Origin of the sequence: Halomonas sp. GFAJ-1 (assembly GCF_000236625.2) — a bacterium.
Lineage (GTDB): Bacteria > Pseudomonadota > Gammaproteobacteria > Pseudomonadales > Halomonadaceae > Vreelandella.
The window spans coordinates 1-56,168 of sequence record NZ_AHBC01000017.1 but is presented as its reverse complement, the minus strand read 5'-3'; the positions used below and the strand labels follow the sequence as shown (position 1 = coordinate 56,168).

The window sequence follows — 56,168 nt, the reverse complement described above, 5'->3', positions numbered from 1 at the left end:
CGCCCAATGGCTAGAGCAGCATGCTGAGCTGCATCGTCGCTGGTGCCGCTTGATTGATGAGGTTCGTGGCGGCAGTGAAGGTGGCTTTGCACTATTTGCCGTTGCTATTCGTGAACTGGTGGATCTCGCAGAGAGCGATAGCGAAGCGTAAATCTTACGCCGAGCTGTCAGTATAAGCCGTGCCCTGGTTCGCCAGGGCACGGCTTTTTTGTGGGCTGCTTACCCTGCGAACTGCTGTTGATGTGCGTTATACTGCGGCCGCCCCGCTTATGCTGCCTACCCATCGCCCAGGAGAGCCTTGCTGATGTATAACATTGCCCGTTCGCTACTGTTTCGCTTAGACCCGGAAATGTCGCATGGTATGGCGCTGCGTGGGTTAGATGCCCTGCATCGGGTAGGCAGTGTTAAGCGCGTCTACGGCGAGCCGGTAAGCGACCCTGTTGAACTGATGGGACTGCGTTTTAGCAACCGAGTAGGCCTTGCCGCCGGGTTAGACAAAAATGCTGACCACCTGGATGCATTAGGCGCGCTGGGCTTTGGCTTTGTGGAAGTGGGAACTGTGACGCCCAAAGCGCAGCCAGGCAACCCTAAGCCGCGCTTGTTTCGCTTGGCGGGTCATGAGGCCATCATCAACCGCTTTGGTTTTAATAACAAAGGGGTTGAACACCTGGTGCAGCAAGTCAAGCAGCGCCATTACGGTGGCATCGTGGGCATCAATATCGGTAAAAACCTTACTACCTCGGTCGAGCATGCCCTGGATGACTATCTGCTCTGTCTAGAGGCCGTCCACGGTGTGGCTGATTACATCGCGGTGAATATCTCATCGCCCAACACCCCAGGCTTACGCACCCTGCAGTTTGGTGAGCAGCTAGACGCGCTGCTTGGGCCTATCCGCGCCCGCAGCTATGCGCTGGATGTCGAGACAGGCCGCAGGGTGCCACTGTTGGTAAAAATTGCCCCGGATATGAGTGAAGAGGAAGTCGCGCTGGTAGCAGGCAGTATTGCGGGTAACGCGTTAGATGGCGTCATTGCCACTAACACCACGGTTTCCCGGGATGCGGTGAAAAGTGATCCACAGGCAAACGAGGCGGGTGGGTTATCCGGCAAGCCGGTTTTTGAAGCCTCCAACACTGTTATTCGCCTGCTGCGAGCACAGCTTCCTACGCTACCCATTATTGGCGTGGGGGGAGTCGATAGCGGCGACGCAGCCAACGCTAAAATTGCCGCAGGCGCTGATTTAGTACAGCTCTACTCAGGCTTGATTTATCAGGGGCCAGGGCTTGTGAAACAGTGTGCCGAGGCGCTGAAAAAAGGGCGGTAAAGACGTCAATAGGGGAAAATGGGGGCGAGATAAGAACTCATTAAAAAGCCCGCGTGCTCGCGGGCTACTTATACCTAACGTAACTTGTAAAAAGTGAAAACTAGGACATGACTAGGGGGTTTTTATGGATGCCGGAAACGCCAGTCATACCGTCCCACTGGTCGCCGCGCCCTTCACGCCAGCCGCTCATCCAGTATTCGCGTAAATTAACATCTTGGCTGGGGCAATCATCACGGGAGCGACCCGTAATACCCGCTTTATATCCGTGAACATAAGCCCGTTGGAAGCGATCACGTTTTTGTCGTTTCATTGGCTAACCTCGTTTCATGAAAGCCTTTGATAAGAAACAGAGCCTGATGCTGTGTTGCGTAGGTTCACAAAGTTGCTAACAAGCAATGTGTCACCTTTATCGCATCAGCGTCTGTTCCGAGAGCTGACCTCAACAGCGAGGTACCGCACAAGCGCTAATGCCTAGCACTCACGTGCTGAACGGGCCAAGCGGTACTCTCGACAAGCCATAAGCCATTAACGCATTCACATAAAGTGGATGAACCCATTAACGACGATGACCAACAACGCATGCGTTTTTTTCAGTAGCTACACTCCTATTGTTAGACCATCATGGGGTCACTTGTCGACTATGAAATTGTCATAAGACGTAAACACATTTGCCATATATAGGAATATCGCGCGGTTACGCGCGGCGAACACCATGACCGAGCTGAACCAAACTGCCCCCCAAAACCTCCTGGCGACGTGCCCTAAAGGCATTGAAGGCCTGCTTGCAGATGAATTAACGGCTTTAGGCGCCGTGCCGGGTAAAACTACCGTAGCAGGGGTTTATTTTTCGGCCAGCCAAGAAACGGCTTACCGCGTATGCCTGTGGTCACGTCTGGCGAACCGCGTTATTTTGCTGTTGGCCCGGGAGTCGATGATAGAAACTGCTGAGCAAGTACATGACGCATCGACCCGAATTGCCTGGACACAGCACTTACTCCCCGGCAAAACCCTCGCGGTAGATTTCCATGGCCGCAGCGATCATATTCGCCATACGCGCTTCGGTGCCCAAACTGTAAAAGATGGCATTGTCGATTCACTTCAGTTAGCGGGCCAAGAGCGGCCTAGCATCGACACCAAGACGCCTGATCTACGCATTTATGCGCACTTGCACCGGGCAAACCTAACGCTGGGAATCGACCTTTCTGGTGAAAGCCTTCACCGCCGTGGCTACCGCCGCGATGTCGGGCATGCGCCACTAAAAGAGAATTTAGCTGCAGCCCTGTTGGTTCGTGCAGGCTGGCCTGAGCGTGCCAAAGCCGGTGAGCCGCTGTTAGACCCGCTATGCGGGGCCGGTACGCTATTAATTGAAGCGGCAATGATGGCTGCCGACCAGGCGCCCAATGTCAATCGGGAACGCTTTGGTTTTCACGGCTGGGCAGGCCACGACGAGGCGTTGTGGCGGGAGCTTAAGCGTGAAGCTGAAGCCCGTGCGTCTATCGGCCGTAAACGCTGTAAAACAGCGCTGATTGGCTTTGACCAAAGCCCGGCGGCATTAACGGCTGCGAAGGCTAACGCCATGCGTGCAGGCATTCCGGCGCTTATCACCCTACATGGCCAAAGCCTTAGCCAGTTAACAAGGCCAGAGACGCTTACCGCCGAACAGGGGTTGTTAATCACTAATCCGCCCTATGGCGAGCGCCTGGGCGAGCTACCAGAACTGGTTCGCCTATACGCCCAGCTGGGTGAAAAAGCTAAAGCACTGTTTCCTGGCTGGACGCTGGCGCTGTTTACCGGCAACCCGGATTTAGGCCATCGGTTGGGTCTACGCGCTCATAAGCAGTACGCGCTGAAGAATGGCGCCTTGGATGCCAAACTGCTGCTGATGGCGATTGGTAGCCATGCAGGGGGAGAGGATGCACCTTCTGAGAAAGTCCCGCAAAATGGTGACACTAGCCAGCCGTCGAACGCTAGCGCAACACCATCGGTGTCTGAAAATGCCCAGATGTTTGCCAACCGGCTGGCGAAAAACCAAAAACGTCTGAAAAAGTGGTTAAAACAGAGTGGTGAAACCTGCTATCGCATCTACGATGCAGACATGCCGGAATACGCTTTGGCGATCGACCGATATGGGGATCGCGTGCATGTGCAGGAGTATGCGGCGCCTAGCTCCATTAACCCAGCCCAGGCTCAAAAGCGCCTATTTGATGCGCTGGAAGTGTTGCCAGATGCGCTGGGTGTTGACGCCAGCAAGGTGTATATCAAACGCCGTGAGAAGCAGGCAGGCAGCGCTCAGTACCAGAAGCGCTCTGCTAGCGGTGAGCGTTTTGAAGTTCAGGAAGGAGCGGCTCGGCTATGGGTGAACCTGCGTGACTACTTGGATACCGGCCTGTTTTTGGATCACCGTCCGGTACGTCGCATGCTCAATGAGATGGCCAGCGGAAAACGCTTTTTAAACCTGTTCTGCTATACCGCCACCGCAACGGTACAGGCTGCCTTGGGTGGCGCAAGCGACAGTGTCAGCGTGGATATGTCCAATACCTACCTTGAGTGGGCGCGGGATAACTTTGCGTTGAATAAGCTGGACTCCAGGCTGCACCGGGTCGTGCGGGATGACTGTTTCCGCTGGCTAGAAACTGCCAACGCCGAGTTTGATCTGATCTTTATGGATCCGCCCACGTTTTCAAACTCTAAGAAGATGCGCGACACCTTAGACGTGCAGCGTGACCACCCGCGGTTAGTTGAACTCGCCATGGCGCGCCTTGCTCCAGGTGGCACGCTGGTGTTCTCAAACAATCAGCGGCGTTTCAAATTAGACGAGGCGCTTAGCGAGCATTACGCGGTGGAGGAGATCACCTCGCGCACCTTCGACCCGGATTTCCAGCGGCGCACCAACTTGCACCATGTATTCTTGTTACGCCACAAATAGTCATCAGGAGAAGAGCGTAGGTAATGATTCAGCTATCAATTTACACTACCCTGGGCTGCCATTTATGCGCCCAGCTTGAGGCGCTAGTCACCACGCTGGCTAACCAGGAAGTAGCGCTGCACCGTATTGAGATTAGCGATAACGATGCCCTCGTTGAACGCTATGGGGTGCGTATTCCGGTCTTAGTGGATGGTGAGGGGGTTGAGCTAGATCGAGGCTTCGATTTGGAGCGGCTAAGTGCTTGGCTACAGGCGCGCGGCTGGCTGGATGAGGTGGCGCTTAACGCGATCACCTCACCGCCCGAAAAAGCCCCGCCCGTAGGGGCTCATCAGCGAGGCGGGCGGCGTTTTTTAGGCTGATGTTTTGCCTAAATGACATAGGTTTTGCTTAAATTACATAGATTTTACTTAAATTACGTAGTTGTAAAAGAGGGCGGGAGTGGCTACAGCGCGTCGAGTAGCGATAGCTGGCGCATCGCTTCCTGCCCTTCAGGCGTATGATCGGCTGCCTCCAGCACTTTACGGAAACCCCGCGATGTCTGGATGGTGGTCTCATCTTCAAGCCACATGTGTGCTTGCTCCAGTGTATCTGCCAACTGGTGCTTTAGCCCGCCAAACTGAGTGCCAATTTGCCCCCAGGCGCGGCTAAAAATCCAGTCGCCAAACATATCCTGGTGAATATGCACTAACACATAGTCATGGTCGGTTTCCCAGCGTACGATCACAACACTCTCCTTAAATGCCCCGCAAATACGGCTGCGTATCAAGCCGTTGCGGGTGTATTGTAAAGCCCGGATACCCAAACGCCTATGAAACTTGTCATCGACGCTAATATCCCCGCTGCCGACACCTGTTTTGGCGCCTTTGGAACGCTTAACCGTGTGCCGGGGCGTGAGATGCGCGCCGCCGATGTGACAGGTGCTGACGCCCTGGTGGTGCGCTCCATCACCCAGGTTAACCAGGCGCTACTGGCGCAAAGTCAGGTGCGCTTTGTAGGCACCTGCACCATCGGCACCGACCATATTGATCTTACCTACTTGGCAGAGCGCGGGATTGGCTTTGCCAGCGCCCCTGGTTGTAATGCTGAGGCCGTGGTGGACTATGTGCTCAGCAGCTTGCTCACGGTGAGTGAGCGTGAAGGTTGGCCGCTGCTAGCGCGCACAGTAGGCATTGTGGGTGCGGGCAACGTGGGTAGCCGCTTACAGCGCCGCTTACAGGCGCTAGGCATTGAGGTGCTGGTGTGTGATCCCCCAAGAGCCGAGCAGGAGGGGGAGGGCGGCTTCGTTGCGCTGGATATGCTGATTGAGCGCTGCGATGTGCTCTGTTTACATACACCGCTGGTGAAAGAAGGCCCCCACGCGACCTATCAACTGTTCGATGCTCAGCGGATTAACGAACTGGCGCCCGGCACGGTGCTGCTAAATGCCGGGCGGGGTGACTGTATTGATGGCTTGGCGCTGCGCAGCCGTTTAGCAGGTAAAGGCGATATCACGGCTATTTTGGATGTATGGGAAAACGAGCCGCAGATAGACGCTGGACTACGTGACTTAGTAGCGCTGGCTACGCCACATATTGCGGGGCATAGCCTGGATGGCAAGCTGCGCGGCACCTGGATGATTCAACAGGCGCTGGCCGACCACTTGGTGCAGTCAAGCCCAATGTCCTTTAGTGAACTCTGCCCGCCGCCGGCCCTTGCCGGGCTAACGCTGCAGCATGCACTTCCCGTGGAAGAGGCGCTACGGCTCTGTGTGCATGCCGTGTACGATGTACGCCGTGACCACGACGCGCTACAGCGCAAGGTGCTTGAGCAGGGGATTCAAAAAGGCTTTGATGACTGCCGTGCTAATTACCCGCTGCGACGGGAATTCAACACGTTAACGGTCGTTTTAAAAGGCGATGCTATGTCTTTGCAAACGCCGTTAAGCGCGGCGGGCTTTCAGGTGCAGTGTGCTTAATATTTGGTTTAGAAAGCTTTGTGGTTAAAACTGGGTATATCAAAAACCATGAGCACCCAAAACAGTAAGGCCCGCATCTGCGGGCCTTACGTTCTTTGACTAAATGAAGGCGGTTACTGACGGTAGGCGGCTTCTTTTAGCGCACGGATACGGTCATCCAGCGGTGGGTGGCTAGCAAACAGGCGCTCCACCAGTGAGCGGGTCTGGCCTTTGGTAATTGCCATGGCCCGCATGGTGTCCGGCATTTGATCAGGTAGTTCCGTTTCGGCTTTCAAGCGAGCCAAAGCATTCACCATAGCGCCGGTGCCTGCTAAGCGTGCCCCGGCCTCATCGGCACGGTACTCCCGGTAGCGCGAGAACCAAGCAACGATTGCAGAGGCAACAATCCCAAAGACAATCTCTGCGACAATAACCACGGCAAAGTAGCCCATAAAGCCTAATCCCCCCTCGCCACCGCTGCGGCTTTTCAGGAAGTTGTCGACTAAATGCGCCACCACACGGGCAAAGAACATCACAAAGGTGTTCACCACGCCTTGAATAAGCGCCAAGGTAACCATGTCGCCGTTCGCCACGTGGCCAATTTCGTGGGCCAGTACCGCGCGTACCTCTTCCGGGCGCATACGGTTCAATAGCCCAGCAGAAACGGCAACTAGGGCATCATCTTTGTTCCAGCCAGTGGCAAACGCATTGGACTGCTGGGCCGGGAAAATACCCACTTCTGGGGTTTTAATGCCTGCTTCCCGGGAGAGCTCGGCCACGGTATCTACTAACCACTGTTCGGTGGCGTTCGAGGGTGCTTCGATAATGATCGTACCGGTGCTGCGCTTTGCCATCCATTTGGAAATGAACAGCGAGATCATCGAACCGACCATACCGAAAATAAAGCAGAACAGTAGCAGGCTTGTGAAGTTGATGCCTTGGCTGCGCAGGTAGCCTTCTACGCCAAAGAGTCGCAGCGTAAAGCTGGCCACCAGCACGACCGCTAAGTTGGTGGCCAGAAAAAGCAGAATTCGCATCATCGTTAAGGTTCTCCCTAAAGGATTTAAAAGCGGTTGTAGGATAGTTGCTTAGATACGTGCAGCAGGCACCAGTTTCAAGCCCGTGAATTTATTGACGGTAACGAGACAAGAAATTAGCAAAGCGGTCGAGGGCATCGCCAAGCTGGTCGGCCCAAGGCAGCGTTACAATGCGCACGTGATCGGGCTCTGGCCAGTTGAAGGCGGTGCCTTGTACCAGCAGGATTTTTTCCTGCAGCAGCAGATCTAACACCAGCTGCTGGTCATCTTTGATCTTAAAGACCTTCGGGTCTAAGCGGGGAAAGGCGTAAAGCGCCCCTTTGGGCGTTACGCAGGAGACACCCGGAATCGCGTTGAGCTTTTCGACGGTGATATCCCGCTGCGCCAACAGCCGGCCACCGGGTAGAATCAAATCGTTAATCGACTGGTAACCCCCCAGTGCCGTTTGAATGGCGTGCTGGGCCGGCACGTTAGCGCACAGGCGCATAGAGGCGAGCATGGTTAGCCCCTGGATGAAGTCCTGGGCGCGCTGTTTGGCAAGCGTGCCGGAGATCGTCATCCAGCCTGATCGGAAACCAGCACAGCGGTAGCTTTTGGACAAGCCATTCATGGTAATCACAAGCTGGTCGTCATCGGCTAAGGCGCCGGTAGAGGTATGCTCTACACCGTCATACAGAATTTTGTCGTAGATCTCATCAGAAAACACCACAAGATTGTGCTCTTGGGCGATAGCCAGGACCTCCCGAACTACCTCGGGCGGATAGACCGCACCGGTGGGGTTGTTGGGGTTGATAATTACAATGGCCCGGGTGCGACTGGTTACTTTGGCACGTATATCGGCTATGTCTGGCGCCCAATCAGCCTGCTCATCACACAGGTAGTGAACACCATGGCCGCCGGATAAGTGGGCAGCGGCCGTCCAGAGTGGGTAGTCGGGGGCCGGGATCAGCACTTCGTCGCCGTCATTTAAGAGCGCTTGCATCGCCATCACAATCAGCTCGGAAACGCCGTTGCCGATATAGATGTCTTCGATGCCAACCCCAGGAATCTGCTTGCGCTGGCACTCCTGCATAATCGCCTTGCGCGCGGAGTAGAGGCCTTTTGAGTCACAGTAACCCTGGGCAGTGGGCAGGTTGCGCATCACGTCCTGCAGAATTTCTTCCGGCGCTTCAAAGCCAAAGGGGGCCGGGTTGCCAATGTTGAGCTTTAAAATTCGCTGGCCCTCTTCTTCCAGGCGCTTGGCGTGGTCGAGCACGGGGCCGCGAATGTCATAGCAAACCTTGTGCAGTTTGTGTGACTTTTTCAGCGGCTGTAATTCTGTAGGCTGCGGGGTGTCCATGGGGTGTGTTATCCAAAAGTGTCCAGTGGCCGTTAGAAGTAACTGATTATTCGCCCATTATGCGTCGGATGGTAGCGGGCTGTCTTCGTCGTTTTGTAGCGGTGGCGGTGGAATATCACTGGGGATTTCCAAGGTAACCCGGCCTAGCTTGCCATCGCGCAGTTCGTGTAGCAGCACTTCGGCACCGCGGTGCAGGTCTACCGCGCCGCCTGCGCGTAGGCCGCCGCGTTTTCCGGCGATTTCTTTCAATATGGCGTGGCCGTCGAAACCGGCAATGGCTAGAAAATCGGGTTTTTTGGGGCCGTCGGCATCAACCTCGAAAGCAACCGGTGCTTCGTAGGTGGGCAGTGCTTTTAGCTTGTAGCGGGCGGTTAGCTCTTGCGGGTACCGTTTGGCAAGCTCCGCGCTGGTCACAATCGCCACATCGGTGTATTCAATGGCTGTATCGCGAATAGCCCCGCTGGCGGCTAAGCGGTAGGCGCTGGCCTGGTCTTCAATTTTCGGCCAGAGCACTCCTGGCGTGTCGATCAGCGCCACGCGCCCGTCGATGCGAACTTTCTGCTGACGCTTAGTGACCGCGGGTTCGTTGCCGGTTTTGGCGATTTTTCGCCCTGCTAAACCGTTAATCAGGGTGGACTTTCCTACATTGGGAATGCCCATCACCATTACGCGTACATCGCGGTCAGCGCGCACGGCGCCTGCCAGCTCATGGCAAAGCGTGGGTATCTTCTTGAGTTCCCGGGTATTGGTGGTGGTGATCGCCAGTGCGCGCGTGTCCTCTTGGGCATCAAAAAAAGCCACCCACTCGGCGGTACGCTCGGGGTCGGCAAGGTCGGCCCGGGAGAGAATTTTGAGCACCGGTTTGTGGCGAGTCAGCTCGGCCAGCATCGGGTTAGCGCTGGAGTAGGGCAGGCGCGCATCAAGCACTTCAATTACAACATCAATTTCTGGCAGCGCATCCTTGATCTGGCGGCGGGCCTTGTTCATATGTCCGGGGAACCAGCCGAGCATGAGTCTCTCCTACAAGCACAAAATACAAGCACAAAAAAGCGGGCGACCATTCTAACAGATGGTGCCCGCCTTGCTGGGATTGATAACGGTTTTTGCTATTCGTCGGGGTGAAACTCTAGCGAAACAGAGTTGATGCAGTAACGCAGTCCAGTCGTCTCTGGGGGGCCGTCGGGGAATACGTGGCCAAGGTGGGCATCGCAGTGGGAGCAAACCACCTCGGTACGCTGCATCCCGTGGCTGGTGTCTGTATGCTCTTCCACGCATCGCTTGCCAAGTGGCCTGTCAAAGCTAGGCCAGCCGCAGCCCGCATCAAACTTGTGTTCATTTTCAAACAGCGGCGCGTGGCAGCACACGCAATGGTAGATGCCTTGGGCATCGGTGACCTGATAATCGCCGGTGAATGGCCGCTCGGTTCCCTTTTCTCGCGCTACCCGGTACTGCTCGGGGGTGAGTTGTTTGCGCCACTCGTCGGTGGATTTTTCTATTTTCGCCATGGGGATCTCCTCTCCCTCTGGTTACCGTTAATCAGAGGCTTGCTAAGCAGGCTAGCGTATCACCTACCAGAGTGACAGTAGATAGCCTGCCTAGGTTCAGCATGTGCTAAGGTCAGAAAAATCGCCAGGTTAGGTATTACACGCTAACAGCACCACCGTTGCTGGGTGGAGCGTGGGTACGCTCAATCAACCCATCGGCTTAGCCTTCCCCTGGGCGAGTAATCATGGGATGGCCGTTAGGGCTGCAAAACTGTTTCGATTTCAGAGTGCTTGACACAAAGTGAGGCTCTGAGTAATATACGCGCCACCTCGACGAGGCAATGAAACGTCCCATTCGTCTAGTGGTCTAGGACACCGCCCTTTCACGGCGGTAACAGGGGTTCGAACCCCCTATGGGACGCCACTTACATCGTCAGGTTATCGGAATTGCGGGAATAGCTCAGTGGTAGAGCATCGCCTTGCCAAGGCGAGGGTCGAGAGTTCGAATCTCTTTTCCCGCTCCAAGCAGTCAAATGCTTACAGTGTCCCATTCGTCTAGTGGTCTAGGACACCGCCCTTTCACGGCGGTAACAGGGGTTCGAACCCCCTATGGGACGCCAATCCGATCGCGAGTAGTGCAGATTAAGCGGGAATAGCTCAGTGGTAGAGCATCGCCTTGCCAAGGCGAGGGTCGAGAGTTCGAATCTCTTTTCCCGCTCCAAGCAGTCAAATGCTTACAGCGTCCCATTCGTCTAGTGGTCTAGGACACCGCCCTTTCACGGCGGTAACAGGGGTTCGAACCCCCTATGGGACGCCATCTCGCACATCTCAGTAGTGCTTGTTGTAGATCGTTTGCATCGCGGGAATAGCTCAGTGGTAGAGCATCGCCTTGCCAAGGCGAGGGTCGAGAGTTCGAATCTCTTTTCCCGCTCCAAGCAAACGTACTCTTTTCTCCCCGTGCCATCAGTACATTTCCTCCATTTCTATAACGACGAATCGTACCTAAGTGGCGATATTTTTGCGTGGCTGCTTTTCAAGCGGCTTGAAAAATATATGAATGCCCCGATATCCCTTCATCTAGCTCGTTTTTTGTGCTCCCCATTTGCTGACAGGACATGTTCATGGCCGAACCGGCATTGTCTATCCGTGGCCTCACTAAAGTGTATGGCAACGGCTTTCACGCGTTAAAAGGTATTGATCTCGATGTCCAGCAGGGCGACTTTTTTGCCTTGCTAGGCCCCAATGGGGCGGGTAAATCCACCACATTAGGCGTGGTGTGTTCGCTGGTGCAGAAATCGACAGGCAAGGTGTCAATTTTTGGTATCGATGTTGATAAAGATTTCGCCAAAGCTAAGTATCAGCTTGGCGTGGTGCCCCAGGAGTTCAACTTTAACCAGTTTGAAAAAGTCCTGGATATCGTGCTGGCCCAGGCGGGTTACTACGGTATGACCCGTAAGGAAGCGCTACCCCGCGCCAAGCAGCTGCTTAGTGATCTTGGGCTGTGGGATAAGCGCAACGGCAGTGCACGTATGCTCTCTGGTGGTATGAAGCGTCGTCTGATGATTGCCCGTGCGCTCATGCACCGCCCAAAGCTGCTGATTCTTGATGAGCCAACAGCGGGAGTGGATATCGAACTGCGTCGGAGTATGTGGGAGTACATGCGGCGTATTAACCGCGATGAAGGCACCACCATTATCCTGACCACGCACTACCTCGAAGAGGCCGAAAGCCTATGCCGCAATATTGCCATCATTAACCACGGTGAAATTGTGCGTAACACCAGCGTGCGCGAGTTATTGGCGGAACTGGATACTGAAACCTTCCTGCTCGATTTAGCGACACCGGTTGACCACGCGCCCAGAATTGAAGGGTTTGAGATTCTGCAGATTGAGCCTTCCCAGCTGGCGTTGGTCATTCATAAGGGCCAGGAGCTTAACGATGTATTTAGTGCGTTAAGCGAGCAGGGACTCAAGGTGGTTTCCATGCGTAATCGCGCTAACCGCTTAGAGGAGATGTTTGTTTCCATGGTGGAAGGAAGCCAGCAGGCGATTGACCAGCGCGAGCCGCAGGAGGCGCAGGTATGAATGCAACCCAAACCCTCATTGCGCTGTGGACATTAGTACTTAAGGAGATCAAGCGCTTTACGCGAATTTGGCCACAAACCCTGCTGCCGCCGTCCATCACCATGGCGATGTACTTCATTATTTTTGGTAATTTAATTGGCTCGCGCATCGGTGATATGGACGGGTTCAGCTACATGGACTTCATTGTCCCTGGGTTGATTATGATGTCAGTGATCACCAATAGTTACTCCAACGTGGCCTCAAGCTTCTTTTCCAATAAGTTTCAGCGTTCTATAGAAGAGATGATGGTCTCGCCGATGCCTAACTGGGTCATCTTATCTGGCTTTGTTTTGGGCGGAATGGCTCGAGGGCTGGGCGTGGGCCTTATTGTAACGGTGGTTTCGCTGTTCTTTACCCGCTTAACTATGGAGCATCCGTTGCTCACGGTATTAGTTGTCGTACTGACCTCGGCACTGTTTTCCATCGGTGGTTTTATTAACGCGCTGCTGGCGAATAAGTTTGATGATATTTCTATCGTGCCGACGTTTATTTTGACCCCGTTAACCTACCTGGGCGGCGTGTTTTACTCGATTTCGATGCTGCCCGAGTTTTGGCAGGGCGTTTCAATGCTCAACCCCATCTTGTATATGGTTAACGTCTTCCGCTACGGATTTTTAGGCGTTTCTGATATTCCGGTAGGCTGGGCGTTGGCCGCCATCTTTGCCTTTATCGTTGCGCTGTTTATGGTGGCGCTTACCATGTTAGAGCGTGGCAAAGGCATCCGCAGTTAATCGTTTTACCGTATACCTTAAAGAGTAAACGTAATGGCAGAACGCCCAGACACCCTAGAACACGCGCCGCTTGGGCGTGATTCCGCTTATCCAGAACAGTATGACGCTGGACTTTTATACCCTATTCCCCGGGCAGCGAACCGTGCCCCACTGGGGATTGAGGAAGGCAAGCTACCGTTCGTTGGGGAAGATGAGTGGCACGCCTTTGAAGTTTCCTGGCTGAACGGCCGTGGTAAACCCATCGTAGCCGTTGCTCGCTTTCGTCTACCCGCTGACTCACCCAACTTGATCGAGTCCAAGTCTTGGAAGCTTTATCTCAATAGTCTTAATCAAACTCGCTTTGCGAGCCAAGAAGAAGTGCAAAGCACACTGATTAGCGACTTAGCCGCAGCGGCGGGGGCTTCAGTTGGCGTAGAGTTGTTGGCGGTAGATGACAGCGAGCTTGCCCCCCAGCGATTGCCGGGGGAATGTCTGGATAACCTGGATATTGAAATAAGCGGTTACACCCCTAGCGCGGAGCACTTAGTAGCAAGCGAAGAGGTCGTCGAAGAGACGCTCTATTCCCATCTGCTGAAATCTAACTGCCCTGTGACGGGCCAGCCTGATTGGGGCAGCGTGATGATTCGCTATAAAGGCCCTAAAATTGACCGCGAAGGGTTGCTGCACTACCTGATTGGCTACCGGCAGCACCAGGACTTTCACGAGCACTGCGTCGAGCACATCTTCACCGATTTAATGGAAAAGATTAAACCAGATGAGCTGCTGGTGCTGGCCCGCTACGTGCGGCGTGGCGGGCTAGATATAAGCCCTTGGCGGGCAACGCCAGGGTTAACGCCACCCAGCCCCCTGCGCCTAGCTAGGCAGTAAGCGAGCGGCGCTAACGTAGCGCCCAACGATAAATGAAAAGGGGAGTGATAATGGATGCACTAACGCTACTTCATGAACGCAGTTCCATGGGTAAATTGACTGAGCCTGCCCCCAGTACCGAACAGCTTAGCGCTATTTACCAAGCGGCGCTGCGCGCTCCGGATCATAAAGAGCTGCGCCCCTGGCGCTTTATTGAGTTTATCGGTGAAGGGCGCGAACGCCTGGGCGAGCTGTTTGCAGAAGCGGAGTTTCAAGATGACCCGCATGCCAGCGACGATACGCTCAATGCCGCGCGCAAAAAGCCGCTGCGTGCGCCGATGATAATCGCCGTGATTGCCAAGGTAACGCCTGATGTTCCCAAAGTGCCCAAAATTGAACAGGTGATTTCTGCTGGTTGTGCCGCCCACAGTATTTTGCTAGCTGCCCATGCATTGGGTTTAGGCGCCATGTGGCGCAGCGGTAAATACGCCTTTGACCCTGTGGTGCGCAAAGGCTTAGAGCTTAACGAAGAGGATGAAGTAGTGGCCTTTATCTATTTGGGTAGCTTAGCAGGCCGCCACAAGCCACTAGCGCAGCACAACCAGGCCGACTTTGTTGAGCGTTGGGGTTAGCACTTGTGGAGTTAACACACAGGGATATTCTATGAGCCAGTTACGCCAACCGGGAGTGCCTTACCCACGCTTGCCGCTACCGAAAAGCCAAGAAGACCTTACCGCCTTTCAGCAGTGGCTAGGCGAGGCGATTCCCATGGTAGGCGCGCTTGGCATTCAAAGCATGGCCCAAGAGGAAGGAGGGCTGAGCTGGCAACTGGCGCTTAGCCCCAACCTAAACGATAAAGGCACGGGCTTTGGCGGCGCGCTCACCGCGCAAGCCACGCTACTGGGCTGGTGTTGGGTAACGCTGTGGCTGCGTGCCCAGGGGTGGGCACAAGATGTAGTGGTCGCCGAAGCCCATCAGCGTTTCCTTGCTCCAGTCACCAGCGACTACCGTATTATTTGCTCCCCCAGCGACCCCCAAGGCGCAGAACAACTAGCGGATAAGTTAAATACACGGGGCAAGGGCAGCATTGCACTGACCCAGAAGCTCTACTGCGGCAACACGCTCTGCCTAGAAGCCAACGGGCGCTACGCCGTACTGCCCGTTGGTTAAATCTTTAAAAGGCTTGCTATTTTAGGGTTTGGGCAATAGAATGTGCGCCGTTCTGTTGGGAAAGGCAACGCCCTAACAACCGAGCAAAAAGTGGAGAGGTGTCCGAGTGGTCGAAGGAGCACGCCTGGAAAGTGTGTAAGTCGAAAGGCTTCGAGGGTTCGAATCCCTCCCTCTCCGCCACAGAATATAGAAAAAGCCCGCTGAGCAATCAGCGGGCTTTTTTGTTTTTTGAGTTTGGGCATTCCCTCTCTCTGTCCCCTCAGTGAAATACCTTTTGGCGTTATCTGTGCGAGTAACTCTGCTTACCCCCCATTCTCCACGATGGCCACGAATCCCATGTTTGGTGCGTTGTCACCCATGTGAGTCACAGCTTGCACGGGTTACGCTGCAATGATCGCCTTGGCCGACTGTAATAACGTCTATGTCTCTTGTGAGCGGGTGTTTAACCCGGCACTAGAAGGGCGACCGGTGGGAGTGCTTTCAAATAACGATGGGCAAAGGCGCTTGTAATGGCTGGGCGCTGCGCAGTGAGAGATGCATGCCACGATACACGCTTCAGTTGAATGCGCTGTTGATGTTAGTGAGGGCTGTCTTAGGAATGTAATACATTAAAATAACCAACTTGGCCATTTCTGTGCTGTGGCTGCATTGTGCCAAATCAAAGCGCAGCAGTAAGCTCCAAATCCAGGCCTGCATAGTCCGCAGGTCAAATAACAATTACTAAAAAAGTCAGGAGAAACGCAATGTTCAAGAAAACCGCTATTGCCGCGTCTGTCATGATGATGTCGATTACGACGGCTCAAGCTGAAACTACCTATCGCATTGGCATTACCCAAAACAACGTCGGTGTCGATAGCTACCAAACGACGTATGAGCGTGCATTTGAAGCGGCGGCAGCGCGTGAGGAAAATGTGGATATCGTGGTGCTAGACGCGGGTGGTGATGTGGCCCGCCAAATCGGCCAAATGCAAGACCTCATTCAACAGCGTGTCGACGCCATCATTATTTGGCCAACCAACGGCCAAGCGGTCATTCCTGCTATCCGCCAAGCTCATAGTGCTGGCATTCCTGTCATCGTGACCAACTCTAAAATCGCTGAAGCAGGCATGGAGTTTATTGCTGCTTTCTCTGGGCCGGACAACGTTCAGCAGGGCATTTCCTCTGCTGAAATGATGTGCGATGCCTTGGGAGGCGAGGGTCAAATTGTTCAGATTTCCGGCCAGCCGGGGTACACCACGGCCATGGAACGTGCAGGTGGGTTTGAAGGTCGCCTAGCTGAAGCTTGCCCAGGTGTCGAACTGTTGGAAACACAGCCCGGTAACTGGAACCGTGAGCGCGCCCAGCGGGTAATGGAAGATTTCCTAACGAAATATGACCATATCGACGGTGTGTATTCGGGCGACGACAACATGGGTGTAGGCGCTTTAAATGCCGCTAAAGGCGCGGGGCGTGCAGACGACATTATCTTTATTGGAGCTACGAACTTCGCTGTTGGCTACGACGCGATTGCACGCGGTGAATATTATGGCTCTATCTACCAATCCCCGGTGGATGATGCAGAAGCAGCGCTACAAACCGCACTGGATGTGTTAGCGGGCGAAGATCTTCCGAAAATGAATTTCTTTGATACACCGAAAATCACCGCAGAAAACCTTGAAGAGTTTGATCGCCCGGTTTTCTGAGCATAGGGCGCATTACCCAGTATTGATGATGTGAAGACAACTCAATACCGATGGGGTGCGCACCTGAATGCAGGCTTCCTGCGCTGGGAGGTGCCGCTAGTGTGACGATAAACATCGTGCATCGTCATCTTCATAGGTGCCTCCCTAGGTGATTTTTTACAGGTGAATAGCATGGCTTCCACAGAACAAACAAAGGTTGGAGTGCCGTCAGGAAAGCTTAGCAAAGCAGGTGTGCTGAGTTTTTTATCGGCTCAGGGCATTCTCATTTTTTTCCTGATCGGCATGTTCGTTTTTTCGTTTTTTTCTGAGCAGTTCCTCTCTCAGTCAAACATTATGACCGTTGTCCGCCAGGCATCCATTATTGGCATTATCGCGGTGGGGGTCACCGTAGTCATTATTGGTGGCAACTTAGACCTTTCCGTCGGCTCAATGTTGTCGTTCTCCACCGTTCTGGTGGTTGATCTACATGACAAAATTGGCCCCACTAATGCCATTCTGCTGATGTTCGCGCTGACCTTGATGATTGGTGCTGTCAACGGGTTTTTGATTGGTTTTCTACGACTCAACTCGCTGATTGTGACGCTGGCCATGCTGTCAGCCATACAAGGGTTTGTGCTGATTTATAGCGGCGGCCAGAACGTCGATATTGCCAATCAAGAGAATACCTGGTTTGCCTTCTTCGGCCGTGGGTTTGTGGGGGGGATTGCGGTGCCGGTTCTGATGTTTGGTCTGCTGGCTATCGTGATTCAAGTAGTGATGTCCTACACCGGATATGGGCGACGTATCTTTGCCGTCGGCGGTAATCCAATGGCGGCCGTGTATTCGGGTATTCGTAAAAACTGGTGTGTGTTCAGCACTTATCTAATTTCTGCTTTCTGTGTGGCATGTGCCGCCCTGGTGCTTGGCTCGCGGGTCATGGGTTCGCAAAACAACGTAGGGCAAGGGTACGAGCTACTGGTGTTGGCCGGCATTATCCTTGGCGGCACAAGCTTGCTAGGCGGTGCAGGCAGTATCTGGAAAACGGTGATTGGCGTGTTGATCCTCGGCTTTATCCAAAATGGCCTTTTGTTGATGGGCTACCCCTATTACATCCAGTGGATCGTGACCTGGGTAATTATCATTCTGGCCGTATGGCTGGATCTCGCTAACAAACGTAAGCGCTTGTTTACGAGCCACTCATAACGCGGAGGAATGCAAGATGACATCGATTAAAGGGTTCTTCCGCGGTAGAGCGAAAATACAGCCGATCTGGGTATTCGTTATCGCTCTGTTTATCTTCTTTAGCGTCATGTCGGAGTACTTCCTGTCATTTGGGAATATCAGCAACATTCTGGTGCAGACCTCAACGATAGGCCTGATTGCCCTGGGCATGACCTTTGTGATGATTAACGGCAACATCGATTTGTCGGTGGGCGCGATACTGGGACTGTCAGCTTCTTTAGCAGTAGGCTTGCAGGAAATTAGCATGACGCTGGCCATTATCGCCGCGTTAGTCTCAGGTATTTTGCTGGGTGCCCTCAATGGCTTTGTTGTTTGGAAAACCGGTGTTAACGCGTTCATCGTAACGCTAGGGGCCATGCTGGGGGTGCGTGGCTTGATCTTTCTATACACCGGTGAGCAGTCTTTCTTCGCCATGAACTTTGCGTTCGCCGACTTCGGCACGAGTACGATCGGGCCGGTTCCTGTCTTGGCCATTATCTTTCTGATTTGTGCGCTGATCATGCATCTAGTGTTGACGCGTACCAGCCATGGCCGCAACACCTTTGCCGTAGGTGGCAACCCAGAAGCATCGATTGATGCCGGCATCCGCCTAGGCCGACACATGATGATCAACTTCATCATCGTAGGGTTTTTCGCGGCACTCGCGGGTGTGCTGCTTGCCAGCCAAATGGGGGCCGCCACGCCTAATCTAGGCCGAGACTACGAGCTTTGGGTGATCACAGCGGTAGTGCTGGGCGGCACGAAGTTAACCGGTGGCTACGGCAGCATCGTCGGCACGCTAGGCGGCGTACTGGCCATCGGTATTCTGCGCAACGGCATGAATTTGATGCAGGTACCCGCTTTTTACGTACTCGTTATTCTCGGCGCGATTCTCATCTCTGTGCTGATCATTGATAAGAAGCTTAATGCACCCTCGGCCAAGGAGGTGCGGATATGAACGCCTCTTCAACGCAATCACGTCAGTCAATCGACGCAGCACCCATCCTGGAACTTAAAGGCATCACCAAGCGATTCCCCGGTGTGGTAGCGCTCAACAACGTTGATTTTGACGTTCGCCCCGGTGAGGTGCACGCCTTGCTGGGTGAGAACGGGGCTGGCAAGTCGACCCTGATGAAAGTGCTAGCCGGTAAACACCAGGCCAATGACGGCAAGATTATTCTAGGCGGCCAGGAGATGGCGTTTGAAAATCCCAAGCACGCCAAACGCGCCGGGGTTGTACTGATTCATCAAGAGCAGTCGCTGGTGTCTGAAATGACGGTTGCTGAAAACATCTTTCTCGGCAGTTTGCCAAGAAAGCCGTTCAACCGCGTTGACTGGCGAAAGCTGCGCGAAGATACCAATAAGATTCTTGAGCGGCTCAAGTGCGGTTTTCAGCATGACGATGTCGTGGGCTCGTTGTCGATTGCCAAAAAACAGATGGTGGAAATTGGCAGGGCGCTTGCCTTTACGCCGCAGGTTGTTGTGTTTGACGAGCCGACGGCGTCGCTCACCGACCACGAAAAGCCGGTGCTCTACGACGTAATTAACTCGCTGTGTGAGCAGGGCGTGGGCATTGTGTACATCTCCCACCGTATGGATGAGATTTTCCACCTGTCGCACCGCATTTCAGTGCTGCGAGACGGTGAGTACACCGGCACGGTCAATACCGCCGATACCAACGAAGATGAAATCACGCGGATGATGATCGGCCGCAGCCTAACGCTTGATCATGCCAGCAAGCCCACTGATTTCGGCGACAACATGCTGGAAGTTCGCAACCTGTCAGTGAAGCGAGTCTTTGAAGATGTCAGCTTTAACGTTCGCAAGGGCGAGATTGTTGGCATGTATGGTTTGGTCGGCGCAGGGCGTTCAGAGGTGGCCGAAACCATCTTTGGCTTACGCACGCCATCGAAGGGTGACGTACTGCTGGATGGCGAGGTGGTGAGTTTTCGTAACTCCCACGATGCGGTGGTAAGCGGCGTCGCGTTAGTACCGGAAGACCGCAAAGACCAGGGCCTGATTCTGGGCATGAACTGTCGTGACAATATGACATTGGCAAGCCTCTCCAGCGTGTCGTCATTAGGCTTTATGACCAGTGCGAAAGAGCGTGAAGTCTACGACAAGTATCATCAAGCCATGAAAATCAAAACCCCCAGCTGGCGCCAAAAGGTTGGCAATTTAAGCGGTGGTAATCAGCAGAAGATCGTCATCGGCAAGTGGCTGCATACCCAGCCTAAATTGCTCATCCTCGATGAGCCAACGCGGGGGATTGATGTCGGTTCTAAATCTGAAATCCACACCCTCGTCAAAGACTTAGCCAAATCCGGCTACGCCGTGTTGGTGATCTCTTCAGAGATGCCCGAAGTGCTGGGTCTGAGTAACCGCATTATCGCGATGTACGACGGCCGCGTCACCGCAGAGTTTGATGGTGACAACGTCAGTGAGGACGCGCTGGTGCAAGCCATTACCGGTATGGGAAAGCAGGCGCAGGCGAGCTAGCTCCCCTGCTGCGATTAGTGTGCTGGCGAGCAGTTAGAGGCTAGCGAGCACACAGCTCCCTTCACGCGACTAAGGAATGTTTTATGCAACCTTTTGTTTATGATGGCCTGCCATCCCGGGTGGTATTTGGCCAAGGTACCCTGGCTCAGCTGAGAGAAGAGCTTGAACATCTCGGCTGTTCACGCGCCCTGGTGTTAGCCACGCCTCAGCAGCACGAGCAGGCAAGCCGCGTACTAGAACTGCTAGGTGATAAGGGCGTGGGCGTTTACGCGGATGCCGTGATGCATACGCCGGTCGAGGTGACCAAACATGCCTTACAGGTAGTCAAAGAGCTCAACGTAGACTGCACGGTGGCCATTGGTGGCGGCTCTACCATCGGCTTGGGTAAAGCCATTGCCTTGCGTACTGGCTTGCCTCAGATCGCGATACCCACCACCTACGCAGGCTCGGAAATGACGCCGATCCTGGGTGAAACGAGCGACGGCATCAAAACCACCCAGCGCACGCTGGACGTACTGCCGGAAACGGTCATTTACGACGTTGACCTGACCTTAACGCTGCCTGCGGTGATGTCAGGCACCAGCGGGATTAACGCGATTGCCCATGCCGTAGAGGCGCTTTATGCCCGCGACTGCAATCCGGTGATTGCGCTGATGGCAGAAGAGGGGATTGCGGCGCTGGCGCGAAGCCTACCGGTCATTGCCAACGACCCCGCCCATGTTGAAGCGCGCTCTGATGCGCTCTACGGCGCTTGGCTGTGCGGCACTTGCCTGGGCTCGGTGGGCATGTCGCTGCATCACAAGCTGTGCCATACCCTCGGCGGCTCTTTTAACCTTCCCCATGCGGAGACGCACACCATTGTGCTGCCTTATGCGCTGGCCTATAACGCGCTAGCGGTGCCGGAAGCGATGGCGCGCATTGGGCGCGCGCTGGGCTGTGACGATGCGGCGGCTGGCCTTTACGACTTAGGGCGTGCCGTGGGTGCCCCAAGCGCACTCTCCGAACTAGGCTTTAGCGTAGACGACGTGGCGCGGGCTACGGAGATTGCGACCCGCAACCCTTACTGGAACCCACGCGAAGTGGAGGCCAAAGGTATCCACCGTTTGCTCAGCGATGCCCAGTCGGGGAAACGGCCCCAGGCGGAGAGTGGAGGTGGCCAATGAGCACGCTGTTTGTTAACGCCACGATTGTCACCATGGACCCGCAGTTGGGCGAACTGAGCGATGGTCAGGTACTGATCGAGGGTGATCGTATCGTCGCCGTGGGGCATGACCTGACCGATCACCCCAAGGCAAACGCAGCCGAGGTGATCGACTGTGGCGGCGGTATCCTGATTCCCGGGTTGGTGAACGCCCATATGCATACCTGGCAGACCGGCCTGCGCGGCGTTGCCGCCAACTGGACGCTGCTGGAGTATTTTCGCCATGTTCACCGTGGCCTGGCGGCGCTGTTTACGTCCGAGGATATCTACATTGCCACCCGGATGGGCGCGATTAACCAGTTGAATTGCGGTACCACCACATTAGGTGATTGGTGCCATAACAACCCGACCCCCGAACACACCGATGCCGCGGTGAAAGGGCTAAAGGAATCAGGCATTCGCGCGCTGTTTCTGCATGGCTCGCCTAAGCCCGACCCCCAACCAGGCCAGCCGCACTTTAGTGAAATTCCCCATCCCCGCCATGAGATAGAGCGCTTGCTGAATGGTGAGCTGGCAAACCCAGAAGGGCTCGTCACCTTAGGCATGGCTATTCTCGGCCCTCACTACTCAACCTTAGAGGTGACGCTGCAGGATTTTGCTTTGGCCAAAGAGTTTGGCCTGGTCGCCTCAATGCACCAGGGCGGCGGTGAAGCCGTGGCCCCCGGTGCCTGGGACGAGGTGGAAGCGCGTGGCCTGTTAGGCCCCGATATCAACATTGTGCATGGCCAAAGTTTGGACGAGGGCCAAATGTCCCGGTTCTGCGCCAGCGGCGTGACGTTCTCCATTGCCCCTGAAAACGAGATGACCCAGGGCCACGGTTTCCCGGTGACTGGGCTTGTTCGCCAAAACGGCGGCGTGGTGTCGTTGGGCGTGGATCTTGAATCGGTGCTCTCTGGAGATATGTTCAGCGTCGCCCGGGCAGCCCTGGGTATGCAGCGCGCGCTTGATAACGACGCCTCGCGCCATGAAGAGGGCAAGATCCCCGATACCTCCACCATTACCACTAGGGAAGCGCTGGGCTGGATTACCCTCGATGGGGCAAAAGCGCTGGGTCTTGATGACCGTATTGGCAGCCTCACGCCGGGTAAGCAGGCCGACTTAGTGCTGCTGGATAGCAACCAGCTCAACATGCAGCCGGTGAACGACCCTATCTCCACAGTGGTCATGCAAACCAGCCTTGCCAACGTCGATAGCGTGATGGTGGCCGGGCAGTTCAAAAAACGTGGTGGCCGTCTGCTCATGGAGACTCAGCAAGGTATCGCTGAGCTAGCCAAATCCGGCCACCGCATTCACGCCGAACTGCTGGCGCGTGAAGCGCAATCAACACAGGAGGTCACCCAATGATAACCGCTTCTACAACGTCCTCAACGACCCCAAAGGTGGCGTGGGTAGGCTTGGGTAAACTGGGTTTGCCGATGGCTGCTCGGATCATTCAATCCGGCACTCCTGTTCAAGGGTTTGACCTGTCGGCGGAGCGCCTTGCTCTCGCTGCAGAGATCGGGGTGACGCCTCATCAAACGCTGGCAGATGCTGTGGCCGGTTGCGACTTGGTGTTTGTGTCCATCCCCGATGACCGAGCATTGATCAGTCTATGCCTTGAGGCTGGCGAGCTGATTCGCCACATGATGCCCGGCAGTACCTTGATTGAGACAAGCACGGTGAGTGTGGAAGCCTCTGCGCGAGTGGCCGAGGCGGCAACGGCTCACGGTGTGGTCTATCTGCGCAGCCCGGTATCCGGTAACCCCGTCGCGGCAGAGGCGGGCACGCTGTCTGCGATGGTCTCCGGCCCACGGGAAGCATTGGAAACGGCCAAACCCGTATTTGCAGCGTTTACCAAAGCGCAGTACTGGTTGGGCGACGAAGAGCAGGCCCGGGTGGCCAAACTGGCCATCAACCTAATGATTGCCGTCAGTGCCGGGATGATGAGTGAAGCGCTGACGCTGGCGCGTAAAGGCAATATTGAGTGGGACGCTATGTTAGAGCTGATCTCTGACAGCGCGGTGGGCTCCCCCATGGTGAAGTACAAGGTGCCGCCCCTGTTAGCGCGGGATTTTACCTCGACGTTTTCCGCCGCGCAGATGGCCAAAGATCTTGATCTTATTCTTGATTGCGCCCACGGCACTGGGGTCTCGACCCCGCTAGCGGCGCAAATGCGCGAAGCCTATACCGCCCTTATCGCCACCGGGCATGGTAACGATGACTATATCGCCACCGTGCATCATACCGAGCGCCTGTCAGGGTTGGGTGAACCTTCGCCAGCCACGCAGGGAGGGCACACACATGCGTAATCTCACCACCGACAATATTACCGCCGCCGTAATTGATGAGTTTTCAAGCTGTGAAGATGAACGGCTGAAAACGCTGCTCAATGGCTTGGTAAACCACCTGCATGCTTATCTGCGCGAGGTGAAGCCCACCGAAAAAGAGTGGACTCAAGCAATTGAGTTTCTCACCCGTGCAGGGCAAATGTGCGACGACGAGCGCCAGGAGTTTATTCTGCTGTCTGACACCTTGGGCGTCACTATGCTGGTGGATGCAATTAACCACGCCAGCAGCGACCCTAAGATTACCGAAAGCACCGTGTTGGGGCCTTTTTACGTTGCCGACCCTCCCCAAGCCAACCAGGGCGATGCCATTAACTGGGGCGTTGAAGGCGAGCCTCTGTTCATCGAAGGTTACGTACACGACGCCCATGGCAAGCCTTTGGCGAATGTCGTCATCGACGTTTGGCAATCGGACAGCGAAGGCTTTTATGACGTCCAGAAGCCTGAGCTTGAAAGCTCGACCCTGCGCGCACGCTTTCATACCGACAGCCAGGGCCGCTACGCCTTCTGGACGGTGACGCCGTCCCCTTATCCCATCCCGACCGATGGGCCGGTGGGCAAAATGCTCGAAATCACCGGACGTCATCCATATCGTCCCGCCCATGTGCATTTCATGCTGATGGCACCGGGCTACGAAACCCTGGTGACTCAAATCTTCGCGGAAGATGACCCCTATCTCGACTCTGACGCGGTATTTGGCGTGAAAGATTCCCTGGTGAAAGAGTTCATTTACATGCCAGCGGGAAAAGCGCCAGACGGTCGGCAGATGGACACCCCATACCGCTATTTTCAATACGACTTCGGCTTAAAGACGGCCTGAACGACTCACCCTGAACGCCTGGCTCCTACTGAGCGGGTTAAACCGAAAGAGGCAACACCATGACAACGATTAACCAAGCAGCGATGGCCACCCTATTCACAGAAGCGCGTACCCATAACGTTTGGCAGGACCGAGAGGTGAGCGAGGAAACGCTGCGCGAACTGTATAACCTGATGCATTTCGGCCCCACCTCAATGAACTGCCAGCCATCACGGATTATTTTCCTGACCACTGACGAAGCCAAGGAGCGCCTGAAGCCAGCGCTTTTGCCAGGCAACCAGGAAAAAACCATGAAAGCCCCGGTGGTGGCAGTGATTGGTTTTGATACGGAGTTTTACGAGCACCTGCCGCGCATGTTTGCCCATAACAAAGACGCTAAATCGCTGTTTGAAGGCAAGCCGGACTTCATTCACTCTACGGCGTTCCGCAATAGCTCAATTCAAGGCGGCTATTTGATTTTAGCGGCCCGTGCGCTTGGCTTGGATGCAGGCCCTATGTCGGGCTTCAATAACGCTGCGGTGGATGAAGAGTTCTTCCCAGAGGGTAAAGTGAAGAGCAACTTCCTGTGCAATTTAGGCTATGGCGATGCCAGCGCCCTGTTCCCGCGTGGCGACCGCTTTGCCTTCGATGAAGTGTGCACCGTACTGTAAGCACACTTACACACGCATACTGGTTGACCTACCGAAAAAGGGCCGTGCCTGTCATGGCCCTTTTTTCTGCGTGGGTGGCCCGGCGTTAAGGCGCAATCTAAAAGGGGTGTTCTGATGGCGTTTGATTGGGTGTTTGTGGCACTGATGATAGTGGCCGTGTTACTGACGGGGATTTCCAAATCAGGGTTTGCGGGTGGGGTGGGGGTGGTCGCGGTACCGCTGATCTCCCTAAAGGCGAGCCCGACCTTTGCAGTGGCGGTGATGCTACCGCTGCTGATTGTGATGGACGTGTTTAGCCTAAAAGCGTGGTGGCGACAGCGGGTGGACCGCTTGTTGTGGCTGATGTTTCCGCCTGCGATATTGGGCGTTGCGGTGGGCTACTTTACCTATGGCTGGTTTGATGAAGCGCTGCTGACATTGCTGCTGGGGATTTTTTCCGTACTGTTTGGTCTGTGGGGCCTGCTTAAACCGCTGCGCGGCCGACTGCTGCCCACGTGGGTGGGGCGTCTGTGTGGAGGAATCGCCGGGTTTACCAGTTTTATTGCTCATGCGGGCGGCCCACCGCTGAACTTTTACTTGCTGCAGTGCCAACTCACTAAGCAGCAGTTTTTAGGCACGGCGGTGGTGTTTCTTGCGATCACCAACGTGGTAAAGCTGGTGCCCTATACGCTGCTTGGCTTGGTGACGTTCGATAATCTCACCATCGCACTGTTGCTGTTGCTGATGCCGGTGGCATGGCTGGGTATTCGGTTAGGGCTGATCATTCAGCGGCGGATGGATGGCGAGCTGTTTTTCAGGGTGATTCTTTGCCTACTCATTTTGTTAGGTATCCGGTTGATCATCGATGGAGTAAGTTAAAGCCACCATAAAAAAAGAGGCGAGTGGGCTGACCATGTTTGACGATACGCATCCAGAAGGGCCTTACGATACGCTTTCACAAACGCCCTTATCTAAAATATCGAACACAGAGTTAGCTCGTTTCATTGAGTTCATAGAAAAATTCGAAAACGAGACCGAATCAACACTCTCGATGTCGTTGGGGTATCGTGAGATGCGGATGTTGCTGCACGTGATGCGCAATCATCTGGCTGGCCGATTAACCACGCCCACCTCGCTGGCGGATGCCTCAGGGCTGACCTACGGCACCGCCAAGCGCGGGATTGAAAGCATTATGCAGCGCGGCCTTCTGATTTCGCGCCCACGCACAAAGACCGGAAAAACCGTCTCATTGCACCCCTCCCCACAGATGATAGATGAGTGGGAAAGCTACGCGGAACGCATCAAGGGCCTGCTGGGCCCGCTGTTTGGGATCGACCCCGCCTCAGAGTCTGGCAGCAAGATATTTTTAGGCACGTCAGCGTCTCAGCAGGTGATCTCGACGCCCGCTGTGCTCTCCGCGCGGCTGGAGCTGAAAGGGGGCTTACGTGTGCTGGCGCATGCGGACCCTACGTTCATGGCCATGCATAATTTAAAACGCCAGCTAGAGTCTATTTTCGGCCTGGAAATTCGCAATAAAGCGCGCTCCATTGATAACTTACTGGATGATATTCTCGACAATGCTCGCTTGGCGAAATCCCGCTACGATATTGTGGCCTGCGACTTGCCCTGGTTTGGTGACTTGGTTTCGCAAGGCGTTTTGATGCCGCTAGATGCGCTCATCCAGCGCGATGGCTACGATCTTTCTGACTTCCACCCGATGGCGATCCAAAGCGCCGGCTATGGGGGCTGTCAGTACGGTATACCCGTACAAACCACCCCTGAACTGCTCTGTTATCGCAAGGATATTTTGGCGGCTGCGCAGTTAACGCCCCCCAGCACCACCGAGGCCTTGGTAAAAGTTGCACGACAGTTGCACGACCCCGCGAAGGGGCGATACGGCATCGCTTGGAACGCCGCCCGTGGCACGCCGCTGGGGCATACGTTTAGCTTCCTGATGGCTAAATTTGGGCAGCCCATTGTCGATCTACCGCTGCATGCAGGCGGCTTCGATTTTCAAAACGCCAGCGGTGAGCAGCTGCGGCCGATGTTTCAATCGGACGCCGCTTACCGAGCCTGCGAGTATATGCTGGATATTCTCAAATACTCTCCGCCGAATATTCTCAATATGTCTTGGTACGAGCGGGCGCAGTCCTATGCCTCGGGTGAGTCGTGCATGGCTTACTGCTACACGCTGTTGGCACCCTTGATTGAGTTCGATAAGCGATCACCGACATACGGCAATACGGGCTATTTATCCCACCCGGTGGGCAATCACGGTAGGGCGATTACGCCCATTGGTGGGTATGCGCTGGCGATACCTGCCAACCTATCTAAAGAGCGGGTGGAGGCCGTGTGGACGGCGCTAAAACACCTTACATCGCCCAATATGTCTAAGCTCTACATCATGAACGGTAGCTTGGTCACACCGCGTTTTAGCGTTAGCCAAGACCCGGAAGTGTCCGCGCTGTCGCCGTTGATTAAGATTGTCGATGATATGGCGAAGCAGGATGTTTTGCAGGCGTGGCCACGCCCGCCGGTTCCTGGCATTACCGAGCTTATCAGCATCGCAGGTAATGAGATTTTCGAGGTGCTAGACGGGCGGCGCTCGATAAAGAAAGCGCTCTCTATCGCCCAAGAGCGCGCTGATAACGTTATGCGGGAAAAGGGGCATTATTGAGCAGGGCCATTACGGAGCAGATAAAAAGGAGTAGCCCCCATCCCTGAGAGGCAGGCATGGGGGCGGTGGCTTCTTTGCTGGAGGCTTACTGCATGATCATACCGCCATCGATCATCAGCAGCTGGCCTGTCATATAATCAGACTCTTGGCTGGCAAGGAACGACGCGGTGCCGACCACATCTTCTGGATAAGAGTAACGCTTCATCAGAATCATTTTTTCAGCCAGTTCATCCATTGACTGGCCCTGCTTTTCGAATTTGCCGATGCTGACTAAGTCTTTATCCAGCTGTTCCCAAAGCTCGGTGCGCACCACGCCTGGGGCATAGCCGTTAACGGTAATGTTATGATCAACCAGTGCTTTTGCACCGCCGTTAATCATCGCCAGCACGGCATGCTTGCTGCAGGAGTAGGGCACCACATCGTCAAATGCCTGACGGGAAAGAATCGAGCCCACGTTAATGATTTTATAAGGCCCGCTTTCTTTGCCCTGGCTAATCATCTGTTTAGCGGCTTCCTGCATACCGAGCAAGCAACCCAGCGCATTGACATCCATAATTTGATGCCAATTTTCTTCAGTGATATCCAGAAACATTAATGGCTTATTGATACCGGCATTGTTCACCATCACGTTTAAACTACCAAACGCTTCTACTGTGGCGTTAACGGCTGCCTGCACTTCTGCCCGGTTAGTCACATTCAACTTAATGGCAATGGCATCGCCACCTTTTGATTTGATGCGCTGAGCGACCTCTTCGCACCCCTCGATGTTGAGATCCGCCACGCAGACCTTTGCCCCTTGCGCGGCATAATGCTCAGCGACAGCCGCCCCCATGCCACGCGCAGCGCCAGTAATGAGACAGTGTTTACCTTTCAGTCGAGTGTTATCCATGAGGTCACCTTGTAAGTTTTGTTGTGGGTCAGTATGCGCTGCCACCTTTGCCACATCGTGGTGGTGGGGTGCCGGTAGCCCGCGCTAACAAGGACGTGCGTTGTTAAATCGGCGTTGCGAATAACAGAGGTGCAACCTTGTGATAGGCATTCTCAGGCGGTCTTGTCGCTAAGGACAGAGCGCCTTGTTGTTAATATGGCCAGATTGGACTTTTTTTCATTCCTCGCATTATGAAAAGCGAAAGTGGCAGTGCTTTAATCGCCTCAGAGTGATAGGGAGTGCAGCCGTTAATAACGAATGTAAGTGTTGTAAAACGCTATTAGTGCGTTTTTTTAATGTTAGGTGTTAGCCGTATTGCATCTAACGCTTATTCCTATTGTTAGTGCTTATTATAAAAATAAAGCGAGGTACTTATGTCTCAGCCATGCATTATCTGTGTTGCCATAACGGGTAGCCTGCCGCGTAAGGAGAATAATCCTGCGGTACCGATTACCGTTAATGAGCAAATAGAGAGCACCCAGGCAGCCTTTGAAGCCGGGGCCAGTATTGCGCACTGCCATGTGCGTAACGACGACCAAACACCTTCCTCTGACCCAGAAAAATTTGGTCGCCTGATGGAAGGACTCAAGAAACACTGCCCGGGCATGATTATCCAGCTTTCTACCGGCGGCCGATCCGGAGCAGGCGAAGCTCGCGGTGGCATGCTGCCACTGAAACCGGATATGGCTAGCCTCTCGGTAGGTTCTAACAACTTTCCCAACCGGGTTTACGAGAACCCTCCCCAGCTGGTGGAGTGGCTGGCAGGCGAAATGCTCAAGTATAACGTGAAGCCTGAAATTGAGGCGTTTGATCTCTCGCACATCCATCAGGCAGTCGCTCTCTCAAAGCAGGGCAAGTTAAAAGCGCCGTTATACGTTCAGTTCGTTATGGGGGTGAAAAACTCAATGCCCGCCGACAAACACAGCTTTGACTTCTTTATTGAAACGCTCAAACGACTAGCCCCCGACGCCCAATGGTGTGGCGCAGGTATAGGAGCCAATCAATACCGGCTCAACGAATGGTCAATTGCTGCTGGTGGGCATACCCGTACTGGTCTTGAGGATAACGTTCGTACTGACCGTGATACGCTAGCGACCTCGAATGCAGCACTGGTAAAACGGGCCGTTGAATTGTGTGAAAAGTATCAGCGTCCAGTGGCTACCTGGAAGCAAGCGCGAGAAATATTGGGGCTTCGAATTGTCTGAAGTAAAGGAGTCAGCCCATTTTAAAGCGAAAGTTTTTCTGGTGAACTTAAGGTATGCATACATGTGAGCATGTGCGGTCACCAGAACTCGACGCCCTGATTTCTCAACAACAGCGCATCGGACTCCATTCTCAAATCTGCGTGTGCGCCAGGTCATGGATGTATGGATGGATGATGACGACCGATCTTTTTTAAAAGGTCGAATTGGCCAATGCAACCCAGGAGCCAGGTAACGGCTACTTAATCTGTTTTGATACTTATACGCTGTCATATAAGTCACTGTGCACCTTCGCGAAAGCTAGAACGGAAGCTTACTGACAGGAGTGCGTTGAGGCGCTGGTGCAAGCCACATTAATTTACCGCTGAACCATTATTCCAAGCGCCACGTTTGCATGAACTGGCCTTGGCTCCTATCTTAGTTATAAGGAACCTAGCATTGTCGAGCAACATGATGGCGATGTTTTAGTTGTTATCTCAATATGAGCTAACTAATGGAGAAATGAAATGTTGAAATTTTTGGCGAGTACAGTAGGTATAATTTTCATGATTGGCCTACTAGTGGTCATTGGTCTTTTAATGCTTATTTTTTGAAAAAGCTACAGCTTACCATTCTTGTAGGCTTTGCCTTTCTAAGGAGGGGTAAAGCCTTTTGGTGAGTATTACATTAAAAATGGTGCCGGTTAGTGCTTGATGATGGGCCTTTGATCCTGTAACCATTTTTCGAACATGTCGGGCAAAAGCGGCTTAGCTATAAGGTACCCCTGGCGGTTTTCGTCGGTGAGTGATATGGCTGCGATCGGCAAACCGAAAAGCTGGCTAGCCATTCGCGTAATCCGATCAAAACCTTCACTTGGCGAGGTATCCAGCAAGTTTAGCTGGCGGAGCGCGAACAGGCGGTTCTGTTCATGAGCATTCATTAATCTAGCGGTACTCAAAAGGGGGATTGGCTCTTGAATAACAAAGATACCACTCCTTAAAAAAATACATTATTGAATATAGTGAGCTTTCGGGGGCTATTTTTAGGTTAATCAGAGGAGTCGCTGAAGGATAAGTATGAATGTTAATGCGCTGTTTAGCTTACTGGGTGTTAACTAATTAAAGCTATCGAGCGCATAACGTTTTATATATCAAGACGCTTCAGGTTTATATGCCCCTAGCAACGGGTTAGCTGGGGGCGCTGTATCCTAATGGTGTTTGCTCTAAAACGGCAGTCCGCCGCTGAAGCCAATGCCTGCGACAGCGATTACAACAATGATAACGACGATTACGGTAGTGGAGGGCATGCTCTCTTCCTTTGAGAATGGGGGTCTATTTAGCCTAGCTGGCATCTCTCTTTTTCGCACGCTGGAAGACGGTGGAATAAGCCGCTGGGCGACCAGACGTCAGTTAGCTGACTCACCACATTGGCAATCGTGACCACAGTCGCCAGAACCATCGGCGTGGCCGGTCGCGCAAGATTGACAGCAGTAACGCTGCCCATCTTTTTCGATAGAGTGGTTATCGACGGAGCATTTGCACTTGGGGCATGCGCACTTCTGTTGAGACATATGCTGCTGTGACATAGTGGATCTCCTGTGTTTGCACCTTCAGTGTAGGTCGACTCCCCAATGTTATGTAATTGCGTAAATGAGGCTTTGTATTAGTGATGGGCTCGCGCTTCACGGGCTTGAATAAAATAGTCACGCAGGCGAGTGAGTTGCTGCTCATCCCAATCGGGTGGTTCGGAAAGTGCCGCCCAAGCATCAATGTAGTGTTCAGCCGCTATTTCATGACCATAGCCAGTTGGGGCGCTGCCGGTGGTTAAATCAGCCAGCAGCTGCAACATGGTAACCACCGGATACCAGCGCAGCTGGGGAGAAACATCCGGGCCGCGTGGGGCGCGCAGCCACTCCGGTTCACGCCAGAAAGCTTCCGGCTCAAAAAACGTAATGGGGTCGCTGGCATATTGCAGATAGGCGATGCGGAAATCCCCCCATTCAGCCGGCGCAGTTTGAAGCCCTTGGGTTTGATTCATAAAGCGGACGACCGAACCTCCGCGAAAGGTGGGCAGCCATGCAGGGCTACCTGGGTCGCGGTCAGCAGTCACTGAGCGCCAGGTGTCGCTTCGAAAGGGAGGGCCGCTCCATAGGGCGCCGTGGAAAGGGTCGTCAATAATGTCGTAGAGGTCGAAAGAGAGGTCAGAGTTAAGGGCGCCTAAGCTAAGGCCGGTTAAATACAGTTTTGGGCGTTCATCGCTAGGCAGTGACGTCCAGTAGTCGTATACCGTGGTGAACAGTGCGCGGGCGTTTTCAACACCGTATTCGGCTTCGGAAATGAGCGCTAGATGGCTGGGTAGGTAGGAGTACTGGGCTGCTATCGTGGCAATATCGCCTCGGTGCAGGTACTCCACGGTATCTTGGGCAGCAGGGTCTATCCAGCCTCGCCCAGTGGGGGTCGCGATAATCAAAACGGAACGCTCAAATCCGCCTATACGGATGAGTTCTTCAAGGGCTAGCTCGGCCCGTTCAGCGGCGGTATCTGCGGCGTTGAGTCCCACATAAACCCGTACGGGGTCAAGGGCGGCTTCGCCTAGGAATTCACTGATTTGCCCGCCGTCCGGGCCTTGAGTAACAAAACGCCGCCCACGGCTGCCTAGTGCCTCCCAGCTAATTAATGATTCAGCACTACCAGGCTTGTTTGGCGCTTGGGGAGGTGATAACTCATCCTGCATCAGCTCATCTACCTGCTGATAAGAACGGTCAGCTACCTTGAGCGCATAGGAAAAAATTACCCCCTCAATCACTGACCAAAATAGCGCCACGGCAGCGATGATGCCAATTACTTGTGCCGTACGACGCGGCAGTATGTGCGCCAGCTTATGGGAAAGCAGCCGAAAAGTGCGTTTGAAAAGCAGCGCAATTAACAGTAAAAAAATGAACACAGTCGCAGCGATCAGTGCTACTGATAGTGGCCGCGTGCCGGGAGTTGGCTCCATTTCCATTAGTAGCCGAATGCTGTTTTGCCACTCGGCAGCTTGCCAAAGAAAGATACTTGAGACGGCGAGGCAAAGCAGGGCGGCCAGCCATTTTAGGTAGCGCTCTACTTTCGAGCTGGGTTCGGGTAAGTGTAGGTAGTGCCATAGGAAGCGGCTTGTTACGCCTAGCGCATAGCCTGCCGTAAAGCTAAGCCCAGAAACAATGCCTTGAGCTACTAGTGGGCGCGGTATTAGGCTGGGGGTTAAAGAAAACGCAAAGAACAGCGTGGCAACGATTAACCCTACCCCTGAAAAATGGCTGCAACGTTCTATCATCCAGTGTCGTGTGGCGTTGTTCTCCATACGTGCCCATTGCTCTTTGTAAATGTTGGTGACTTCAGCCCTGGTGTTTAACACTTGCCTAGCTTATTAGAAGCGATAGCTTAACGAAATACCGCCTAAGGCTTGCCACTCGCTGCCCAGCTCATCAACTATTGGGCTATCTGCGGCGCTGCCGGTTAGATAGGTAGTGCCTATGAAGCTTGTGGCTGTCCATTCGGGTGTTAAGGCGTAGCTAAGACTTGCATTAACGCCCATGCGCCAGTAACCGCTATCGGGTGTGTAGGATGCGACCCCGCTACGGGCACTGTCTTGTGCCGAAACGCCAAATAATGAGTCGGTCCACTTTTCGTTGGAGTAAGTTACGCTGGGCGATAAGGTAAAAAACGTACGCTGATCCACGGGCATGCGTAGAGCGGCTCTTGCGGAAAACTTAGCGCCCTCCACGTCGCCGCTAATAGGCGTACTGCCTGCAACACTGTAGCGCCATGGCCCCTGCTGATAACTTACACGAAGTCCCAGGGTGGCGCCGCCATCGACCTTTTCAAACTGGCTGATGTCGCCTTTATTATCGCGCCCGAAGGTGTAACCGATGAACGGGGAGGCCGTCCAGTTGCCTTGGCGAACGGCATGCCACTCAATGCCATCACGTACGTTGATTGAAAGCAGATCGCCGTAAGCCAGGTTAAGCACCGGTAGGACACGCGTATCGTAATCATCGCTACCCAAATAGTCCGGCGCATAGGTGGCGCCCGCGCCGAGGCTGCCTTGCCAGCTGTTACCCCAAGTGGGTGCGCTTAGGGTGATGCCAAAAGCCGCTACCAATAGCGGGGCTGCGCGTTTATGGGTGGCGCGGCGTAAGGTTGAACAGCAGGCTGTGGTTGGCATGAAAAAGTCCTTTTTATTTGGCAAACGTGCTTGATTGTATGTTTCGATACAAAGCTGTCGCAAGCTTTCTTTATCGCATAGCACAAAGTGACAGAAGACTTTTTTGCATTTCATATCCCAGGTTAGATAACTCAACCGCTATAGGGCGCACTCTGTGTACATAGCGCAGGGATAGCGTTACAAGGAAGTGCAGGCAGGGATCGCTTGTGGATCACATGGAAGCATGAACAGGATGTTCGTGAAGAAAGATTAGGGAGGACCTGATGAAGCCCCGGCCAGCAATGGCCGGGGCTTTTTTTATGCCGTTTAGGCGGGGTTTGCTTCTGGGTCTTTTGGCTCTTCGTCGCCCTTGGGCTTGGCGCTACCCTGATGGTCAAGCGGGCTAGCCTGATCAAGCCGCGGGTGATTGTCGAGAAACTCTCGTTGAAGGTCAGGCAGCTTATCTAATGCTTGAATAGTGTGGGTGATTGCATGGATAGCGGCCATCACATCCTGGGTGTTGCCGGTTTCTGAAATAGTGTGCATGTTGCGGATAGGGAAGCCAATCGAGGTGGCTGCGCTGTCGATGGACGCTAACACGCCCGCCATGCCGTCAGTACCAGTATCCACGCCGACGATATCCCGCTGCAGGGGAATATCCTGCTCTTTGGCGGCGCTGGCAATAATGCGGTTGAGCTGTTCGCTGGCAATCGAACCCACCGACATCGTGAAGCCTTTGCCCATCTCCAGCGGCTGCATACGCTTGTCGCCAATACCGGGGGCGGCCACGTAGTCGTGATTCACATCCACGCCAATCAGCGCATCAGGTTTTAGCTCACCGGCCATAACGCGGCTGCCAAAACGGCCAATCTCTTCGTAGCTGGCAATGGCAAACAGCACGCGTACCTTTTCGGTACCGCCTGCTTCGGCAATCAAGCGCGCCACTTCTGCGGTTACAAAACAGCCTAAGCCATTATCCAAATAGGCGCCGTAGAAGGTGTTAGGGCTAAAGCCAGGGCGGATTGGACGGTCAAAAATAATTGAATCGCCTGGGCGAACACCCAAGTTCAGCACCTGTTGTTTCTTGTTTTCGCCGTGGATCTGCAGATCGAGGTAGATTTGCTCTTTCTTAATACCCTTGCTGCCATCGCGCTGTGCCGGGTCAGAGAAGTGAATCGCGCCCAGTGCTTCCACGGTGCCCCCTTGGATAATGCGGTAGCTGCCGGGGGCTTCGGGGTCTTCGCTGAACAGCTTAACTTCATGGCCGATCAGCACCGTGGGTAGAAAGGAGTCCGTATTAATCCAGATTTTGCCATCGTCGCCGATGGAACGTACCTGCATGCGGATTTTATCCGCGTGGCCGATGATCATTAGTGTGAACATATCATCACGGCCAGGGTGCGTATCCAGCACCACGCCAGCGTTGCCCTTAAATTGATGCAGGTGCCAGTCGCTAGGCGCAAAGCTCTCAAAATGGGGCTTGAGTACGCCGTAGGTCATGGCGCCTTCCAGGCCTACCGGGCTTGGAGCGGCAAGGATATCGCGCATCAGTTTGAACTGTGCGTCGGGCATTGGCTGTGTCCAGGGGGTGGCGCTATTGCTCATGTAAGCACTCTCCGTTAAGTAGTGGTCATCATGCCTAGTCTGCCAGATTCTTGGTTTAGATGCGCTGATCGGCATGCCACGTTTGAGCGATGGTGTCGTCGACGTTTCCGCGTATTATTGATTCATTAAAAATGAATATAAAACCATGCTGATAAAAACAACGGTCTCTTGACGAGGATGTCTCCATGACCATCGCAAGTCTTCAGTCGCAGCGCTTTAAAGTGCTGTTGGCCGGTGTCTTTAGCCAAATTCTGTGCATCGGCGTTGCCCGCTTTGCCTACACACCTCTACTCCCGGTGATGCAGCAGCAGAGCTGGATCGGCGATGCCGATGGCGGCTGGTTAGCGGCGTTAAACTATGCGGGCTATATGCTGGGGGCGGTGTTGGCGGCCTCTATTCGCAGTATTTACCTTAAAGACACGCTGTTTCGTATTGGCCTCGTGCTCGCCGTGCTGACCACGGCGGGGATGGCGCTGACTGAGCACTTCTGGCTATGGGCGGGGCTGCGTTTTCTGGCAGGGCTTTCCAGCAGCGGCTCAATGTTGTTAGCGTCAGGGTTGATTCTGCACTGGTTGATCCAGCACCAGCAGCGGGGCGAGCTGGGTATTCACTTTGCTGGGGTGGGCATTGGTATTGTTGTGGCGGCGTTAGCGGTTGAGCTGATGCTGGGGCTGTCTTTGAATTGGCAGGCGCAGTGGTGGGGCTTCAGTGCCCTGGGTGCAGCGCTGCTAGTGCCCGCGTGGCGCTGGTTGCCTCGCCCAGTGAAACCAGTGTCTGGGGCAGGCACGGCTCCTCAAGCGCCTGCTAAACCGCCCTCTCGCACGTTTATGCGCCTGATGCTGCCTGCCTACTTCTGTGCTGGCTACGGTTATGTGATTAGCGCCACGTTTATTGTCACTATTGTCGAACGTGAGCCGCTGCTGGCTGGGGCGGGTAACTGGACCTTCGCCTTAGTGGGACTGGCGGCTGCGCCCGCGGTGATGCTGTGGGATTTGGTGGCCCGGCGCATTGGTTATCTAGGGGCGCTAAGCGTGGCAATGTGGATACAAGTGGTGGGCATTGTGCTGCCCGCTATCACTTCAAGCCTGGCTGGGGTGCTATTTAGCGCGGTGCTTTATGGCGGCACTTTCTTAGGCTGCGTTAGTTTAGTGCTCACTATGGCGGGCAGGCTCTATCCCTCTAGCCCCGCTAAGTTAATGGGGCAAATGACGCTGGCCTACGGCGCGGCGCAAATTTTCGCCCCTGCGCTGACCGGTATGCTAGCGGAGGCCTCGGGGAATTACCGCTTGGGATTATGGCTGGCAGGGGGCTTTGTTGCCGTAGGGGCGCTGTTCTTGATGTGGTTAAGAAAGGTTGATCAAACTGCCCAACGGCTAGATGTGGAAGCCAAAGCGCTCAAGGTGGCCTAGCCGGTATGTGCTCAGCGGCAACAGAGGCTTGGGCTTTGGGTAAGAAATCCTCTAGGATAGTCGCCTTTTTTTCAATAGGGTGGAAGGACATGGCGTCTACTGGGCAACCTCGCATTCAGTGGCTAGGCCGCTGGGGCTTTATGTTGGCAGCCACCGGCTCGGCGGTGGGGCTTGGCAATATTTGGAAATTTCCTTATATCACCGGGGAGTATGGCGGCGGCGCCTTTGTGCTGGTTTATTTAGCGTGCATCCTGGCTGTTGGCGTGCCGGTAATGATGACCGAGATCTCCTTTGGTCGTCGTGGTCGTGGTAGCCCTATTGACGCGATTCGGCGCGTGGTGAATGAGTCGGGTCGCTCCTCTGCTTGGTCGCTGATTGGCTGGATGGCCATGTTGTGCGGCTTTATGATCTTGTCGTTCTATGTCGTCGTGGCAGGGTGGTCGTTCTCATATCTGTGGAAAATGCTAACCGGCGGCTTGAGCGGCGGTAGTGTCGATGAGATGGCTGCCGTATTTGGTGCCAACAATGCTAACCCGCTCATCCTGGGGGGCTGGAGCACCCTAGTAGCGCTGCTCACTATGTTGATCGTAGGAAAAGGCGTGCAAGAAGGCATCGAAAAGAGCGTTAGCTGGATGATGCCTGGTCTTGTGTTAATGCTGGTGCTACTCATTGTGTTTGGGGTGTTTTCCGGTGGTTTTGGCGATGCGGTGCGCTTTCTGTTCTCATTCAATACGGGCAGCCTCTCCAGCGAGGGGATGCTGGCGGCGCTGGGCCACGCGTTTTTCACCCTTTCATTGGCTTCTGGTGCCATTCTTACCTACGGCAGTTACTTGCCCAAAGGCGCCTCTATTGGCCGAACTACGGTGAGCGTTGCGTTAGCAGATACCGCGGTGGCGCTAATGGCGGGATTAGCCATTTTTCCGGTTATTTTTGCCAATGGCATGAACCCCGGTGAAGGTCCTGGGCTGATTTTTATGAGTCTGCCGCTGGCCTTCCAGGCGATGCCGCTGGGCACGCTGTTTGGCATTCTGTTTTTCTTAATGCTCTCTATGGCTGCGCTAACCTCTTCCATTTCCATGGTGGAGGCCACGGTGTCCTGGCTGTGTGATAACAAAGGCATGAGCCGTAAGTCGGCGTCCTGGGCGACGGGCATTGTGCTGTGGTTGATCAGCACATTGGCCATGCTGTCGTTTAATGTGGGTGCTGACTGGACCCTGGCCGGTAGAACGTTCTTTGATTGGCTGGATTACTTAACATCGCGTTGGATGATGCCATTGGGTGGCTTAGGCATGGTGCTGCTGGCGGGCTTTGTGCTGAAAAGTGAGACCTTCCGCGATGAGCTGGGCCTAGCACCACTGCCCTACGCAATATGGCTTACCATGGTGCGCTACGTAAGCCCGTTGGGCATTTTAGTGATTTTTGTGGATGCCTTGGGCATTTACCACGTGTCGTTTACTGCCCACTGGCCGTGGCTGCTGGCTATTTTGGTGGTAGTGGCTGCCCTGGGGGAAACGTTAAGCCCGCGTTTGCGTCACGCGTTAAAACCCGCCTAAGACGTTAGAGCTTTTGACCAGATAGTAAGCGCCGCTGAAGGGAGGCCACTTTCTCCTTTTGCAGCGGCGTTTGGCAGGTGGCAAAGACGTCGTTTAAGAAGCGTTTGCGTGAACCGCGATAGCTGCCGCTAAGCAGAGTCGCTTGGGTAAGCGTATCAAGAAGCGTTTGGCGGTTGGGGTCGGTCAGCTGCGCATAGTCGTGTAGTGCGGTTGGCCAATCAACCTCAAGGGCGGTGGGCTTATCCGGTAGGCTATCCAGCAAGCGAGCCAATAACAGGACTAAGTTGGGATGCGGGTGCTGGTTACGCATCATGAGCTCTCCCACGCCTTGGGCGACTAAATAGCGCGTATGCGCATCGCTGTTCGCCAGTGTTTCCATGATGTGCTGAACCAGTTCAGGGCCACGGGCCTGTAAGTAGGCTTCTTGCGTAATGCGCGCAGCAATCCAGGCGTTCCATACTGCGTATAGCGGCCCGGTGAGCACGGGTAGAAAACCGCGCAGCGTGAGGCGGCCAAGCAAGCGACGCAACACTAAACGCAGAATAAAACTGCTTAAGCTAATTTTTAAGCGATACAGCAAGGCTTTAAAAGTGAGCTTCCAGCCATGTAGGTAGGCGTGGGGATCAACGCCATAGATTAAGCTGCCTGGGCTTGGATACTCCAATGCAACCCGTGAAACGCCATGAACCGTCAACTGTATTTCAGGGGATAATGGCTCGCCTTGGCCGTAGCGCAGGCCTGCCAAACGGCTAATTTTTGACACGCCGCGCAGCGCATTCCAGTATAAAAAGCCAATTTCTAACACGGTAATAAAGCCCGCAAAGACCATATACCCGGCCCAGTAGGGAAGCTGCTCTTTGAGGCTCATGGCTTCCCAGTCATCGGCGGCAAAGACCCGCATCCACCACTCGGCACCGCCAATCAGTGAGCCGGAGATAATACCTGCCATGGCGGCCCAAACAATAATCCAGCGCCTTGCCTGCTTTAGTGTTTGGGGGTTGGGGGCGTCAAACGCAGGGTGGTGGCGAAAATAGTGCTTGATATAGCGGCTCGCCCAACGCTGAGGTAGGTCGGGGTCGGGGGCATACTCTGTATCGGGACGGGTAAGTGACATAAAGGCAAGATTTTCCACGCATTGAACGTCTAGCGTAGCGGTTACGGGCGAGAAGTAAACGCTTGTATAGCGCCAGGGTGTGTGCCGGCCTCCATTAACTCATCCCACCGCGTCGTATAACGCCGTGAGCGATGCGCACAGCGTAGCTGCCATGGTGCTTGGGCATCCGTCATGCCAAAACGTATCGTGCCTTGGCCCATGCGCTGATTAATGGCATCTACCGTCCCCATCAAATGTGGGTGCGTCTGTAACGTTGGCTGGAGTAACGACAGCTGATGCGCCTGGGCATCGACTAAGTCCAGCAACATGACACCCGCTTTTATAAAGTGATGCCCAGGGCGGTATATCTGCATTAGCCCTTCACGTACGGCCTGGAGAATAAGCCGCGTATCGTCGCTGGGGATAGGCAACGAGATCATCGCCCTGGGGTAATACTGCGGCTGGTCTTTGCGGTGACGGTTGGTACTTAAAAAGAGCATTACAGCGCGGGCCAAGCTATGTTGTTGGCGCAGTTTTTCGGCGCTACGCTGGGCGTGGCGCCGCAGTGCTGCGTGTAGCTCTGCTTGATCGCCGGTTGCCTTGCCAAAAGAGCGGGAGGTCATAATCCGCTGGCGTGGCTGCTCCACGGCGTTCATTTCCAGGCAGGGTGTGCCGCGCAGCTCTAACGCCGTGCGAGCCAGCACCACGGAAAAGCGCTTGCGCAGCGCCTTGGTATCACTCTCCCGCAGCTCCCACGCTGTACGTATGCCGTAAATGGCGAGCCGCTCGGCCAGCCGCCTGCCTACGCCCCATACAGCGCTGACCGGCAGCTGTTTAAGTAGCGCCTTGGTGGTGTAGCTATGTGCGTTAAGCAAGCAGACGCCCTGGTAGTGTGGCTGTTTTTTAGCCACATGGTTGGCGAGCTTTGCCAGTGTATGGGTGGGGGCAAGCCCTACGCATACCGGTAGCCCAAGATGGCGGCGAATGCGTCGGCGTAGCGCTTCACCTATGGCTTGGCACTGCGGCTCGCTCAATCCGTCTAAATAGATAAACATTTCATCAATGGAGTAAGGCGCCATGTCTGGGCAGGCGTCCTCCAGCAGCTGGGCAAGCCGCGCTGACATATCGCCGTATAGCTCGTAATTGGATGACAATAGATAAATCTCACCCTGGCGCCGTAACCCTTCCAACTGGAAAGATGGAGTGCCCATAGGTATCTCCATCGCCTTCATTTCAGCCGAGCGGGCAATAACACAGCCATCGTTATTGGACATCACACCCACGGCTTTGCCTTCAAGCGATGGGGCAAATATCCGCTCACAGCTGACATAAAAGTTGTTGGCATCGACGAGGCCGATCATGGCAAATACTCATGAACCACCGCACGTACCACCCCCCATAGTTGGCACTCTGTGCCCTTTAAAGGCAGCGGTGGGTAGTGGGGATGGGACGAGCAGAGGTGTGGTGTACCGCCATGCAGCGCGTAGCGCTTAATCAGTACTTCTTCGTTAAACATGGCCACCAGTATATGGCCAAGGCGCGGCTGCACGCTGCGATCCACTACCAGCAGATCGCCGTCGAAAATACCCCAGCCCTCCATGCTGTCGCCTCTGGCGGTAAGGTAAAACGTCTGGGTAGGGTTTTTGATTAGCCGAACGTTGAGATCCAGCGTGCGCTGTTCATAATCCTGGGCGGGGGAAGGAAAGCCGCTAAAACCGGCGCGACCATGTAACGGAGGAAAGGGCAGCGGCTGAGACGTTAACGGCTGGGCTGTCGCAACAGTAGTGGGTTGAGACGGCATCGTCAGCATCCTCATGAATAAGTAGTGTGTTTATATACAGTTGTTGTAGGCAGTATTTATTCATGAGTAAAAAAATGCAAGCGCCTAACTTAGCCAGCCAGGGTTAGCGGGCTAGCCAAAGGCCCACCACTAAGGCGCTGACGATGGTAATCAAGAACACTAAATTGCGGGCACGGGTGTCACGGCGGGGTTTCATAGCAAACTCCAAAGTAGTAGGGGCGTCAAAAGCGGCAGAAGCCTTGCGCTGAGCATGGTAACGTCTACGCCGAATAGCGTCATCTGACAAACTACACATCACCTTCTTACCCCCACAAAGACGTAGGGCTTTCGCTTAGAGATACTGTTTATGACTACCCCCACTTTTTCTTCGGCAACAGGCAGTGCCGCGCAGCCACTTTCGTTAGCCCATGGGCGGCTAGCAGCCCTGAGCTGGGGGCGTGCCAATGCGCCTACTTGGCTTGCCCTACATGGCTGGCTAGATAACGCGGCAAGCTTTACGCGCCTAGCGCCGCGCTTAGTGGAAGCGCTGGATATTCGTATTGTGGCTATCGATTTTCGTGGCCACGGCCACTCTGCGCATTCGCCAGCAGGTAGTGACTACGCGCTGTGGGACTATAGCCACGATGTGCTAGATGTTATGGATGCCCTAAATATTGAGCAGGCTGTACTGCTTGCTCACTCCATGGGGGCGGCGGTGGCCTGTTTACTCGCCTCAGCGCTACCCGAGCGGGTTGAACGGTTGGTCTTGCTGGATGGGCTAGGCGCACTAAATACTGAAGCCGAAGAGACGGCCAGTCAGTTGCGTAAAGGGTTGTTGGCCTATCGCCGCCCGCTTTCCCGCGCGCCCCGCTATCCTGATATTGAGAGCGCAGTTGCCGCACGAGTAGCCGGTGGGGTAACCCCGCTAGACACGATGACCGCCACTCCGCTGGTCGAGCGTAACACCCAGGCGACGTCAGACGGGCATGTGCAGATGCGCACCGATTCTCGCCTGCTAAAGCCTTCGCTGGTGCGCTTTACCCCCCAGCAAGTATTGGCATTACTGGCGGAGATACAAGCGCCGGTGCTATTGATAGAAGGAGCGCGCGGTATTTTAGGCGAGCGTGCCTGGGCGGAAAAGGCCCGCCAAGCGGTGCCTCATTTAACCCGCCAGGTACTTGCGGGTGGCCACCACTTACACCTTGAACCTAAAGCCGTTGATCAAGTAGCCAGTGTGGTGGTCCAACACTGTCATAAAGAAACGACGGGGCAGCCGTAGGACGAACGACATGAATAAACTAACGCACGTCGCGGGTAGTCAAGTGAGTGCTAGCAGCGCCAACGGTATTGAGCGTACCGGCAATAAAGTGGCACTGGTGTTGGGTAGCGGTGGCGCCAGGGGCTATGCCCATATAGGTGTTATTGAAGCGCTTGAGGCGCGAGGCTTTGAAATAATTTCTATTGCTGGATGCTCCATGGGCGCCCTTATTGGCGGTGTTTACGCATCAGGGAAGCTGCCCGAGTACCGGGAGTGGGTGTGTAACCTGGATTACCTGGATGTGCTGAAGCTCGTCGATGTCACCTGGAGCCCGATGGGGGCCATGCGAGCAAATAAAGTGATGAGCAAGTTGGAATCCCTGGTAGGCGATACGCTGATCGAAGATCTGCCGATACCTGTCACCACCGTAGCGACCGATTTAGTGCGCCAGCGCGAAGTGTGGTTTCAGAATGGCCCGCTGTTAAGAGCGATTCGAGCCTCTATCGCGGTGCCGGGCGTTATTACGCCGGTACATATCGGTGCCCAAGTGTTGGTGGATGGCGGCTTACTGAACCCGCTGCCGATGATGCCGATTCTCGCTGCTCACGAAGCGGACTTTGTGGTGGCCGTCAACGTCACCGCCCACAGCCCCCAACCAATCTCATTAGAAGAGTTGTTACCGGGTGAAGAGGACAGCGACACCCGCACTGCCTTAGAGCGCGACCGGGATGCCAATATTGGTGGGTGGATGGACGATGTGCGTGCCACCACGCGGCGGCTATGGGATGGACTAAGCATCAACAACGGCGAAGAGAGCGACGTCGATGAAACGGTTGATCTGCGTGGTAGGCGCGAGTGGGGCAAACTGGATATGATTTTAGAGTCGTTTGATATTACGCAAGCGGCGCTGGCAAAGTATAAAATTGCGGGTTACCCGCCGGATGTGCTGATCGAAATTCCCAAGACGGTTTGCAGTACCTATGAGTTCCACCGCGCCAACGACTTGATTCGCCTGGGGCGCCACTTGGCGAATCAAGCGTTGGAGCGCAGGATGCCCGGCATTGCCTCAGACGCAATGCAGTAAGCTACTGGCCACGTTTACGCAGCAGAATATAGACGGCCCCGGTGCCACCATCGACATCGGTGGCGGAGCAAAAAGCCAGCACGCTGGGCCATTCACGCAGCCACGTATTGGTATGGCTTTTGAGGACTGGAAAGTCCGAGGTTGACCCCCAGGCCTTGCCGTGAACCACCAACACGCAGCGCAGCCCCTGGGCGGAAGAGTCCCTTAGAAAACTTTCAAGCTCAATGCGGGCCTCTTCCAGGGTATAGCCGTGCAGGTCTAACCCTGCTTGCCAAACGGTTTGACCACGCTTTAGCTGGCTAAAGGTGCGCCAGGGGAGGTCGGGGACGCTGAACTCTAAATACTCCGAAGGCCGAACGGCTTCCACCCGGCCATCGGAGGTGCGGCCACTGGTTTGGGTGGTACTGCTTTCTACTGCCGCCCGCCGCCGAGCTTCTTGAGCATCGCTATTACGCTTAGGCTTGCCGAGGTCGGCTTGATTAGAGGCAATACGGCGCACGCCTGCCGCTTGCAGCGCTTGGCGAAAGGCACTGATATCGTCGTCGTTGGGCAGGTGTCGCGTCATGGGCAGCTCAAATAGCAAAAATTAACGGTTAATGAAGTAGCATAAGCGAGAAGCGCACAGCAAAGCGAGACAGTATAGCGAGCCTGACGTGACTGTGAACCGCCACGTTGAGAACTACCTCGCTATAAACAGACTGTGAAGCATCTAGCTGTGAACCGGATAGCGTCAAAGGTACAATCCTTCTACGAACTTTTACGCCAGGAGCCGCTGTGACTACGCATCTCAATGATGAGACCTCCCACTCAACGCTTTTGTTGCCAGACTCAACGCTGCTGAGCGATCTTTTGACACTGCGCGACTATCTGCGCTGGGTGTCCAGCGAATTCTATTTGGCAGGCTTGCACTATGGTCATGGCACCGAGTCTCCCTGGGATGAGGCGGTAGCGCTCTGTTTAGGTGCGCTGCATCTGCCCTGGAATGTCGACCCCGCGGTGCTGGACGCACGGCTTTTACCGATTGAGCGCGAGCGCATTATTCGCCTAGCACAAGAGCGGGTGACTACTCGTCGCCCCTTGCCCTACCTGCTGGGGGAGGCTTTTTTCGCGGGCTACCCCTTCAGCGTGGACGAGCGGGTACTTATTCCTCGCTCGCCCATCGGCGAACTAATTGAGGATGGCTTTGCCGCCTGGTTCCCGGAAGAGCCGCCTGCTCGCGTGCTGGATTTATGTACTGGCTCTGGCTGCATTGGTATAGCCACCGCGCTAGTATTTCCCACCTGTGAAGTTGCCCTGGCGGATATTAGCCAAGATGCCCTTGCCGTTGCCCGGCAAAACATTACTCGCCACGACGTGGGAGACCGAGTCCGCGCGGTGGAATCGGACGTGTTTGACGGATTGGAAGGCCAGCGTTTTGACCTGATTGTCTCTAACCCGCCCTATGTGGATGCTCGTGACTTGGCCACCATGCCCGCTGAGTTTCGGCATGAACCGTCGCTAGCGTTAGGGGCGGGTAGCGATGGTTTGGATATTGTGCGGCGCATTCTGCGTGAAGCGCGGCCGCATTTAACTAATGAGGGCTGGCTGATTGTCGAAGTTGGTAACTCTGACCGCCATGTAGAGGCTGCCTTTCCTGAGGTACCCTTTATTTGGCTTGACTTCGAGCGTGGCGGCCAGGGCGTGTTTGCCTTGAGCGCCGCTGAACTCGACGCCCATGCGGCGTCTTTTGCGTGAGGAATTAACGCCCATGTCTGGCAATACGTTTGGCAAACTATTTACTGTCACTACCTTTGGCGAGAGCCACGGCCCCGCATTGGGAGCCATTGTCGACGGCTGTCCTCCTGGCATCCCAATCAGCGAAGAGGATTTGCAGGGGGATTTAGACCGCCGCCGCCCCGGCAGTTCTCGCCACACTACCCAGCGCAAAGAGCCTGACCAAGTGCGGATTCTTTCGGGCGTATTTGAAGGTAAAACCACCGGGACGTCGATTGGCCTGTTAATTGAGAACACCGATCAGCGCTCCAAAGACTACTCTAAGATAAAAGACCAGTTCCGGCCTGCCCACGCCGACTACACCTATCACCATAAGTACGGCCACCGAGACTATCGAGGTGGCGGCCGTTCCAGCGCGCGGGAAACCGCGATGCGCGTAGCGGCTGGTGCCATCGCTAAAAAAGTGTTGGCGGCGCAAGGTGTTCAGGTTCGTGGCTATATGAGCCAGTTGGGCCCCATCAAAATCGACTTTAAAACCTGGGATGCGGTAGGAGAAAACGCCTTCTTCTGCCCCGACCCAGATAAAGTTACCGAACTTGAAAGCTATATGGATCAGCTGCGTCGGGATCAAGACTCCGTGGGCGCAGAAATTACTGTCATTGCCGACGGCGTCCCGGTCGGACTAGGTGAGCCGGTGTTTGACCGGCTGGATGCTGATCTCGCCCACGGCTTAATGAGTATTAATGCGGTGAAAGGCATTGAGATTGGTGCAGGTTTTGGCTCGGTAGCCCAGCGCGGCAGCGAGCACCGCGATGAAATGACACCGGAAGGCTTTCTTTCCAACCACGCGGGCGGCGTGCTGGGCGGAATTTCCAGTGGCCAGCCAATTGTTGCCCGTCTGGCGCTCAAGCCAACGTCAAGCATTACGACGCCGGGGCGCTCTATTGATGTACACGGCCAGCCGGTAGAGGTTATTACCAAAGGGCGCCACGACCCATGTGTGGGTATTCGGGCAACGCCGATTGCCGAGGCGATGATGGCGGTCACGCTGCTTGACCACTGGTTACGCCACCGTGGCCAAAATGCTGACGTTAGCGTTGATACGCCGCGTTTAAACTAGCGATAACCTCCCGGTTGAGTCGTTGGTTCACTGCTACACTCAAGTGAGACGGTTAAGGAGTCGCCTATGAAAATTAACGTTGAGTTTGACCTGACGCCGGATGAGTTTCGGCAATCCTTGGGGTTGCCCGATGTTGAGGCGTTTCAGCAAAGCATGCTGGAAAATATTCAGCGGCAAATGGAGTCGGGCGTAGAAGGGTACGACCCGATGAGCTTAATGCGTCCCTATCTGCAGCAGCCGATGATGCAGCAGGGGCTTTCACAGGGGCTCGCTAACTTCGGCACCTATCAGCAAATGATGCTGGATATGCTGCGCCAAGCCGGTTCTGCCAGCAGTGATGGCGGTAGCGACACAAGCCATAATGAAAGCAGTCAAGAAGACGCCAGCAAAAGTACCACGAGCGAGAGAAGCAGCAAGGCAAAAGCCACTGCCTCCTCCCGCTCTCGGGCAAAAGGGTAGGCGGGCACGGGCGCTATCTTAAAAATGTTGCAAAGCACCGTGTTAACTAAGTGCTATGTTGCAAAGCACCATGCCAACGATTACTCTTTTTGCAGTGCAGCAATGCGCCGTGTGATGAGCCTCTCCAGGCTCATGCCAAGGAACGAGAGACAGGAGCAAATACAATGCAAGATAAAATGATGGACGCCTTCAACACTCAGACCCGCCAGATGTTTGAGCCGATGCGTAAGATGAATTCGCTGATGCTCAACAACATGGAGAAGCTGACGCAGTACCAGTTAGAAGCCATGAAGCGTTACAGCCAAATGGGAACTGAGCGCATTCGCAGTGCCACCGAGATTAAAGACGCAGAAAGTCTGCGCGATTTTGGCACTAAACAAGCCGAAATGATGAACGAACTATCTCAACAAATGCAGGAAGATGCTCGTGTGATGGGCGAAATGAGCCTGCAGTTTAAATCCGAAATGGAAAAGCTGTTCAGCGAGGCTGGGCAGAAAATGAGCGAGCAGGCAACGTCCGCTGTGAAAGGCGAACAGCCCGCGAAAGCCTCCAGCCAGTCTTCACGCAAAAACTAAAATAGCACTGTCAGCGGCGCCTCTAGGGGCGCCGTGTTGTTTCTGAATGATATTGCCTGGGCGTGGGCCACGCCACATGCAGGGTAGGGGAGAGCGAGTATGCAGTCAGGGTGGAAATTGCCGTCTAAAGCAATGTCTCAAGAAGAGATGGAGACATGGAAGGCGCAGATTAGTGAGATCGGCGAACAGTACCGAGGTCTCTTTGAAGACTTACTAACGCGAATGGCACCCAGTGAAGCCGCAGACTCCGTTCATAGCGACATGCGCGAGAGCTTTGAAGCCGCCGCGAAGTCGCTAATGAGCGACCCTAACTTGCTGTGGCAAACGCAGTCACGGTTAGTACAAGACCAGTGGTTGCTCTGGCAACAGGGTATTCGCGCGATGGCTGGCGAGCAGGTGACGCCATTGGTAACGCCGGCAAAAGGCGATCGTCGCTTTAAAGATGAAGCCTGGACACAAGAACCCTACTACTTATCGATTATGCAGCAGTACCTGCTGTTTTCGCAGATGGTAGAAGAGCTGATTGATGGGCTGGATACGCTAGACCCTATCCATAAGCGTAACCTGGCTTTTTATGCGCGTCAGCTGGTCAACGCCATGGCGCCCACCAACTTTGTTTCTACCAACCCTGAAGTGATGCGCTGTACGCTGGAAACCCGGGGACAAAATCTTGTCGACGGTCTTACCCGCCTACGTGAAGATTTAGCCAACTCTGCGGAAGGCATTAACGTACGCATGACCGATCGCAGCGCCTTTGGCGTAGGCGACAATATTGCTGTCACGCCCGGTGCTGTCGTGTATGAGAATGAACTGATTCAGTTAATTCAATACACGCCTACGACGGAAAAAACCTTTAAGACACCGCTGTTAATCGTGCCACCGTGGATCAATAAATATTACATATTGGATCTGCGGGAAGATAACTCGTTAGTCAAATGGATGGTAGATCAGGGGCATACCGTCTTCCTGATTTCCTGGCGTAACCCTGGCCCAGAGCAGCGCGACATCACCTGGGCTGATTACATGCAAATGGGCCCCATCAGCGCGATGGAAGCCATTGAGCAGGCCTGTGGCGAGAAGTCGGTCAATCTGTTGAGCTACTGTGTGGGTGGGACGTTAACCGCCTCGACTGTGGCCTACCTAACGAGTACGCGGCGCGCGCGCAAAGTGAAGTCCGTTACCTATATGGCAACGCTGCAAGATTTCCGCGACCCCGGAGATATAGGCGTATTCCTTAACGAGCGCGTGGTGGAAGGGATTGAGAATACGCTAGAAATGAAGGGGTATTTAGATGGCCGCTCGATGGCCTACACCTTTAATTTATTGCGTGAGAATGATCTGTTCTGGTCGTTCTATATCAATAATTATCTGAAAGGTGAAATTCCTGCAGCGTTTGATTTACTGTATTGGAATACCGATGGTACCAACCTGCCAGCAGGTACACACGCGTGGTACCTGCGCCATATGTACCTGGAAAACCGCTTGGTAGAGCCAGGTGGTATTGAGTTAGACGAGGTGAAGATTGACCTGCGTAAAGTATCGGCACCGTGCTACTTTGTGTCGACTAAAGAAGATCATATCGCCAAATGGAATAGTACCTATTACGGTGCGCTGTTGCCCAAAGGGCCGGTAACGTTTGTCTTGGGCGGCTCTGGCCATATCGCAGGCATTGTGAACCCGCCCCATAAAAATAAGTACGGCTACTGGACCAACGATGCGTTGCCAGAAACCCATGAGGCATGGCAAGAGGGGGCGACGTTTAATGAAGGCTCTTGGTGGCCACACTGGCAGGCGTGGGTCACTAAGAACGGCTATGCGGACGCTGACCCGAAAAAGATGGTGCCCGTTCGCCAGCCCGGAGAGGGCGAGCTAAAGGTGATTGAACCTGCGCCAGGCCGCTACGTAAAAATGACGATTCCCGAGGTGTTGGGCGAAACGCCTAACGCTTGATTCTCTCGTTATTTTTACACAATGAGCTGAGTTAATAGCCCTAAAAAAGCCCCTGCCACCCTTTGGGTGGCAGGGGCTTTTGGGTGCTTGCTAGGCGACTAGAGCTAACGACGGCGGGGTAGCCCAGGTAACAGTAGCAATCCAGCTAATAACCACGTGGGCCAACTACCCATGCGAGTGAACGGCGTTAGCCCCTCCATGGCGTAGAACTCGCCGGTTAAGTAGGTGGTTTCAAACTGTGGCGCTCGATCCACCAGCTCACCTCTTGGATCAATAATCGCGGTAATACCATTACTGGTGGCGCGCACTACATAGCGGCCGTTTTCCAGCGCGCGCAGGCGGGCCATTTGCAGGTGCTGGTGAGGCCCGATGGAGGCGCCAAACCACGTATCGTTAGACACTGTGACAATCACCTCGCTATCAGCTGCACGCCGTGCAACAAGCTGCGGATAGATAATTTCATAGCAAATAGCGTTGCCTATGCTTACGCCCGCAGCCTGCATAGGAGCTTGTCCAGAGGCGCCCTTAGTAAAGCTCGACATCGGGAGGTCAAAAAAGTTAATAGCGCCGCGCAATACACTTTCTAACGGAAGATACTCACCAAACGGTACTAGGTGCTCTTTTTGATAACTGCCTTCTACATTGCCTACCCCGATGACGCTGTTGAAGTAACGACTCTGTTCATCTAACTGAACAATGCCTGTCATTAATGCGGCGCCGGGGGGCAAATTGGCCTGCACCCGCTCAAGTACAGGCTGGGCCTGATGCTCCATCATGGGTAGCGCGGTTTCGGGCCACAGGATGAGGTCTACGTTATCGGCGACCTCACGGGTTAGATTGCTATAGGTATTGGCGGCCACCCGCTGGCCTTCTGGCGTCCACTTTAAAAGCTGTGGCAGGTTGCCTTGCAGCAGCGCAACGCGAGTAGGCTCATCAACCGGTGTGGTCCAGAGCGTGGGGAGCGCCAACGGCGCCAGCCAAATAACGGCGATCGGCGCTAACGCCCACCACTGGCGACGCAATAGCTCTGCCCCTAAGGTTCCCGTGAGCACGACGAATAGCGAAAGCAGGTAAACGCCGCCGATGGGTGCCCAGCTGGCAAGGGGAGAATCGACATAGCTTGAACCAACCAGCAGCCAAGGAAAGCCGGTAAAGAGGTAGGTGCGCAGTACTTCCCCTAACACCCAGGCGCCCGCGAAGGTTAACAATGCCCAGCGGGGGCCAAAAAAGCGTCGATAGAGCCAGAAGGTACCGGCAAAAAACAGGGCTAAAACGGCCACAAATAGCGCGGTAAGAAACACCGCCAAGGGCATGCCGGTATAGCCATAGTCATGAATAGAGACATACACCCAAGAAGTGCCGCTGGCAAACAGCGCTACGCCATATAGCCAGCCTTTTAGCGCCGCTTGGGCCGGGGTTAAGGTGTGCATGCCAGTGTATAAAAGGGCAATCGCAACGGGCCCTAGCCACCACAGTTCAAACGGTGAGGCGGTGAGCGTGGTAAAGCCGCCCGCCACCAGGGCGGCCAGCAGCTGAAGCGCAAACGTGGGCGTCAACCCCATGGTGATATCCTATCGAAAAGTAATCTGAATAGATGGTTAGTCGTCGCCCGCGTCGTCACTGTCGGTGTTTTGATCGGGATACGCTTCAAGTAAGCGGATTCGCCGGTTGTCAGCATTCAGGATGACAAAGCGCCAGCCGCCGAAGCAGGTATGCTCGCCACGCCCCGGCAAGTGACCAAACTGCTGCATCACCAAGCCGCCAACGGTGTCAAACTCGTCATCGGAAAACTTGGTGCCGAACCGTTCGTTGAAGTCTTCAATGGGGGTTAAAGCGCGAATCGCGAAGTGGCCGTTATCCAGCGTGCGGATATCGTCCTCTTCGTCGGTATCGTGTTCATCTTCGATATCCCCGACAATCTGCTCCAGAATGTCCTCAATGGTGATAATGCCCGCAGTGCCGCCGTACTCGTCCACCACTATCGCCATGTGGTTGTGGGTGTCGCGGAACTCCTTAAGCAGGCTGTTTAAGCGCTTGGACTCCGGAATAAACATGGCCGGACGTAGCACATCTTCCAGCTTAAAAGCATCACGGCTCTCTTGGGTCTGCGAGAGCAGGGGAAGCAAATCTTTAACCAGTAGAATACCTTTAACATCATCAAGGTTCTCACCGATCACCGGATAGCGAGAGTGGCCAGTTTCCTGAATGAGGGGCAGGTAGCCATCGCTGGTTTGATCAAGCGTAATCGCCGACACCTGGGAGCGTGGAATTAATATTTCCCGCACCTGCTGGTCGCTAATCTCAAGTGCGCCTTCAATAATCATGATGGCGTCTTGGTCAAGCTTCAGCTTTCCTGCAGTGTGGCGTAAAAACGTCATCAGCTCATCCCGTGAGCTGGGTTCGTCATTGTCACCGGAAAGGGCGCCAAAGAGTTTCTCGAGCCAGGATTTTTGATTGGGGTTGCTCGATCGGTCTTCGCTCATTGCGTCTCATCTCTCAGTTACGGGCAGATACGTTAGGTGTAACAAGTGACGTGTGGGCAGTCACAGACAGTTACTCAGGTAAGGATCAGGAATATCCAGCGAGGCGAGAAGCTCACGCTCGATCTGCTCCATCTCCTCTGCCTCTTGCTCGTCAATATGATCGTAGCCCATTAAATGCAGGGTGCCGTGGATGACCATATGGGCGTAATGATGCGTCAGCGACTTGTGCTGCTCGCTTGCCTCCTGAGCGACGATATCGTGACAAATAATTAGATCGCCCAGCAGCGGTAGTGTCATGCCTGGTGGGTTCTCAAAAGGGAAGGAGAGCACATTGGTGGGCTTATCCTTACCCCGATAGTCGCGGTTCAGCGCTTGGCTTTCAGCGTTGCCGACCAAGCGAATGGTCAGCTCTAAGCGCTCGTCATCCGGATGGCGTGAAAACACACAGCCCACCCAAAGGGTGAGCTGTTCAAGAGTGGGTAGCTGCGGCTCATTAATAGCTACCTGGCGATCAATCGCAATATCGCTCATTACGGTGCGTTTCCTGAGCGTTCAAGCGCGTGTAGGCGGGCTTCGCGCTCCTGTTGGCGAGTCTCACGGCGGGCGCGCTGTTCCACTTCCTGCTGAGATTCAAACTCATCGTAGGCCTCGATGATGCGCTGAACCAGCGGATGACGCACAACATCTTTGGCCGCAAAGTGGGTCACGCCGATTCCCGGCGTTTCTTTAAGCACGTCCAGTACCTGAGACAGCCCAGAGCGCTGCCCGCGTGGCAGGTCTACCTGGGTGATGTCACCAGTAATCACCGCTGTCGAGCCAAAGCCAATCCGCGTGAGGAACATTTTCATCTGTTCCGGCGTGGTGTTTTGGCTCTCATCCAAGATGATGTAAGAGTTATTCAGCGTGCGTCCGCGCATATAAGCCAGCGGGGCGATTTCAATCACCTGGCGCTCAATCAGCTTGGCGACCTGCTCAAAACCGATCATCTCGTACAGCGCATCGTAAAGCGGGCGCAGGTAAGGGTCGATCTTCTGGGCGAGATCCCCCGGCAAAAAGCCTAGCTTTTCTCCCGCTTCTACCGCAGGGCGCACCAGTAGAATACGGCGAACTTCCTGCTGGTTGAGTGCTTCCACGGCAGCGGCTACGGCTAGGTAGGTTTTACCGGTACCGGCAGGCCCAATGCCAAAGTTGATATCGTGCTCACGGATGCTTTGCACGTAGCGCTGCTGGTTCAACCCACGGGGCTTGATCATGGTGCGCGGCGTTCGCATCACCACGTCATCACCACCGCCATCGCCATCCACTTCTTCTTCTAGCGCTTCCAGGCCAGACTCTTGGAGAAATAAGTGCACCGTGTCGGCTTCAAGTTCACTAGCCGCCGTTTCACGGTAGAGATGTTCCAGCACGTTAGCAGCCGCTTTAATACGGTTCGCAGCACCGGCCAACTGAAAAATATTGCCCCGGTTGCGCAGTGTCACGTCCAGGCGGCTCTCAATCAGTTTTAGGTGCTCGTCCTGTTGGCCGCATAGGCTGGCAAGCCGCTGCGGGTCATTGGGTTCAAGGCTTAGGGTGATAATGCGATTGGCCTGAGGTGATGGCTGGCTCAAGAGTAAGAAACCCGTTAGTTGATGTGTGTGAGCTTCAGCTTACTGCCCCGGCGGTGCCGGGGCAATTACCTAGGATAGCGAATAATTAATAACGCTCGTCAGAAGCAAGCTCACCACGCAGTGAATTGGGCAGTGCTTCGGTGATTTCCACGTCCACAAAGTAGCCAATAAGCTCCGTAGGGTTGGCCGCGCGAAAGTTAACCACGCGGTTATTTTCGGTACGGCCCGAGAGTTGGCCAGGGTCTCTTGGTGAGAAGCCGGAGACCAATACTCGCTGAGTAGTGCCGACCATGCGGCGGCTGATCTGAGCAGTCTGCTGCAGAATTCGTTCCTGCAAAATGGCGAGTCGCTGCTTTTTAACGCTTTCTGGCGTTTCATCCGGCAGGCCAGAAGCGGGCGTACCTGGGCGCGCTGAGTAAACAAAGCTGAAGGAGTGGTCAAAGCCAATGCGATGAATCAGATCCATCGTTGCTTCGAAATCCTCTTCGGTCTCGCCAGGGAAGCCAATAATAAAGTCAGAGGAGAAACTAATATCCGGGCGATTAGCGCGGATGCGCTCCATTTTCTCAATGTACTCTTCGGCGGTGTGGCCCCGCTTCATAGCACTCAAGATGCGGTCAGAGCCAGACTGCACGGGAAGGTGCAGGTGGCTGACCAGCTCTGGAATATCGGCAAAGGCGTCGACCAAGCTGTCGGTGAACTCCACTGGGTGCGAAGTTGTAAAGCGGATACGGTCGATGCCATCGACGGCGGCGACACAGGCGATCAGCTCGGCAAGGTCAATCTCATCGCCATCCTCGTTATCGCCGCGGTAGGCGTTAACGTTTTGGCCCAACAGGTTGACCTCTCGCACGCCTTGGTCGGCTAAGTGAATCACCTCGTCCATCACGGCCTCGAAGGGGCGAGAGACCTCTTCACCGCGGGTGTAGGGCACTACACAGAAGGTGCAGTATTTCGAGCAGCCTTCCATGATCGAAACAAATGCCGTCGCGCCGTCGGATGTTGGCTGAGGCAGGTGATCAAATTTTTCGATTTCAGGGAAGGTAACGTCCACTGCAGCAATTTGGTTATTGTTGCGGGCGTCCAGCATCTTGGGCACGCGGTGTAGCGTTTGTGGGCCGAATATCATGTCCACAAAGGGGGCCCGCTTACGCAGCGCTTCACCTTCTTGGCTAGCCACGCAGCCGCCTACGCCAATCACTAGGTCTGGGTTGGCGTCTTTAAGCTTTTTCCAGCGACCCAGTTGGTGGTAGACCTTATCTTGAGCCTTTTCGCGAATCGAGCAGGTGTTCAGCAGAATCACGTCTGCTTCTTTCTCGTTATCGGTCAATTCCAGCTGATGAGATTCGCCGAGCATATCCGCCATACGGGAGGAGTCGTACTCGTTCATTTGGCAGCCGTGCGTTTTGATAAAAAGCTTCTTCGCCATCGGTACCTGTCGTCTATGGGTCGTCGGGGGGACGAGGGATGAATGAAAACTCATGAGCAGCTAATGGCTGCCGTAGAATGGAGGGCATTATACGGGCACAAGAAACCAGGGGCTAGCGTTCACCAGGAAACGATACTTGACCTAAGCGTTTCAATCAGTATACTACGCACCGTGTTTGAGCAGTTCCTCGATAGCTCAGTTGGTAGAGCAAATGACTGTTAATCATTGGGTCGCAGGTTCGAGTCCTGCTCGAGGAGCCAACATTCTGAAGTAAGTCGTTTGTAACTTCAGTGGCCTCACTCTCAACACATCAGCAATATGTAATGTTCCTCGATAGCTCAGTTGGTAGAGCAAATGACTGTTAATCATTGGGTCGCAGGTTCGAGTCCTGCTCGAGGAGCCAAATTGCTGTTCTGCTATAATTACCATGTACGGTAAAACATTCCCCGATAGCTCAGTTGGTAGAGCAAATGACTGTTAATCATTGGGTCGCAGGTTCGAGTCCTGCTCGGGGAGCCAATAAGCATCTTACACTCTTTTTTATACCCTTTTGCTTTAAGACTGCCTGTTTTTGACACCGTTATTATTGATAAGCCATAACACCCGTTGCGATTAGCATCTTGGGTGACTTTTTGTGCCTTACCGTTGACTATTTTAGCAAAAATCCGCGTAAACCCTCGCCCGATTGAGGGCGGGGATACAAGCGGGCAGCGCGCTAGCGCTGCAGGGGTTGTAGTTTCGTATTTATCTGGCACTATACATTCATACAGTCAACGAGTTGAAGCCGTTGTGTTAACAGCCACCAAAGTACGCATCT

At 54.5% G+C, this 56,168-nt stretch carries 52 protein-coding genes and 10 tRNA genes (1 of these 62 running past the window's edge); 42 read left to right on the top strand and 20 right to left on the bottom strand.

All coding sequences use genetic code 11. From position 1 onward, the window contains the following. Together MOY_RS04570 and MOY_RS04565 are read left to right on the top strand one after the other, a co-directional pair. Positions 1-151 carry the final stretch of an NAD-glutamate dehydrogenase gene (locus MOY_RS04570; protein ID WP_009096996.1) on the top strand. 4,673 nt of this gene lie to the left of the window's left edge, so only the last 151 of its 4,824 coding nucleotides appear in the window; the start codon falls outside the window, past its left edge; it ends in the stop codon at positions 149-151. Between the two features lie 153 nt (positions 152-304). Further along, on the top strand, positions 305-1,321 hold the full coding sequence (locus MOY_RS04565) for a quinone-dependent dihydroorotate dehydrogenase (protein WP_009096994.1): 1,017 nt from the start codon (positions 305-307) through the stop codon (positions 1,319-1,321). Positions 1,322-1,421: 100 nt separating this feature from the next. On the opposite strand, the gene rmf is transcribed toward MOY_RS04565, so the two are convergent. Further along, positions 1,422-1,631: a ribosome modulation factor gene (gene rmf / locus MOY_RS04560; RefSeq protein ID WP_009096993.1), complete on the bottom strand. Its 210-nt coding sequence runs from the start codon at positions 1,629-1,631 to the stop codon at positions 1,422-1,424. A 402-nt stretch (positions 1,632-2,033) separates the two neighbouring features. Between rmf and rlmKL the strand changes: the two genes are divergently transcribed. After that, the gene (rlmKL, locus tag MOY_RS04555; RefSeq protein ID WP_009096991.1) at positions 2,034-4,247 is read left to right on the top strand and encodes a bifunctional 23S rRNA (guanine(2069)-N(7))-methyltransferase RlmK/23S rRNA (guanine(2445)-N(2))-methyltransferase RlmL; all 2,214 of its coding nucleotides are present in this window, start codon (positions 2,034-2,036) and stop codon (positions 4,245-4,247) included. 23 nt (positions 4,248-4,270) lie between these two features. After that, complete coding sequence (locus MOY_RS04550) at positions 4,271-4,606, top strand: glutaredoxin family protein (RefSeq protein WP_009096989.1); 336 nt, start codon at positions 4,271-4,273, stop codon at positions 4,604-4,606. 83 nt (positions 4,607-4,689) lie between these two features. Here the strand turns inward: MOY_RS04550 and MOY_RS04545 are convergent, their stop codons facing one another. Next, positions 4,690-4,971, bottom strand: a complete 282-nt coding sequence (locus tag MOY_RS04545; protein ID WP_009096987.1) for a hypothetical protein — start codon at positions 4,969-4,971, stop codon at positions 4,690-4,692. 84 nt (positions 4,972-5,055) lie between these two features. Between MOY_RS04545 and pdxB the strand changes: the two genes are divergently transcribed. Further along, positions 5,056-6,201, top strand: a complete 1,146-nt coding sequence (gene pdxB / locus MOY_RS04540; protein ID WP_009096986.1) for a 4-phosphoerythronate dehydrogenase PdxB — start codon at positions 5,056-5,058, stop codon at positions 6,199-6,201. 113 nt (positions 6,202-6,314) lie between these two features. Here pdxB and htpX read toward each other — a convergent pair whose 3' ends face one another. The 4 genes from htpX to msrB all read right to left on the bottom strand — a co-directional run bounded on the left by htpX (position 6,315) and on the right by msrB (position 10,061). Further along, positions 6,315-7,220: a protease HtpX gene (gene htpX / locus MOY_RS04535; RefSeq protein ID WP_009096984.1), complete on the bottom strand. Its 906-nt coding sequence runs from the start codon at positions 7,218-7,220 to the stop codon at positions 6,315-6,317. 88 nt (positions 7,221-7,308) lie between these two features. Next, on the bottom strand, positions 7,309-8,556 hold the full coding sequence (locus MOY_RS04530; RefSeq protein WP_009096982.1) for a pyridoxal phosphate-dependent aminotransferase: 1,248 nt from the start codon (positions 8,554-8,556) through the stop codon (positions 7,309-7,311). A gap of 57 nt (positions 8,557-8,613) precedes the next feature. Then, a complete protein-coding gene (gene ylqF / locus MOY_RS04525; RefSeq protein ID WP_009096981.1) occupies positions 8,614-9,567 on the bottom strand; it encodes a ribosome biogenesis GTPase YlqF in 954 nt (317 codons plus the stop codon). A gap of 95 nt (positions 9,568-9,662) precedes the next feature. Next, the gene (gene msrB / locus MOY_RS04520) at positions 9,663-10,061 is read right to left on the bottom strand and encodes a peptide-methionine (R)-S-oxide reductase MsrB (RefSeq protein ID WP_009096978.1); all 399 of its coding nucleotides are present in this window, start codon (positions 10,059-10,061) and stop codon (positions 9,663-9,665) included. Positions 10,062-10,388: 327 nt separating this feature from the next. On the opposite strand from msrB, the gene MOY_RS04515 reads away from it, so the two are divergent. From MOY_RS04515 to MOY_RS04405, 23 genes are all read left to right on the top strand, one after another. Beyond that, a tRNA-Glu gene (locus tag MOY_RS04515) sits at positions 10,389-10,464 on the top strand. 25 nt (positions 10,465-10,489) lie between these two features. After that, positions 10,490-10,564 (top strand) — tRNA-Gly (locus MOY_RS04510). A gap of 20 nt (positions 10,565-10,584) precedes the next feature. Beyond that, a tRNA-Glu gene (locus tag MOY_RS04505) sits at positions 10,585-10,660 on the top strand. Between the two features lie 26 nt (positions 10,661-10,686). Further along, a tRNA-Gly gene (locus tag MOY_RS04500) sits at positions 10,687-10,761 on the top strand. Between the two features lie 20 nt (positions 10,762-10,781). Then, positions 10,782-10,857, top strand: a tRNA-Glu gene (locus MOY_RS04495). 42 nt (positions 10,858-10,899) lie between these two features. After that, a tRNA-Gly gene (locus MOY_RS04490) sits at positions 10,900-10,974 on the top strand. Positions 10,975-11,161: 187 nt separating this feature from the next. After that, complete coding sequence (locus MOY_RS04485) at positions 11,162-12,124, top strand: ABC transporter ATP-binding protein (protein WP_009096976.1); 963 nt, start codon at positions 11,162-11,164, stop codon at positions 12,122-12,124. Beyond that, positions 12,121-12,894, top strand: a complete 774-nt coding sequence (locus MOY_RS04480) for an ABC transporter permease (protein ID WP_009096974.1) — start codon at positions 12,121-12,123, stop codon at positions 12,892-12,894. The genes MOY_RS04485 and MOY_RS04480 overlap by 4 nt, the downstream gene beginning before the upstream one ends. Before the next feature lie 33 nt (positions 12,895-12,927). Beyond that, positions 12,928-13,761, top strand: coding sequence for an NADPH-dependent 7-cyano-7-deazaguanine reductase QueF (gene queF / locus MOY_RS04475; RefSeq protein WP_009096972.1), 834 nt, complete (start codon positions 12,928-12,930; stop codon positions 13,759-13,761). Between the two features lie 50 nt (positions 13,762-13,811). Beyond that, positions 13,812-14,372, top strand: coding sequence for a nitroreductase family protein (locus MOY_RS04470; protein ID WP_009096970.1), 561 nt, complete (start codon positions 13,812-13,814; stop codon positions 14,370-14,372). Between the two features lie 31 nt (positions 14,373-14,403). After that, on the top strand, positions 14,404-14,910 hold the full coding sequence (locus MOY_RS04465) for a YiiD C-terminal domain-containing protein (RefSeq protein ID WP_009096969.1): 507 nt from the start codon (positions 14,404-14,406) through the stop codon (positions 14,908-14,910). Between the two features lie 92 nt (positions 14,911-15,002). Continuing rightward, a tRNA-Ser gene (locus MOY_RS04460) sits at positions 15,003-15,090 on the top strand. Positions 15,091-15,653: 563 nt separating this feature from the next. Then, the gene (locus MOY_RS04455; protein ID WP_009096966.1) at positions 15,654-16,592 is read left to right on the top strand and encodes a sugar ABC transporter substrate-binding protein; all 939 of its coding nucleotides are present in this window, start codon (positions 15,654-15,656) and stop codon (positions 16,590-16,592) included. A gap of 171 nt (positions 16,593-16,763) precedes the next feature. Then, positions 16,764-17,774, top strand: a complete 1,011-nt coding sequence (locus MOY_RS04450) for an ABC transporter permease (RefSeq protein ID WP_009096964.1) — start codon at positions 16,764-16,766, stop codon at positions 17,772-17,774. 16 nt (positions 17,775-17,790) lie between these two features. Next, positions 17,791-18,750, top strand: a complete 960-nt coding sequence (locus MOY_RS04445) for an ABC transporter permease (RefSeq protein WP_009096962.1) — start codon at positions 17,791-17,793, stop codon at positions 18,748-18,750. Further along, on the top strand, positions 18,747-20,291 hold the full coding sequence (locus MOY_RS04440) for a sugar ABC transporter ATP-binding protein (RefSeq protein WP_009096960.1): 1,545 nt from the start codon (positions 18,747-18,749) through the stop codon (positions 20,289-20,291). Before MOY_RS04445 ends, MOY_RS04440 begins: the two co-directional genes overlap by 4 nt. Before the next feature lie 83 nt (positions 20,292-20,374). Continuing rightward, positions 20,375-21,454, top strand: a complete 1,080-nt coding sequence (locus MOY_RS04435; RefSeq protein WP_009096958.1) for a maleylacetate reductase — start codon at positions 20,375-20,377, stop codon at positions 21,452-21,454. Beyond that, positions 21,451-22,836: an amidohydrolase family protein gene (locus MOY_RS04430; protein WP_009096956.1), complete on the top strand. Its 1,386-nt coding sequence runs from the start codon at positions 21,451-21,453 to the stop codon at positions 22,834-22,836. The genes MOY_RS04435 and MOY_RS04430 overlap by 4 nt, the downstream gene beginning before the upstream one ends. Continuing rightward, entirely contained in the window at positions 22,833-23,780 is a 948-nt protein-coding gene (locus tag MOY_RS04425; protein ID WP_009096954.1) for an NAD(P)-dependent oxidoreductase, read from the top strand. The genes MOY_RS04430 and MOY_RS04425 overlap by 4 nt, the downstream gene beginning before the upstream one ends. After that, positions 23,773-24,636 carry an intradiol ring-cleavage dioxygenase gene (locus MOY_RS04420; protein ID WP_009096952.1) on the top strand — a complete coding sequence of 288 codons (864 nt, stop codon included), beginning with the start codon at positions 23,773-23,775 and terminating at the stop codon, positions 24,634-24,636. Before MOY_RS04425 ends, MOY_RS04420 begins: the two co-directional genes overlap by 8 nt. Before the next feature lie 59 nt (positions 24,637-24,695). Further along, on the top strand, positions 24,696-25,286 hold the full coding sequence (locus tag MOY_RS04415) for a malonic semialdehyde reductase (RefSeq protein WP_009096950.1): 591 nt from the start codon (positions 24,696-24,698) through the stop codon (positions 25,284-25,286). 114 nt (positions 25,287-25,400) lie between these two features. Further along, positions 25,401-26,144, top strand: a complete 744-nt coding sequence (locus tag MOY_RS04410; RefSeq protein ID WP_009096949.1) for a sulfite exporter TauE/SafE family protein — start codon at positions 25,401-25,403, stop codon at positions 26,142-26,144. Between the two features lie 34 nt (positions 26,145-26,178). Further along, positions 26,179-27,942 carry an ABC transporter substrate-binding protein gene (locus MOY_RS04405; RefSeq protein ID WP_009096946.1) on the top strand — a complete coding sequence of 588 codons (1,764 nt, stop codon included), beginning with the start codon at positions 26,179-26,181 and terminating at the stop codon, positions 27,940-27,942. A gap of 85 nt (positions 27,943-28,027) precedes the next feature. Here MOY_RS04405 and MOY_RS04400 read toward each other — a convergent pair whose 3' ends face one another. Further along, complete coding sequence (locus MOY_RS04400; RefSeq protein ID WP_009096944.1) at positions 28,028-28,831, bottom strand: SDR family NAD(P)-dependent oxidoreductase; 804 nt, start codon at positions 28,829-28,831, stop codon at positions 28,028-28,030. Positions 28,832-29,244: 413 nt separating this feature from the next. Between MOY_RS04400 and MOY_RS04395 the strand changes: the two genes are divergently transcribed. Beyond that, positions 29,245-30,075, top strand: coding sequence for a 3-keto-5-aminohexanoate cleavage protein (locus MOY_RS04395; protein ID WP_009096942.1), 831 nt, complete (start codon positions 29,245-29,247; stop codon positions 30,073-30,075). A gap of 503 nt (positions 30,076-30,578) precedes the next feature. Then, positions 30,579-30,665 (top strand): hypothetical protein, encoded by an 87-nt coding sequence (locus MOY_RS17755; RefSeq protein WP_443089279.1) that lies wholly within the window; start codon positions 30,579-30,581, stop codon positions 30,663-30,665. A 791-nt stretch (positions 30,666-31,456) separates the two neighbouring features. Here the strand turns inward: MOY_RS17755 and MOY_RS16835 are convergent. The 4 genes from MOY_RS16835 to MOY_RS04375 form a co-directional block, all read right to left on the bottom strand. Beyond that, a complete protein-coding gene (locus MOY_RS16835; RefSeq protein WP_009096938.1) occupies positions 31,457-31,621 on the bottom strand; it encodes a metallothionein in 165 nt (54 codons plus the stop codon). A 92-nt stretch (positions 31,622-31,713) separates the two neighbouring features. Continuing rightward, positions 31,714-33,390 (bottom strand): alpha/beta hydrolase, encoded by a 1,677-nt coding sequence (locus tag MOY_RS04385; protein WP_009096937.1) that lies wholly within the window; start codon positions 33,388-33,390, stop codon positions 31,714-31,716. Between the two features lie 66 nt (positions 33,391-33,456). Further along, positions 33,457-34,254, bottom strand: coding sequence for a MipA/OmpV family protein (locus MOY_RS04380; RefSeq protein ID WP_035540060.1), 798 nt, complete (start codon positions 34,252-34,254; stop codon positions 33,457-33,459). Positions 34,255-34,560: 306 nt separating this feature from the next. After that, positions 34,561-35,838, bottom strand: coding sequence for a M20/M25/M40 family metallo-hydrolase (locus MOY_RS04375; protein ID WP_009096933.1), 1,278 nt, complete (start codon positions 35,836-35,838; stop codon positions 34,561-34,563). 185 nt (positions 35,839-36,023) lie between these two features. On the opposite strand from MOY_RS04375, the gene MOY_RS04370 reads away from it, so the two are divergent. Then, positions 36,024-37,247 (top strand): YbfB/YjiJ family MFS transporter, encoded by a 1,224-nt coding sequence (locus MOY_RS04370; protein WP_009096931.1) that lies wholly within the window; start codon positions 36,024-36,026, stop codon positions 37,245-37,247. Positions 37,248-37,336: 89 nt separating this feature from the next. After that, positions 37,337-38,800, top strand: a complete 1,464-nt coding sequence (locus MOY_RS04365) for a sodium-dependent transporter (protein ID WP_009096929.1) — start codon at positions 37,337-37,339, stop codon at positions 38,798-38,800. Positions 38,801-38,804: 4 nt separating this feature from the next. Here MOY_RS04365 and MOY_RS04360 read toward each other — a convergent pair whose 3' ends face one another. From MOY_RS04360 to MOY_RS04350, 3 genes are read right to left on the bottom strand one after another with little or no spacing between them, the layout of a single operon-like run. Further along, a complete protein-coding gene (locus tag MOY_RS04360; protein WP_009096926.1) occupies positions 38,805-39,914 on the bottom strand; it encodes an LBF_2804 family protein in 1,110 nt (369 codons plus the stop codon). A 41-nt stretch (positions 39,915-39,955) separates the two neighbouring features. Further along, complete coding sequence (locus MOY_RS04355) at positions 39,956-41,254, bottom strand: Y-family DNA polymerase (protein WP_009096925.1); 1,299 nt, start codon at positions 41,252-41,254, stop codon at positions 39,956-39,958. Next, positions 41,251-41,694 carry a LexA family protein gene (locus MOY_RS04350; RefSeq protein WP_009096922.1) on the bottom strand — a complete coding sequence of 148 codons (444 nt, stop codon included), beginning with the start codon at positions 41,692-41,694 and terminating at the stop codon, positions 41,251-41,253. Before MOY_RS04350 ends, MOY_RS04355 begins: the two co-directional genes overlap by 4 nt. 346 nt (positions 41,695-42,040) lie before the next feature. Here MOY_RS04350 and MOY_RS04340 point away from each other — a divergent pair, with 346 nt between their 5' ends. Further along, the gene (locus MOY_RS04340; RefSeq protein ID WP_009096918.1) at positions 42,041-42,952 is read left to right on the top strand and encodes an alpha/beta fold hydrolase; all 912 of its coding nucleotides are present in this window, start codon (positions 42,041-42,043) and stop codon (positions 42,950-42,952) included. Between the two features lie 10 nt (positions 42,953-42,962). Further along, positions 42,963-44,015, top strand: coding sequence for a patatin-like phospholipase family protein (locus tag MOY_RS04335; protein WP_009096916.1), 1,053 nt, complete (start codon positions 42,963-42,965; stop codon positions 44,013-44,015). Position 44,016: 1 nt separating this feature from the next. On the opposite strand, the gene MOY_RS04330 is transcribed toward MOY_RS04335, so the two are convergent. After that, positions 44,017-44,580, bottom strand: coding sequence for a Smr/MutS family protein (locus MOY_RS04330; RefSeq protein WP_009096915.1), 564 nt, complete (start codon positions 44,578-44,580; stop codon positions 44,017-44,019). A 209-nt stretch (positions 44,581-44,789) separates the two neighbouring features. On the opposite strand from MOY_RS04330, the gene prmB reads away from it, so the two are divergent. From prmB to phaC, 5 genes are all read left to right on the top strand, one after another. Beyond that, positions 44,790-45,749, top strand: coding sequence for a 50S ribosomal protein L3 N(5)-glutamine methyltransferase (gene prmB / locus MOY_RS04325; RefSeq protein ID WP_009096913.1), 960 nt, complete (start codon positions 44,790-44,792; stop codon positions 45,747-45,749). 13 nt (positions 45,750-45,762) lie between these two features. After that, positions 45,763-46,848, top strand: coding sequence for a chorismate synthase (aroC, locus tag MOY_RS04320; RefSeq protein WP_009096911.1), 1,086 nt, complete (start codon positions 45,763-45,765; stop codon positions 46,846-46,848). 66 nt (positions 46,849-46,914) lie between these two features. After that, on the top strand, positions 46,915-47,307 hold the full coding sequence (locus MOY_RS04315; protein ID WP_009096909.1) for a hypothetical protein: 393 nt from the start codon (positions 46,915-46,917) through the stop codon (positions 47,305-47,307). Between the two features lie 164 nt (positions 47,308-47,471). Further along, a complete protein-coding gene (locus MOY_RS04310; protein ID WP_009096907.1) occupies positions 47,472-47,882 on the top strand; it encodes a phasin family protein in 411 nt (136 codons plus the stop codon). 99 nt (positions 47,883-47,981) lie between these two features. Beyond that, a complete protein-coding gene (gene phaC / locus MOY_RS04305) occupies positions 47,982-49,832 on the top strand; it encodes a class I poly(R)-hydroxyalkanoic acid synthase (RefSeq protein WP_009096905.1) in 1,851 nt (616 codons plus the stop codon). 104 nt (positions 49,833-49,936) lie between these two features. On the opposite strand, the gene lnt is transcribed toward phaC, so the two are convergent. The 5 genes from lnt to miaB form a co-directional block, all read right to left on the bottom strand. Next, positions 49,937-51,394: an apolipoprotein N-acyltransferase gene (lnt, locus tag MOY_RS04300; protein WP_009096903.1), complete on the bottom strand. Its 1,458-nt coding sequence runs from the start codon at positions 51,392-51,394 to the stop codon at positions 49,937-49,939. 36 nt (positions 51,395-51,430) lie between these two features. Continuing rightward, positions 51,431-52,315, bottom strand: a complete 885-nt coding sequence (locus MOY_RS04295) for an HlyC/CorC family transporter (protein WP_009096901.1) — start codon at positions 52,313-52,315, stop codon at positions 51,431-51,433. A 60-nt stretch (positions 52,316-52,375) separates the two neighbouring features. After that, the gene (gene ybeY / locus MOY_RS04290) at positions 52,376-52,846 is read right to left on the bottom strand and encodes an rRNA maturation RNase YbeY (protein WP_009096899.1); all 471 of its coding nucleotides are present in this window, start codon (positions 52,844-52,846) and stop codon (positions 52,376-52,378) included. Next, entirely contained in the window at positions 52,846-53,922 is a 1,077-nt protein-coding gene (locus tag MOY_RS04285; RefSeq protein ID WP_009096897.1) for a PhoH family protein, read from the bottom strand. The genes ybeY and MOY_RS04285 overlap by 1 nt, the downstream gene beginning before the upstream one ends. Positions 53,923-54,007: 85 nt before the next feature. After that, positions 54,008-55,351, bottom strand: coding sequence for a tRNA (N6-isopentenyl adenosine(37)-C2)-methylthiotransferase MiaB (gene miaB, locus MOY_RS04280; RefSeq protein ID WP_009096895.1), 1,344 nt, complete (start codon positions 55,349-55,351; stop codon positions 54,008-54,010). A 184-nt stretch (positions 55,352-55,535) separates the two neighbouring features. On the opposite strand from miaB, the gene MOY_RS04275 reads away from it, so the two are divergent. The 3 genes from MOY_RS04275 to MOY_RS04265 all read left to right on the top strand — a co-directional run bounded on the left by MOY_RS04275 (position 55,536) and on the right by MOY_RS04265 (position 55,870). Next, positions 55,536-55,611, top strand: a tRNA-Asn gene (locus MOY_RS04275). A 67-nt stretch (positions 55,612-55,678) separates the two neighbouring features. Then, positions 55,679-55,754: transfer RNA gene (locus tag MOY_RS04270), tRNA-Asn, on the top strand. Positions 55,755-55,794: 40 nt separating this feature from the next. Continuing rightward, positions 55,795-55,870, top strand: a tRNA-Asn gene (locus MOY_RS04265). The last annotated feature ends 298 nt before the right edge of the window (positions 55,871-56,168 follow it).

Excerpts from the sequence above, each read along its gene's own strand:
- MOY_RS04375 (WP_009096933.1), bottom strand. The coding sequence starts at position 35,838 with ATGAGCAATAGCGCCACCCCCTGGACACAGCCAATGCCCGACGCACAG.
- MOY_RS04400 (WP_009096944.1), bottom strand. The coding sequence starts at position 28,831 with ATGGATAACACTCGACTGAAAGGTAAACACTGTCTCATTACTGGCGCT.
- htpX (WP_009096984.1), bottom strand. The coding sequence starts at position 7,220 with ATGATGCGAATTCTGCTTTTTCTGGCCACCAACTTAGCGGTCGTGCTG.
- MOY_RS04340 (WP_009096918.1), top strand. The coding sequence starts at position 42,041 with ATGACTACCCCCACTTTTTCTTCGGCAACAGGCAGTGCCGCGCAGCCA.
- MOY_RS04310 (WP_009096907.1), top strand. The coding sequence starts at position 47,472 with ATGCAAGATAAAATGATGGACGCCTTCAACACTCAGACCCGCCAGATG.
- rmf (WP_009096993.1), bottom strand. The coding sequence starts at position 1,631 with ATGAAACGACAAAAACGTGATCGCTTCCAACGGGCTTATGTTCACGGA.
- aroC (WP_009096911.1), top strand. The coding sequence starts at position 45,763 with ATGTCTGGCAATACGTTTGGCAAACTATTTACTGTCACTACCTTTGGC.
- miaB (WP_009096895.1), bottom strand. The coding sequence starts at position 55,351 with ATGGCGAAGAAGCTTTTTATCAAAACGCACGGCTGCCAAATGAACGAG.
- rlmKL (WP_009096991.1), top strand. The coding sequence starts at position 2,034 with ATGACCGAGCTGAACCAAACTGCCCCCCAAAACCTCCTGGCGACGTGC.
- MOY_RS04455 (WP_009096966.1), top strand. The coding sequence starts at position 15,654 with ATGTTCAAGAAAACCGCTATTGCCGCGTCTGTCATGATGATGTCGATT.
- MOY_RS04355 (WP_009096925.1), bottom strand. The coding sequence starts at position 41,254 with ATGATCGGCCTCGTCGATGCCAACAACTTTTATGTCAGCTGTGAGCGG.
- MOY_RS04365 (WP_009096929.1), top strand. The coding sequence starts at position 37,337 with ATGGCGTCTACTGGGCAACCTCGCATTCAGTGGCTAGGCCGCTGGGGC.
- MOY_RS04335 (WP_009096916.1), top strand. The coding sequence starts at position 42,963 with ATGAATAAACTAACGCACGTCGCGGGTAGTCAAGTGAGTGCTAGCAGC.
- ybeY (WP_009096899.1), bottom strand. The coding sequence starts at position 52,846 with ATGAGCGATATTGCGATTGATCGCCAGGTAGCTATTAATGAGCCGCAG.
- MOY_RS04330 (WP_009096915.1), bottom strand. The coding sequence starts at position 44,580 with ATGACGCGACACCTGCCCAACGACGACGATATCAGTGCCTTTCGCCAA.
- MOY_RS04420 (WP_009096952.1), top strand. The coding sequence starts at position 23,773 with ATGCGTAATCTCACCACCGACAATATTACCGCCGCCGTAATTGATGAG.
- MOY_RS04485 (WP_009096976.1), top strand. The coding sequence starts at position 11,162 with ATGGCCGAACCGGCATTGTCTATCCGTGGCCTCACTAAAGTGTATGGC.
- MOY_RS16835 (WP_009096938.1), bottom strand. The coding sequence starts at position 31,621 with ATGTCTCAACAGAAGTGCGCATGCCCCAAGTGCAAATGCTCCGTCGAT.
- MOY_RS04385 (WP_009096937.1), bottom strand. The coding sequence starts at position 33,390 with ATGGAGAACAACGCCACACGACACTGGATGATAGAACGTTGCAGCCAT.
- MOY_RS04470 (WP_009096970.1), top strand. The coding sequence starts at position 13,812 with ATGGATGCACTAACGCTACTTCATGAACGCAGTTCCATGGGTAAATTG.
- MOY_RS04410 (WP_009096949.1), top strand. The coding sequence starts at position 25,401 with ATGGCGTTTGATTGGGTGTTTGTGGCACTGATGATAGTGGCCGTGTTA.
- phaC (WP_009096905.1), top strand. The coding sequence starts at position 47,982 with ATGCAGTCAGGGTGGAAATTGCCGTCTAAAGCAATGTCTCAAGAAGAG.
- MOY_RS04565 (WP_009096994.1), top strand. The coding sequence starts at position 305 with ATGTATAACATTGCCCGTTCGCTACTGTTTCGCTTAGACCCGGAAATG.
- MOY_RS04315 (WP_009096909.1), top strand. The coding sequence starts at position 46,915 with ATGAAAATTAACGTTGAGTTTGACCTGACGCCGGATGAGTTTCGGCAA.
- ylqF (WP_009096981.1), bottom strand. The coding sequence starts at position 9,567 with ATGCTCGGCTGGTTCCCCGGACATATGAACAAGGCCCGCCGCCAGATC.
- MOY_RS04370 (WP_009096931.1), top strand. The coding sequence starts at position 36,024 with ATGACCATCGCAAGTCTTCAGTCGCAGCGCTTTAAAGTGCTGTTGGCC.
- MOY_RS04530 (WP_009096982.1), bottom strand. The coding sequence starts at position 8,556 with ATGGACACCCCGCAGCCTACAGAATTACAGCCGCTGAAAAAGTCACAC.
- MOY_RS04450 (WP_009096964.1), top strand. The coding sequence starts at position 16,764 with ATGGCTTCCACAGAACAAACAAAGGTTGGAGTGCCGTCAGGAAAGCTT.
- MOY_RS04405 (WP_009096946.1), top strand. The coding sequence starts at position 26,179 with ATGTTTGACGATACGCATCCAGAAGGGCCTTACGATACGCTTTCACAA.
- MOY_RS04430 (WP_009096956.1), top strand. The coding sequence starts at position 21,451 with ATGAGCACGCTGTTTGTTAACGCCACGATTGTCACCATGGACCCGCAG.
- MOY_RS04350 (WP_009096922.1), bottom strand. The coding sequence starts at position 41,694 with ATGCCGTCTCAACCCACTACTGTTGCGACAGCCCAGCCGTTAACGTCT.
- MOY_RS04415 (WP_009096950.1), top strand. The coding sequence starts at position 24,696 with ATGACAACGATTAACCAAGCAGCGATGGCCACCCTATTCACAGAAGCG.
- pdxB (WP_009096986.1), top strand. The coding sequence starts at position 5,056 with ATGAAACTTGTCATCGACGCTAATATCCCCGCTGCCGACACCTGTTTT.
- MOY_RS04295 (WP_009096901.1), bottom strand. The coding sequence starts at position 52,315 with ATGAGCGAAGACCGATCGAGCAACCCCAATCAAAAATCCTGGCTCGAG.
- MOY_RS04360 (WP_009096926.1), bottom strand. The coding sequence starts at position 39,914 with ATGTCACTTACCCGTCCCGATACAGAGTATGCCCCCGACCCCGACCTA.
- queF (WP_009096972.1), top strand. The coding sequence starts at position 12,928 with ATGGCAGAACGCCCAGACACCCTAGAACACGCGCCGCTTGGGCGTGAT.
- MOY_RS04380 (WP_035540060.1), bottom strand. The coding sequence starts at position 34,254 with ATGCCAACCACAGCCTGCTGTTCAACCTTACGCCGCGCCACCCATAAA.
- MOY_RS04465 (WP_009096969.1), top strand. The coding sequence starts at position 14,404 with ATGAGCCAGTTACGCCAACCGGGAGTGCCTTACCCACGCTTGCCGCTA.
- MOY_RS04440 (WP_009096960.1), top strand. The coding sequence starts at position 18,747 with ATGAACGCCTCTTCAACGCAATCACGTCAGTCAATCGACGCAGCACCC.
- MOY_RS04395 (WP_009096942.1), top strand. The coding sequence starts at position 29,245 with ATGTCTCAGCCATGCATTATCTGTGTTGCCATAACGGGTAGCCTGCCG.
- MOY_RS04435 (WP_009096958.1), top strand. The coding sequence starts at position 20,375 with ATGCAACCTTTTGTTTATGATGGCCTGCCATCCCGGGTGGTATTTGGC.
- MOY_RS04550 (WP_009096989.1), top strand. The coding sequence starts at position 4,271 with ATGATTCAGCTATCAATTTACACTACCCTGGGCTGCCATTTATGCGCC.
- MOY_RS04480 (WP_009096974.1), top strand. The coding sequence starts at position 12,121 with ATGAATGCAACCCAAACCCTCATTGCGCTGTGGACATTAGTACTTAAG.
- MOY_RS04445 (WP_009096962.1), top strand. The coding sequence starts at position 17,791 with ATGACATCGATTAAAGGGTTCTTCCGCGGTAGAGCGAAAATACAGCCG.
- lnt (WP_009096903.1), bottom strand. The coding sequence starts at position 51,394 with ATGGGGTTGACGCCCACGTTTGCGCTTCAGCTGCTGGCCGCCCTGGTG.
- MOY_RS17755 (WP_443089279.1), top strand. The coding sequence starts at position 30,579 with ATGTTGAAATTTTTGGCGAGTACAGTAGGTATAATTTTCATGATTGGC.
- msrB (WP_009096978.1), bottom strand. The coding sequence starts at position 10,061 with ATGGCGAAAATAGAAAAATCCACCGACGAGTGGCGCAAACAACTCACC.
- MOY_RS04425 (WP_009096954.1), top strand. The coding sequence starts at position 22,833 with ATGATAACCGCTTCTACAACGTCCTCAACGACCCCAAAGGTGGCGTGG.